General features: G+C 46.2%; 51 protein-coding genes (1 of these 51 running past the window's edge). 33 read left to right on the top strand and 18 right to left on the bottom strand.

All coding sequences use genetic code 11. From position 1 onward, the window contains the following. From secB to R7P67_RS17625, 4 genes are all read left to right on the top strand, one after another. Positions 1-161, top strand: the end of a protein-coding gene (secB, locus tag R7P67_RS17640; RefSeq protein ID WP_005386410.1) for a protein-export chaperone SecB. It extends 304 nt beyond the left edge of the window; only the last 161 of its 465 coding nucleotides appear in the window; its start codon lies beyond the left edge, outside the window; it ends in the stop codon at positions 159-161. Between the two features lie 195 nt (positions 162-356). Then, entirely contained in the window at positions 357-1,394 is a 1,038-nt protein-coding gene (gene gpsA / locus R7P67_RS17635) for an NAD(P)H-dependent glycerol-3-phosphate dehydrogenase (RefSeq protein ID WP_005381474.1), read from the top strand. A 78-nt stretch (positions 1,395-1,472) separates the two neighbouring features. Further along, positions 1,473-2,294, top strand: coding sequence for a serine O-acetyltransferase (gene cysE, locus R7P67_RS17630; RefSeq protein ID WP_005381475.1), 822 nt, complete (start codon positions 1,473-1,475; stop codon positions 2,292-2,294). Between the two features lie 27 nt (positions 2,295-2,321). Beyond that, positions 2,322-3,467, top strand: a complete 1,146-nt coding sequence (locus tag R7P67_RS17625) for a murein hydrolase activator EnvC family protein (protein ID WP_005381476.1) — start codon at positions 2,322-2,324, stop codon at positions 3,465-3,467. 73 nt (positions 3,468-3,540) lie between these two features. On the opposite strand, the gene R7P67_RS17620 is transcribed toward R7P67_RS17625, so the two are convergent. From R7P67_RS17620 to epmA, 4 genes are all read right to left on the bottom strand, one after another. After that, the gene (locus tag R7P67_RS17620) at positions 3,541-4,497 is read right to left on the bottom strand and encodes an acetyltransferase (protein WP_054575298.1); all 957 of its coding nucleotides are present in this window, start codon (positions 4,495-4,497) and stop codon (positions 3,541-3,543) included. A gap of 144 nt (positions 4,498-4,641) precedes the next feature. Beyond that, a complete protein-coding gene (locus R7P67_RS17615) occupies positions 4,642-5,277 on the bottom strand; it encodes a TetR/AcrR family transcriptional regulator (RefSeq protein WP_005381480.1) in 636 nt (211 codons plus the stop codon). A gap of 21 nt (positions 5,278-5,298) precedes the next feature. Next, entirely contained in the window at positions 5,299-5,673 is a 375-nt protein-coding gene (locus R7P67_RS17610) for a VanZ family protein (protein WP_005381482.1), read from the bottom strand. 9 nt (positions 5,674-5,682) lie between these two features. After that, positions 5,683-6,654: an elongation factor P--(R)-beta-lysine ligase gene (gene epmA, locus R7P67_RS17605; RefSeq protein WP_005381485.1), complete on the bottom strand. Its 972-nt coding sequence runs from the start codon at positions 6,652-6,654 to the stop codon at positions 5,683-5,685. A 435-nt stretch (positions 6,655-7,089) separates the two neighbouring features. On the opposite strand from epmA, the gene frdA reads away from it, so the two are divergent. From frdA to frdD, 4 genes are read left to right on the top strand one after another with little or no spacing between them, the layout of a single operon-like run. Beyond that, positions 7,090-8,889: a fumarate reductase (quinol) flavoprotein subunit gene (gene frdA, locus R7P67_RS17600; RefSeq protein WP_005381487.1), complete on the top strand. Its 1,800-nt coding sequence runs from the start codon at positions 7,090-7,092 to the stop codon at positions 8,887-8,889. Then, a complete protein-coding gene (locus R7P67_RS17595) occupies positions 8,889-9,647 on the top strand; it encodes a succinate dehydrogenase/fumarate reductase iron-sulfur subunit (protein WP_005381489.1) in 759 nt (252 codons plus the stop codon). The genes frdA and R7P67_RS17595 overlap by 1 nt, the downstream gene beginning before the upstream one ends. A gap of 2 nt (positions 9,648-9,649) precedes the next feature. Further along, complete coding sequence (frdC, locus tag R7P67_RS17590; protein ID WP_005381491.1) at positions 9,650-10,033, top strand: fumarate reductase subunit FrdC; 384 nt, start codon at positions 9,650-9,652, stop codon at positions 10,031-10,033. Between the two features lie 11 nt (positions 10,034-10,044). Continuing rightward, positions 10,045-10,422, top strand: coding sequence for a fumarate reductase subunit FrdD (frdD, locus tag R7P67_RS17585; RefSeq protein WP_005381493.1), 378 nt, complete (start codon positions 10,045-10,047; stop codon positions 10,420-10,422). A 102-nt stretch (positions 10,423-10,524) separates the two neighbouring features. On the opposite strand, the gene R7P67_RS17580 is transcribed toward frdD, so the two are convergent. Next, on the bottom strand, positions 10,525-11,928 hold the full coding sequence (locus R7P67_RS17580; RefSeq protein ID WP_005386397.1) for an SPFH domain-containing protein: 1,404 nt from the start codon (positions 11,926-11,928) through the stop codon (positions 10,525-10,527). A gap of 266 nt (positions 11,929-12,194) precedes the next feature. Beyond that, complete coding sequence (gene efp, locus R7P67_RS17575) at positions 12,195-12,761, bottom strand: elongation factor P (protein ID WP_005381500.1); 567 nt, start codon at positions 12,759-12,761, stop codon at positions 12,195-12,197. 32 nt (positions 12,762-12,793) lie between these two features. Here efp and epmB point away from each other — a divergent pair, with 32 nt between their 5' ends. Together epmB and R7P67_RS17565 are read left to right on the top strand one after the other, a co-directional pair. Further along, the gene (epmB, locus tag R7P67_RS17570; protein ID WP_033907283.1) at positions 12,794-13,816 is read left to right on the top strand and encodes an EF-P beta-lysylation protein EpmB; all 1,023 of its coding nucleotides are present in this window, start codon (positions 12,794-12,796) and stop codon (positions 13,814-13,816) included. A gap of 95 nt (positions 13,817-13,911) precedes the next feature. Then, a complete protein-coding gene (locus R7P67_RS17565; RefSeq protein WP_005381504.1) occupies positions 13,912-14,409 on the top strand; it encodes an MgtC/SapB family protein in 498 nt (165 codons plus the stop codon). Between the two features lie 100 nt (positions 14,410-14,509). Here the strand turns inward: R7P67_RS17565 and R7P67_RS17560 are convergent, their stop codons facing one another. The 3 genes from R7P67_RS17560 to R7P67_RS17550 form a co-directional block, all read right to left on the bottom strand. Then, a complete protein-coding gene (locus tag R7P67_RS17560; RefSeq protein WP_005381507.1) occupies positions 14,510-15,073 on the bottom strand; it encodes a VC2662 family protein in 564 nt (187 codons plus the stop codon). 315 nt (positions 15,074-15,388) lie between these two features. Beyond that, complete coding sequence (groL, locus tag R7P67_RS17555) at positions 15,389-17,035, bottom strand: chaperonin GroEL (protein ID WP_005381509.1); 1,647 nt, start codon at positions 17,033-17,035, stop codon at positions 15,389-15,391. A 77-nt stretch (positions 17,036-17,112) separates the two neighbouring features. Then, positions 17,113-17,403 carry a co-chaperone GroES gene (locus tag R7P67_RS17550; RefSeq protein ID WP_005381516.1) on the bottom strand — a complete coding sequence of 97 codons (291 nt, stop codon included), beginning with the start codon at positions 17,401-17,403 and terminating at the stop codon, positions 17,113-17,115. Between the two features lie 240 nt (positions 17,404-17,643). Between R7P67_RS17550 and R7P67_RS17545 the strand changes: the two genes are divergently transcribed. Next, the gene (locus R7P67_RS17545) at positions 17,644-19,026 is read left to right on the top strand and encodes an MATE family efflux transporter (protein WP_318086027.1); all 1,383 of its coding nucleotides are present in this window, start codon (positions 17,644-17,646) and stop codon (positions 19,024-19,026) included. Between the two features lie 92 nt (positions 19,027-19,118). Here R7P67_RS17545 and pfkA read toward each other — a convergent pair whose 3' ends face one another. The 3 genes from pfkA to R7P67_RS17530 form a co-directional block, all read right to left on the bottom strand. Further along, a complete protein-coding gene (pfkA, locus tag R7P67_RS17540; protein ID WP_005381521.1) occupies positions 19,119-20,081 on the bottom strand; it encodes a 6-phosphofructokinase in 963 nt (320 codons plus the stop codon). Between the two features lie 283 nt (positions 20,082-20,364). Further along, entirely contained in the window at positions 20,365-21,273 is a 909-nt protein-coding gene (fieF, locus tag R7P67_RS17535) for a CDF family cation-efflux transporter FieF (protein ID WP_025768809.1), read from the bottom strand. A 111-nt stretch (positions 21,274-21,384) separates the two neighbouring features. Further along, entirely contained in the window at positions 21,385-21,897 is a 513-nt protein-coding gene (locus R7P67_RS17530; RefSeq protein WP_005386388.1) for a CpxP family protein, read from the bottom strand. Between the two features lie 190 nt (positions 21,898-22,087). On the opposite strand from R7P67_RS17530, the gene R7P67_RS17525 reads away from it, so the two are divergent. The 4 genes from R7P67_RS17525 (at position 22,088) to trmL (ending at position 25,570) form a co-directional block, all read left to right on the top strand. Next, positions 22,088-22,777 carry a response regulator gene (locus R7P67_RS17525; protein ID WP_213886885.1) on the top strand — a complete coding sequence of 230 codons (690 nt, stop codon included), beginning with the start codon at positions 22,088-22,090 and terminating at the stop codon, positions 22,775-22,777. Continuing rightward, a complete protein-coding gene (cpxA, locus tag R7P67_RS17520; RefSeq protein ID WP_005382383.1) occupies positions 22,777-24,171 on the top strand; it encodes an envelope stress sensor histidine kinase CpxA in 1,395 nt (464 codons plus the stop codon). The genes R7P67_RS17525 and cpxA overlap by 1 nt, the downstream gene beginning before the upstream one ends. Positions 24,172-24,345: 174 nt before the next feature. Continuing rightward, positions 24,346-24,954 carry a superoxide dismutase gene (locus R7P67_RS17515; protein ID WP_033907285.1) on the top strand — a complete coding sequence of 203 codons (609 nt, stop codon included), beginning with the start codon at positions 24,346-24,348 and terminating at the stop codon, positions 24,952-24,954. A gap of 136 nt (positions 24,955-25,090) precedes the next feature. After that, positions 25,091-25,570, top strand: coding sequence for a tRNA (uridine(34)/cytosine(34)/5-carboxymethylaminomethyluridine(34)-2'-O)-methyltransferase TrmL (gene trmL / locus R7P67_RS17510; protein ID WP_025768811.1), 480 nt, complete (start codon positions 25,091-25,093; stop codon positions 25,568-25,570). A gap of 70 nt (positions 25,571-25,640) precedes the next feature. Here trmL and R7P67_RS17505 read toward each other — a convergent pair whose 3' ends face one another. Continuing rightward, positions 25,641-26,159, bottom strand: coding sequence for an FxsA family protein (locus R7P67_RS17505; RefSeq protein ID WP_033907286.1), 519 nt, complete (start codon positions 26,157-26,159; stop codon positions 25,641-25,643). Between the two features lie 431 nt (positions 26,160-26,590). On the opposite strand from R7P67_RS17505, the gene aspA reads away from it, so the two are divergent. The 4 genes from aspA (at position 26,591) to R7P67_RS17485 (ending at position 32,344) form a co-directional block, all read left to right on the top strand. Then, a complete protein-coding gene (aspA, locus tag R7P67_RS17500) occupies positions 26,591-28,042 on the top strand; it encodes an aspartate ammonia-lyase (protein ID WP_005382379.1) in 1,452 nt (483 codons plus the stop codon). 176 nt (positions 28,043-28,218) lie between these two features. Next, positions 28,219-29,526 (top strand): anaerobic C4-dicarboxylate transporter, encoded by a 1,308-nt coding sequence (locus R7P67_RS17495; RefSeq protein ID WP_005382378.1) that lies wholly within the window; start codon positions 28,219-28,221, stop codon positions 29,524-29,526. A 161-nt stretch (positions 29,527-29,687) separates the two neighbouring features. Further along, complete coding sequence (locus R7P67_RS17490; RefSeq protein WP_176311192.1) at positions 29,688-31,520, top strand: protein-disulfide reductase DsbD; 1,833 nt, start codon at positions 29,688-29,690, stop codon at positions 31,518-31,520. A 194-nt stretch (positions 31,521-31,714) separates the two neighbouring features. Then, the gene (locus R7P67_RS17485; protein ID WP_005382375.1) at positions 31,715-32,344 is read left to right on the top strand and encodes a response regulator; all 630 of its coding nucleotides are present in this window, start codon (positions 31,715-31,717) and stop codon (positions 32,342-32,344) included. On the opposite strand, the gene R7P67_RS17480 is transcribed toward R7P67_RS17485, so the two are convergent. Beyond that, positions 32,341-34,092 (bottom strand): potassium/proton antiporter, encoded by a 1,752-nt coding sequence (locus R7P67_RS17480; protein ID WP_005382374.1) that lies wholly within the window; start codon positions 34,090-34,092, stop codon positions 32,341-32,343. The two genes, R7P67_RS17485 and R7P67_RS17480, sit on opposite strands and share 4 nt — an antisense overlap. Positions 34,093-34,612: 520 nt before the next feature. On the opposite strand from R7P67_RS17480, the gene R7P67_RS17475 reads away from it, so the two are divergent. From R7P67_RS17475 to R7P67_RS17455, 5 genes are all read left to right on the top strand, one after another. Continuing rightward, on the top strand, positions 34,613-34,876 hold the full coding sequence (locus tag R7P67_RS17475) for a DUF4212 domain-containing protein (RefSeq protein ID WP_005382373.1): 264 nt from the start codon (positions 34,613-34,615) through the stop codon (positions 34,874-34,876). A gap of 12 nt (positions 34,877-34,888) precedes the next feature. Continuing rightward, entirely contained in the window at positions 34,889-36,616 is a 1,728-nt protein-coding gene (locus R7P67_RS17470) for a sodium:solute symporter family protein (protein WP_005382372.1), read from the top strand. Between the two features lie 108 nt (positions 36,617-36,724). Further along, positions 36,725-37,207: a hypothetical protein gene (locus tag R7P67_RS17465; protein WP_005382371.1), complete on the top strand. Its 483-nt coding sequence runs from the start codon at positions 36,725-36,727 to the stop codon at positions 37,205-37,207. A 199-nt stretch (positions 37,208-37,406) separates the two neighbouring features. Then, positions 37,407-37,784 (top strand): hypothetical protein, encoded by a 378-nt coding sequence (locus tag R7P67_RS17460; protein ID WP_005382370.1) that lies wholly within the window; start codon positions 37,407-37,409, stop codon positions 37,782-37,784. A gap of 17 nt (positions 37,785-37,801) precedes the next feature. Next, a complete protein-coding gene (locus R7P67_RS17455; protein ID WP_262640701.1) occupies positions 37,802-39,187 on the top strand; it encodes a class II fumarate hydratase in 1,386 nt (461 codons plus the stop codon). A 91-nt stretch (positions 39,188-39,278) separates the two neighbouring features. On the opposite strand, the gene R7P67_RS17450 is transcribed toward R7P67_RS17455, so the two are convergent. Next, positions 39,279-42,710, bottom strand: a complete 3,432-nt coding sequence (locus R7P67_RS17450) for a PAS-domain containing protein (RefSeq protein ID WP_033907290.1) — start codon at positions 42,708-42,710, stop codon at positions 39,279-39,281. Positions 42,711-42,845: 135 nt separating this feature from the next. Continuing rightward, positions 42,846-44,033 carry a 3-phenylpropionate MFS transporter gene (locus tag R7P67_RS17445; RefSeq protein WP_053307400.1) on the bottom strand — a complete coding sequence of 396 codons (1,188 nt, stop codon included), beginning with the start codon at positions 44,031-44,033 and terminating at the stop codon, positions 42,846-42,848. A gap of 233 nt (positions 44,034-44,266) precedes the next feature. Here R7P67_RS17445 and R7P67_RS17440 point away from each other — a divergent pair, with 233 nt between their 5' ends. The 9 genes from R7P67_RS17440 (at position 44,267) to fis (ending at position 54,061) form a co-directional block, all read left to right on the top strand. Next, entirely contained in the window at positions 44,267-46,093 is a 1,827-nt protein-coding gene (locus tag R7P67_RS17440; RefSeq protein ID WP_262654013.1) for a DUF294 nucleotidyltransferase-like domain-containing protein, read from the top strand. Between the two features lie 33 nt (positions 46,094-46,126). Next, entirely contained in the window at positions 46,127-46,756 is a 630-nt protein-coding gene (locus R7P67_RS17435) for a 3'-5' exonuclease (protein WP_025768818.1), read from the top strand. A gap of 237 nt (positions 46,757-46,993) precedes the next feature. Next, positions 46,994-48,946 carry an acetate--CoA ligase gene (gene acs / locus R7P67_RS17430; RefSeq protein WP_262654015.1) on the top strand — a complete coding sequence of 651 codons (1,953 nt, stop codon included), beginning with the start codon at positions 46,994-46,996 and terminating at the stop codon, positions 48,944-48,946. Between the two features lie 303 nt (positions 48,947-49,249). Beyond that, positions 49,250-49,699, top strand: a complete 450-nt coding sequence (gene aroQ, locus R7P67_RS17425) for a type II 3-dehydroquinate dehydratase (protein ID WP_005382360.1) — start codon at positions 49,250-49,252, stop codon at positions 49,697-49,699. A 61-nt stretch (positions 49,700-49,760) separates the two neighbouring features. Next, positions 49,761-50,222: an acetyl-CoA carboxylase biotin carboxyl carrier protein gene (accB, locus tag R7P67_RS17420; RefSeq protein WP_005386355.1), complete on the top strand. Its 462-nt coding sequence runs from the start codon at positions 49,761-49,763 to the stop codon at positions 50,220-50,222. 14 nt (positions 50,223-50,236) lie between these two features. Further along, positions 50,237-51,580, top strand: a complete 1,344-nt coding sequence (gene accC, locus R7P67_RS17415) for an acetyl-CoA carboxylase biotin carboxylase subunit (protein WP_005382509.1) — start codon at positions 50,237-50,239, stop codon at positions 51,578-51,580. A gap of 165 nt (positions 51,581-51,745) precedes the next feature. After that, positions 51,746-52,633 carry a 50S ribosomal protein L11 methyltransferase gene (gene prmA, locus R7P67_RS17410; RefSeq protein ID WP_005382507.1) on the top strand — a complete coding sequence of 296 codons (888 nt, stop codon included), beginning with the start codon at positions 51,746-51,748 and terminating at the stop codon, positions 52,631-52,633. 139 nt (positions 52,634-52,772) lie between these two features. After that, positions 52,773-53,741 carry a tRNA dihydrouridine synthase DusB gene (gene dusB / locus R7P67_RS17405; RefSeq protein WP_005382505.1) on the top strand — a complete coding sequence of 323 codons (969 nt, stop codon included), beginning with the start codon at positions 52,773-52,775 and terminating at the stop codon, positions 53,739-53,741. A gap of 23 nt (positions 53,742-53,764) precedes the next feature. Next, positions 53,765-54,061 carry a DNA-binding transcriptional regulator Fis gene (gene fis, locus R7P67_RS17400; RefSeq protein WP_000462885.1) on the top strand — a complete coding sequence of 99 codons (297 nt, stop codon included), beginning with the start codon at positions 53,765-53,767 and terminating at the stop codon, positions 54,059-54,061. 74 nt (positions 54,062-54,135) lie between these two features. Here the strand turns inward: fis and R7P67_RS17395 are convergent, their stop codons facing one another. Both R7P67_RS17395 and R7P67_RS17390 read right to left on the bottom strand, forming a co-directional pair. Then, a complete protein-coding gene (locus R7P67_RS17395) occupies positions 54,136-55,293 on the bottom strand; it encodes an MFS transporter (protein ID WP_262654017.1) in 1,158 nt (385 codons plus the stop codon). Continuing rightward, positions 55,290-56,861: an ABC-F family ATP-binding cassette domain-containing protein gene (locus R7P67_RS17390; protein WP_213867232.1), complete on the bottom strand. Its 1,572-nt coding sequence runs from the start codon at positions 56,859-56,861 to the stop codon at positions 55,290-55,292. The genes R7P67_RS17395 and R7P67_RS17390 overlap by 4 nt, the downstream gene beginning before the upstream one ends. Positions 56,862-57,671: the final 810 nt, after the last annotated feature.

The raw sequence follows: 57,671 nt of genomic DNA, 5'->3' as shown, positions 1-57,671 counted from the left end.
CATTCTGCCCGAACATCCTATTCCCATACGCTCGTGAAACTATCTCAAGCCTAGTCGTTAAAGGTACGTTCCCTCAACTGAACCTAGCGCCAGTAAACTTTGACGCGCTATTCATGAACTACCTACAACAGCAAGCTCAACAAGGCGAAGCTGAAGCGTAATTCACGTTTTATAAGTGACGAATAGCCACAGTGCTGACGTCACCGACTCAAATAAAATGCACAGAGCGTCTACCATCCGATGCAATGTGCATTTTTTATTTCTGACAAAAGTTCCTAGTTCCTAATCGCCAGAAGGCGTAAAATTTGACGATTAGGAACTAGATTCTACTAGTAGCAAGACAATTAGGCGGTAGCATGACACAAGCAAATACAAACAATGCTTACGGTAAAGACATCGCAATGACTGTGATTGGCGCAGGCTCATACGGCACCTCTTTGGCAATTTCACTCGCTCGTAACGGCGCGAACGTTGTCCTTTGGGGACACGAGCCAGAGCACATGGCTCGCCTAGAAGCAGACCGAGCTAACCATGCCTTCTTACCAGGTGTTGATTTCCCTGAAAGCTTGATCATTGAATCGGATTTAGAAAAAGCCGTTCAAGCAAGCCGAGATTTGTTGGTTGTGGTTCCAAGCCATGTCTTTGGCATCGTGCTAAACAGCTGTAAACCATTCTTGCGCGAAGACTCTCGCATCTGTTGGGCAACCAAAGGGCTTGAACCTGAAACGGGGCGCCTGCTGAAAGACGTCGCTTATGACATTATCGGTGAAAACTACTCACTAGCAGTATTGTCTGGCCCAACGTTTGCGAAAGAGCTCGCAATGGGTATGCCGACTGCAATTTCAGTTGCGTCTCCAGATTCTGAATTTGTTGCGGATCTACAAGAAAAAATCCACTGTAGCAAAACCTTCCGCGTATATGCCAATAGTGACTTTATTGGTATGCAATTGGGCGGCGCTGTGAAAAACGTTATTGCGATTGGTGCGGGTATGTCTGATGGTATTGGTTTTGGCGCCAACGCCCGTACTGCATTAATTACTCGTGGCTTGGCTGAAATGAGTCGCCTTGGTGCTGCGCTGGGTGCACAGCCAGAAACCTTTATGGGCATGGCAGGTTTAGGCGATCTTGTCCTGACATGTACCGATAACCAATCACGTAACCGACGCTTTGGCTTGGCATTAGGCCAAGGTAAAGACGTTGATACGGCTCAAGAAGAAATTGGCCAAGTGGTTGAGGGTTACCGCAATACAAAAGAAGTATGGCTACTCTCTCAACGTATGGGTGTTGAGATGCCGATAGTTGATCAAATTTATCAAGTATTGTATCAAGGAAAAGATGCGCGCTTAGCAGCGCAAGATTTACTTGCTCGTGACAAAAAAGCCGAAGGAAAGTAGCAATCTACCGCCCTTTGCAGCTCATCTGAGAAAAATTGAAGTTGTCGGGTCACGGAAGAACCACTCTGGATATTGAGAATGAAACACTGCGAAAAACAAAAAGTCTGGAACAAAATTGTCTCAGAAGCCCGTGAAATGTCAGAACAAGAGCCTATGCTGGCGAGCTTCTATCATGCCACCATTATCAAGCATGAAAGTTTGTGTGCCGCTCTGAGTTATATTCTGGCTAACAAATTGAACACCGCTTCCATGCCAGCGATGGCTGTGCGTGAAGTGGTTGAAGAAGCCTTTGCGGCAGATCCAACCATCACTGACGGCGCGGCTTGTGATATTTGTGCCACGGTCAATCGCGACCCTGCTGTTTCAATGTACTCAATGCCATTGCTGTACCTAAAAGGCTATCACGCACTGCAAGGCTACCGAGTAGCAAACTGGCTGTGGAAGCAAGGTCGTCACGCTCTTGCGACTTACCTACAAAATCAGATTTCGGTAGCATGTCAGGTCGATATCCACCCTGCAGCGCGCATTGGTAGTGGCATCATGCTCGACCATGCAACAGGCATCGTGATTGGTGAAACTGCCGTGGTCGAAAACGACGTGTCTATACTGCAAGATGTCACCCTTGGTGGTACTGGTAAAGAATGCGGTGATCGTCACCCGAAAATTCGCGAGGGTGTGATGATCGGAGCTGGTGCAAAGATTCTTGGCAATATCGAAGTCGGTGAAGGCGCGAAAATCGGATCTTGCTCTGTGGTATTGCAAGCCGTGCCTCCTCACACAACGGTGGCTGGCGTGCCTGCAAAAATCGTCGGACGTCCAAAAACGGACAAACCCTCTCTCGATATGGATCAAGGCTTTAACGGCAAGTCGCAAAGCTTTATCCATGGAGATGGTATTTAATCGTCAACAAACCTTTTTGACAACAACGTGGTAGGTAACTCTCAAGTGCGAAAACAAAATCACCCTGTTCTACGCTCGGCTATTTTATTAACTTGTGCTTTATCTGCCACTTATCCCATTACCTCCTCTGCTGTGAGTCAGCAAGAGCTCAAAGGCGTATCCAGTGAGATAAGCCGTCAGCGCAAATCGCTCTCTTCCCAAGAAAAGCAGCTCAATGAGTTACAGAAATCACTAAAAGATCAAGAGCTTGGTATTTCTAAGCTTGAGCGTGAAATACGACAAACCAAGTCTAACCTCGCACAAGCAGACAAAAACATAGAAAACCTAGAAGAGAAAATTGCCTTGCAAGAAGCACAGCGTCAAGAGCAAGAAGAAGAACTCAAACAGCTGCTGCAAACGTATTACGTAACCGAGCGAGCGAAGGCCAATGGTCACTTGTTAAATCAAGGTGTGGAAGAAGACCGCATGAGCCAATACTTCCAGCATTTAGCTAAAGCACGTGCTGAAGTGATTGATGCGATCACCAAAATAACCCAAGAATTAGCGCACAACAAAAACCAACTCGAGCTAGAAAAAGAGCAAATCGAGACTCTGCTCAAGCAGCAATCCGAAAAACGTACAGCGCTAGCGAGTACACAATCCAAGCGTAAGCAAACCCTGAATAAAATTCAGAGCAGTATCAAGAATGACAAACGCTACTTAGCAGAGCTGCAACGCAACGAAACCCGTTTAAAAGCAGAGATCGCCAAAGCAGCGAAGCGTAATGCGGTGCCAATGGACGGACTCGGCAAACAGCGCGGTAAGTTGCCTTGGCCACTAAAAGGCAGTGTGTTACACAACTTTGGTACGCGACAAACCGGGCAGGTAAACTGGAAGGGCATGGTGCTGTCTGCCAACTATGGTCAACAAGTGAAAGCCGTTTATCCTGGTACTGTCGTATTTGCGGAGTATCTGCGCGGATACGGTTTAGTGGTACTGCTCGACCACGGCAAAGGTGACATGACCCTCTATGGTTACAACCAAGCCTTAACTAAAAAAGAAGGCGACCGAGTCACCGCCGGCGAAGTGATTGCTCTCGCGGGTGATACGGGCGGTCAAGACAGGCCATCGCTGTACTTCGAAATTCGTCGTAATAGTGAAGCGCAGAATCCGAAATCTTGGTTAAAGCGCTAATTATCTGACTTATTGACTTGTCATAAAAAAGGAGCCACTCGGCTCCTTTTTTGTATTCATATTTTGGAAAATACTATGCGTAGTAGGTTTCTACCGCATCAATAAAAGCATTCACATCATCTTTGCTTAACGCGTTGATTCCTGCCGCCGCCTCTCGCCCCCCACCTGTCGGGAACTGACCACACACGGCCACGGCACCTTGTTTATTGTTTAACGGGGCACGGAGTGAAACCGTATAAGTCCCATCTGCATTTTCAGTAAGTACCGCATGCGCAGAGTCAGGGTTTTGGTTTGCCAGCCAGTTGCCATAAACACCACTGATTCGGCGTGATGCCGCCGTGTTTGGTAACTCAAACAACTTCAGCTTACCGCTCTCATGCATGGCAGGCACTGCGAGAGCCGCCTCCATGTCTTGTTGGTAAGCCGATTGCAATTGGTAGTATGGCGAGGCCGTATCTTCAATAGCTTCAAATGGTGACGTGTACTTCAGCAAAGCTCGGTACAGCTCTGCAGGATGAAAGTGTAAATCTTCAACTTTCGAGCCGTAGCCGTTGTAGTTAATTAAAGTACCCAGCTCTTTTAGCTGCTCTTTCTGTTGCTGCGACAAGCCCGCGTTATTCGCTAACTCATCGGCTTTAGCAATCATGTTATCGCCATAAGCCGCCGTAATCGCCCAGTCATGAAAACGTCCATCGAGCAACTTATCGACAATCAACGCCGTGCACATGTTGGCATCGAGATCGATGTGCGCATCCAAATTACCATGCTGAGGAATGTCGCCCGCTTTGTGATGATCGGCGTAAAAGACGTGCGCGCCTTGAGCCAAAGCTTGCTCTAGACCTGCCATGTTCTTTTCCATCGAAATGTCTAACACAGTCAGCTCATCACCCGCTTGCACGTCTACTTTTTCCACCAGCTTGATGTCGCGCTTTACACCGGTTATTAACTGGGCATCGACAGGATCAGCCAAACGCAATTGTAGAAGAGCAATGATGCCATCAGCATCACCATTAAAAATGTCGTAATTCATGGGGCGATAGTTCCTTTATCGAGAATCTTATCCCTGCAAGGGTTTTTAGCGTATGGGACTATTGTGCGTGGCATATTTGACAAGTCAACTCGAGCCACGACTCGAAAATGAGAGTGACTCTCGAAATATTAAGCAGTTTGACGTTTAACTGTGTAGATTGCTAACCGCATCTTCTAATAACAGTAGCTGCTCTAAGCCCTGCTCAGTTGCTAATGGCTTAACGACATTAAGCATCTGCAACATCCCTTGCTTCACCATTTGCTCGGTAATGTTGGTTTTTGAAGCCATCGCGGATTGATACGCCAACCAACTACACGCAATCAAGTGCAATGTACATACCAATGACTTCAACTGTTGTTGATCGACATTCAACAGCTTCATCGTTACAAACTCTTGCATAATAGCAATGAGATTCGCTTGCAGCTTCTCTTGCACATCGATGTACTGCTCGTGTAGCTGTTCATCTCGTGACAAGATTTCTGGTAGGTTTGCGTAGAAAAAGCGGTATTTCCACATCAAGGTAAAAATAGAGTCTAGGTAGCTCTTCAGCATAGTCAGGCTCTCTTGCGAACCTTGAATAGGGGTAAATCTTTCTAAAAGTTCTGCTGAATAAAGCGCAAAGATCTCACGAACGATTTCTTGCTTATTGCGGAAGTGGTAATACAGATTACCAGGGCTAATTTCGATGTGATCGGCAATGTGATTGGTGGTGATGTTTCGCTCACCATGTTGGTTGAACAACTCCAGTGCCGCGTAGACGATTTTGTCGCGCGTTTTCATTGTTATCGTGTTCCCTCTTCATTAACGAATCGAGTATAGCGACTTCACCAACCTAGGTCGATAGAGGCTCCAAATACGGTAACATAACAGACCAGTTAAGATGCCAGTTGAGTTGGCGACAAGGTCTAACCAAGAAGTTTGTCGCCCTACATACCCTTGCAACCACTCAATAACGGCGCTGAATAGCAAAATACCAATCGCCACCGCCCAACGTTGACGCCAACGCCACACGCAAAAGCAACCTAAAAACGCAAAGCCGCTATACGCCATAGCGTGCTGCATTTTGTCGAGATACGCGATATTGCCCCAGTCTTGCAGTTCACCTGAACTCAGAGATAAAAAAGCGATCAATATGGCGTAGCTAAAGATGACGAAACGTGCAGCCGTCAGGTTCATTGGACGTCCTTATGCAATTGGAAATGGAAAGGCCGTCACTTGATCAATGTGGTCACAGCCTAGCGCCAGCATGATCAAACGATCGATACCCAACGCGACCCCTGCACAATCTGGCAACCCTGCTTCCAGTGCAGAGATCAGATGATAATCGATCGGCTGTGGTTTTAAACCCATTTCGATACGCTTTGCGTTATCTTGTTCAAAGCGCGCTAATTGCTCTTTCGGGTTATCCAGTTCATGAAATCCGTTCGCCAGCTCTATCCCCTTAAAGTACACTTCAAAACGATCCGCGACGCGATGATCTTGAGGATTGATTTTCGCAAGCGCCGCCTGTGATGCAGGGAAGTCGTACACAAAAGCCGGCACGTCCTGACCAATTTTGTTTTCTACTCCCACGCTAAATAGTAGTTGCAGCAGCGTATCGCGATCTTCTTCTGGCTCAGCAATGTCACTCAAACCCAGCTTGCTTGCCGCCGCTTTCAGCTCAGTCATCGAGCCTTCCAGTGGACACACACCCAACACATCAATGAAGGCTTGCTGATACGTCATGCGCTGCGCTGCGCCACACTTCAATACCAGCTGCAACAGGTCATCCATTTCATCCATCAATTTATGATGGTCAAAGCCAACGCGATACCACTCCAACATCGTGAATTCAGGGTTGTGGTAGCGACCATTCTCTTCATTACGAAATGCTTTGTTGATTTGATAAATACAACCGCTGCCCGCAGCCAAAAGGCGCTTCATATGGAATTCTGGGCTGGTCATAAAAAACAGCTTACTGCCATCGGCATAGCCTGGGCCAACAAACTCGGTTTGGAAAGTATGCAAATGGATGTCAGTCACGGTTGCGTGACTCATGGCTGGCGTATCGACTTCCATCACCTGTCGGTCAGCGAAGAATTGTCGAATCGACGCGATTAACGTCGCACGTTGACGAAGTTGGTCAATGGAAGCAGTAGGTTGCCAGTTGGTTTGCATAACAAGTCTCTCAAACTTTAATTCAGCGAGGAAAGTCTCATTCTACATGCTTTTTACTCTTCAAGAAGAGAGGAATATCCCTTCTTCTTTTTACTAATGTGCTCGCAAATTTGAGGCAAGCATTACTCGTGCCGCAGAACAAAAAACACTCAGTTAAAATCCTATTATCCATGCGGTTAATGTCACGCAACACGGGTTTAACATCCCTAATGTTAATGCTTGAGGGCCAAAACCTCGATGCCGTGATAGCAGTCACATAACCTATAAATTCTATGCCCTTAAGTGCATTACCGAAGCAAAAACCCAATTACATCAATTTTTCTGCCATGTGGCTCATCTACACTAACCCTACTACTTTTGGGGAGTTCTTTTTAAGGAGCGCCTCGTAATGACAATAACAAGCGGATTTCCGCAATCACACACTGGAGGATAACTGTGCAAATTATCACCACAGATATCGCAGTCATCGGCGCAGGCGGCGCTGGTCTTCGTACTGCTATTGCAGCGGCTGAAGCAAACCCAGACTTAGAAGTCGCTCTGATTTCTAAAGTTTATCCAATGCGCTCCCACACGGTCGCTGCAGAGGGTGGCTCAGCAGCAGTTATCAAGGATGAAGATAGCTTAGACAACCACTTCAACGACACTGTTGGCGGTGGTGACTGGCTATGTGAACAGGATGTTGTTGAATACTTTGTAGAGAACGCGACTCGCGAAATGATCCAAATGGAGCAATGGGGTTGCCCATGGAGTCGTAAAGAGAACGGTGAAGTCAACGTACGCCGCTTTGGTGGTATGAAGGTTGAACGTACTTGGTTCGCTGCAGACAAAACTGGCTTCCACATGCTTCATACGCTATTCCAGACATCAATGAAGTACAGCAACATCAAACGTTTTGATGAGTACTTTGTGGTGGATCTGCTTGTTGATGAAGGCGAAGTTCAAGGTCTGATTGCTATTCACATGTCTGAAGGCGAGCTTGTTACTATCAAAGCAAAATCTGTTGTTCTAGCAACAGGTGGCGCGGGCCGTGTTTACCACTGTAACACCAACGGCGGTATCGTAACGGGCGATGGTATGGCAATGGCTTACCGTCACGGCGTTCCTCTACGTGATATGGAATTCGTTCAATACCACCCAACCGGTCTTCCAGGCACAGGTATCCTGATGACGGAAGGTTGTCGTGGTGAAGGCGGTATCATCGTTAACAAGAATGGCTACCGTTACCTACAAGATTACGGCATGGGCCCTGAAACTCCAGTTGGCCAACCGAAGAACAAATACATGGAACTGGGTCCTCGTGACAAAGTTTCTCAAGCTTTCTGGCACGAACAACAGAAAGGCAACACCATCAAACACCCACTGGGTGACGTGGTGCACCTAGACCTTCGCCACCTTGGTGAAGAGTACCTACAAGAACGTCTACCGTTCATCTGTGAGCTAGCAAAAGCTTATGTAAACGTGGACCCTGCAAAAGAGCCAATTCCAATTCGTCCAACCGTTCACTACACGATGGGTGGTATTGAAACGGACGGCGGTTGTGAAACTCGCATTAAAGGCCTATTCGCGGTGGGTGAATGTGCGTCTGTTGGTCTTCACGGTGCAAACCGTCTAGGTTCTAACTCACTGGCTGAATTCGTAGTATTTGGCCGCGTAGCTGGTGAAAACGCAGTGAAACGTGCGGCAGAATTCAAAGGCTGGAACGACGCGGCAATTGACGCGCAAGTCAAAGCCGTTGAAGAACGCATCGCAAAACTGATGAACCAAGAAGGCGACGAAAACTGGGCAGAGATCCGCACAGAAATGGGTCACACCATGGAAGCGGGCTGTGGTATCTACCGCCAAGAAGATTTGATGCAAGCGACTATCGACAAAATCACTGAGTTGAAAGAACGCTACAAACGCATCAGCATCAAAGACAAAGGTAAAGTGTTCAACACAGACCTTCTATATGCAATCGAAGTGGGTTACGGCCTAGAAGTCGCAGAAGCGATGGTTCACTCTGCGATTCTACGTAAAGAATCTCGCGGCGCGCACCAACGTCTAGACGATGGTTGTACAGAGCGTGATGACGTGAACTTCCTAAAACACTCACTTGCTTTCTACAAGCCAGAGTCAGCACCAAGTATCGATTACAGCAATGTGACCATCACTAAGTCACAACCAAAAGCTCGTCTATACGGTGAAGCAGCAGAAAAAGCCGCGGCTGAAGAGAAGAACGCAGAGGAGCAAGCATAATGTCAGCAAATCGCATTCAAAAAGTAGACATCCTGCGTTACGACCCAGAAAAAGATGCAGAACCATACAAGCAAACATTCGAAGTACCATTCGATGAAACCATGTCTGTGCTTGACGCACTTGGCTACATCAAAGATCACCTAGACAAAGATCTGTCTTACCGTTGGTCTTGCCGTATGGCGATCTGTGGTTCTTGCGGCATCATGGTGAACAACGTACCGAAACTTGCTTGTAAGAGCTTCCTACGTGACTACCCAGACGGCGTGACTATCGAGCCTCTAGCGAACTTCCCAATCGAGAAAGACTTGATTGTTGATATGACGCCATTCATCGAGCGCCTAGAAGCAATCAAACCATACATCATTGGTAACGATCGTAAACCAGAAGACGGTACGAACTTGCAAACGCCAGAACAGATGGCGAAATACAAGCAGTTCGCTGGCTGTATCAACTGTGGTCTGTGCTATGCCGCATGTCCTCAGTTTGGTCTTAACCCAGAGTTCATCGGTCCTGCTGCACTAACGCTAGCCCACCGCTACAACCTAGACAGTCGTGACAACGGTAAAGATGAGCGCATGAAGCTTATCAACGGTGAAAACGGCGCTTGGGGTTGTACGTTTGTTGGTTACTGTTCTGAAGTTTGTCCGAAGAACGTTGACCCAGCAGCGGCAGTAAACCAAGGCAAAGTGGAGTCTTCTATGGACTTCGTGATTGCTATGTTGAAACCTGATGGTTCACCAAAGAAAGTGGAGGCATAAGGATGAGCAATCGTAAACCTTACGTTCGTGAAGTAAAACGCACTTGGTGGAAGAACCATCCTTTCTACCGCTTCTACATGCTACGTGAAGCGACGGTGCTTCCGTTAATCCTATTCACTCTGTTCCTAACTTTCGGTTTAGGTTGCTTGGTGAAAGGTCCTGAAGCATGGCAAGGTTGGTTAGCGTTCATGGCGAACCCAATCGTAGTCGCAATCAACATCGTTGCACTACTCGGTAGCCTATTCCACGCTCAAACTTTCTTCAGCATGATGCCACAAGTAATGCCAATTCGTTTGAAGGGCAAACCAGTGGACAAGAAGATCATCGTATTGACTCAGTGGGCCGCGGTTGCGTTCATCTCACTGATCGTTCTCATCGTGGTGTAAGGAGCTGAGCAATGAAACCGAATTATAGTGTAAACACATCACCAAAACGTTCTGATGAGCCAATCTGGTGGGGTCTGTTTGGCGCAGGTGGTACTTGGTTCGCGATGATCACGCCAATCACCGTTCTTGTGCTAGGTATCTTGGTACCACTAGGCGTGATTGACGCAGAAGCGATGAGCTACGAGCGTGTCTCTGCCTTCGCAACCAGCATCATCGGTGCGCTATTCATCATTGGCACGCTAGCATTGCCAATGTGGCATGCAATGCACCGTGTACACCACGGCATGCACGACCTTAAATTCCACACTGGTGTGATTGGTAAAATTGCATGTTATGCATTTGCAGGCCTCATCACTGCACTAGCAGTTATCTTTATCTTCATGATTTAAGAGACTGACCAAAAAAGAAAAAGCTGGCTAAATGCCAGCTTTTTTATTGCTTTGGGTTACCTATGATCTTTTTGCTTTTTAAGCTTTTGACCACCCATGATCTTATTGCTGTGCGACCTTCTTTGTCTGGTCCATAAGACCCAGAGCACCAAAGCCAGTAATCACATCTAGGTTTGTTTTCAAGCCCGTTTCGTCACTTCCACCAATGTAATTTTGTGGCATCTGAACTTGGAAGTTTTGCAAATTGTTGTACAGCGAGTTCGCTACGTCTCGATTCAATTCTGCCAAGTAAACTTCACGGTTTGCTCCTAACGCCGCATACTTACCTTTAAGGACTTCAGATTCTGCGCGACCTTTCGCTAATATCGCTTTCGCTTCAAACTCAGCAGAAAGTGCGTTCGCTTTTTGAATCGCTAAGTTAGCCTCTGCGATAGCTAGCTCTTTCTCCTTCTCGACTTCAGCAAGTCGTTTGGTTTTTTCCACTTCAACGATTTCACGCTCTGCAATCTGACGTGCAACTTCCACTTCTTTTTGCTGAGCAATAATTGCGAGTTCTTTACCACGCTGAGCGTCTTGCACCTCACGTGTTCGTTGAATCTCTTTGCGTAACTGCTCGGTCTCTGCCTGTGCTTTCGACGTTTCTTGTTCCTGAATCGCGCGAATACGATCCGCCACTAGACGCTTTTTATCTGCCAATAACTGATCTAATTGCTTTTCGGGCTGTGGGTCACCAATGGTCACCTGCGTCACTTGAATACCGTATTGTTGTAACGGATTGTCTTGACGAATCGGTTGCCCGGTTTTGTCTACGACTGGCACAGTTTTCCATACCAGTTGATTGGTGCGCTGTAATTGGTTCGGATTAGCTTGATTCGCCCCAACAGGCGCAAGATCCAACTCTTCCACTTCAACCTGACGTCGCTCTGTTAGATAAATCCCCTCTCGTAACTGATCGCCAAGTTTCGATTTGAACTGGTTCAAACCACCTTGGAAAAACTCTTCACCCGTGTATTGGGTTGCGGTAATCACCGTTACGTTACGTGCGTTCTTTACAAGCAGCGCATCGATCAAGTTACTGTTGTTGCGGAACTCTTTATGCATCTTCTTCACCGCTTCAGGGTCATTACTGAGCTTAAAGCGGAATGTTACGGGGATCTGACCAATATAGGTGTCGGCAAATCGAACCTGAATCGCATCAAGACGTTGATAAAAATCTTCGCCCTTGCTGTTACCGAATGACACGGTGATGACTTGGTCATACTTGGTGATTTTGGACAGAAATGGCATGCGAAAATGAATGCCAGGTTCAGTAAACACATCCAACTCACCAGTAATATTATTCTGATGCACGTAGCTGTAACCCGCATCGGTCATCAGCACCGAGCTATTAATCGTTAAGCCTATTGCCAACAGCGGTACGCCAAATACGGCTGCTTTTAATCCTTTATGTAGTAACTGACGTCTTTCTTCCACCTTTAAACCCCTTCCTAAACCTCTGCTTTCCATTTTGTTCTCCTTTTTGGATTGTTACTGAGTTAAATCGATAAAAATCAGATTGCTATGCAACTCAGCGACAAGTACTAATGTATCAAAATGTTACATTAAGGAATAATCGACAGATTCATGGAATAAATAAGATTTTTACGAATAATACAAAATCATCAAAAATTTGCGGAGGATATCGATGTTTTACGCAGAGGGATTAAAAGAGAAGAATCACAGGCAATAAAAAAGGCCGCCGAAGCGACCTTTCTAATAATCATATAAAGTGCTTACTTCACACGACCTACGTATTCAGCAGTACGAGTATCTACACGAATCACTTCACCAATTGAGATGAACAGAGGAACACGAACAACAGCGCCAGTTGATAGCGTCGCTGGTTTACCGCCAGTACCTTGAGTATCACCTTTCAGGCCTGGATCTGTGTCTACAACTTCTAGCTCAACGAAGTTTGGTGGAGTAACAGTAATTGGGTTACCGTTCCAAAGAGTGATCATACAAGTGTTGTTTTCTACCAACCACTTAGCGTTTTCACCTACCGCTTTTGCATCTGCTGCGATCTGTTCAAACGTTTCACTGTTCATAAAGTGGTAGAATTCGCCGTCTGAATATAGATAATCTAGGTCGATATCCATTACGTCTGCCACTTCACAAGTGTCACCAGACTTGAATGTTTTCTCTAGCACTTTACCAGAAAGAAGTTTACGAATTTTAACACGGTTGAACGCTTGGCCTTTACCTGGTTTAACGTATTCGTTTTCCAGAATTACACAAGGCTCGTTATCAAGCATTAACTTAAGACCGCCTTTAAATTCATTGGTGCTAACTGTAGCCATTTTTTCCTCTTACATTCTTAGAGCTAAATTCAATGCCGCACATAATAACCCGAAAAGTCGAATCTGTTGAGCAAAACTGGCTCAAACAGTTGGCGAATGGGATCTCTGATCCTGCAAAATTGCTCGAAATACTGGAAATTGATCCTTCACCGTGGCAAGACGGGTTTGCCGCGCGCAAGCTGTTTGCACAGCGTGTACCGCAAAGTTTTGTCGATAGGATGGAGAAAGGCAACCCTAAAGACCCTCTTCTACGTCAGGTTTTACCACTGAGCGACGAATTTGAGGTGCATCCGGGTTACTCCAATGATCCATTGGAAGAGCAGGACAATGAAGTCCCTGGCCTGCTACACAAGTATCGCAACCGCGCCCTGATGATTGTCAAAGGTGGCTGCGCGGTAAATTGCCGTTACTGTTTTCGTCGTCACTTCCCTTATCAAGAGAACAAAAGCGGGAAACAAGCCTGGACCAAGTGCTTAGAGTACATGGCACAACAACCAGAGTTGAACGAAGTCATCTTCTCAGGTGGTGATCCATTAATGGCAAAAGACGATGAGATTCATTGGCTTTTAGAGCACATTGCTCATATTCCTCACATCAAACGTCTGCGTATTCATAGCCGTTTACCTGTGGTGATTCCAGCTCGAGTCACTGATGAACTATGCCAACTTCTGCAAGCATCAAGGTTACAAATCATCCTCGTCACTCACATCAACCATGCCAACGAAATCAATGACGAATTTGCTGAACAGATGTTCAAGCTCAAAAGAGCGGGCGTTACGCTTCTAAACCAAGGCGTTCTGCTGAAAGGCGTGAATGATTCGGTAGAAGCTCAAGTGACGTTAAGTGAGGCCTTATTTGACGCGGGTATCTTGCCTTATTACCTCCACGTTCTTGATAAGGTGCAAGGCGCAGCGCACTACTTTATTTCGGACGAAGAAGCGAAAGCTATTATGCGCGGACTCATCACGCGTGTATCGGGTTATCTGGTACCAAAACTCACACGAGAAATTGGTGGCAGGCCAAGTAAAACGCCTTTGGATTTGCATTTAGAATAAGCTCTGACACTCAATTAAATTTGTCGTCTAGATTGATTATTTTTGTTCGCTTTGCACGGTAAGTCTATGCATACTCCGCACTTTTGGAGGTCAAGATGCATACAGCATTCGAACAAATTTTCGATCTTGGCCCATTCAGTTGGCCTGCCCTACTATGCTGCGCCATTAATGGGCTCATGATCGGTATAGAGCGCCAAACTCGTGGTAAACCGGTTGGCATTCGCACAGCAATATTAATTATTTCAGGCACCTACCTGTTTATGTCGATGGCAGTGTCGTTATCGCCAAATACACTTGATCAAGCACGAGTGCTTGGTCAGATCATTACTGGCGTCGGCTTCTTAGGCGCTGGCGTTATGATGACACTTGATGGAAAAATCCATGGCGTAACATCCGCGGCTGTAATATGGGTGCTAGCAGGTTTAGGTTTGATGATAGGTTTGGGTTATTTAACGCAGTCGGTGGTTATTACTCTCCTGACATTAACCGTGTTGTTAGGTGTGGATAAAGCAGAAAACCACATCAAAGCATTACGCCGCGGTGTTCATCAAAGAATTCAACAACGCAAAACTTCATCACGATTAATTAAATAGTTAACGATCCGAGAAACTCGCTTCATCCCATCTGTAATTAAAAAGCCCTCGACGAACATCGAGGGCTTTCTGTATATAAAGATTCTGACTTTCTCAGGGATTACTTAGCAAAGTTGATGAGTGGGAAACACTTGAAGAAACCGTTATCCGCACAGTTCAAAAGACCAATTTGCACGCCATCGATTTGATCGGTCATGTTGAAGAAACCAAACTGGAAATTAGACTTCTTAGAGATACTCGCTAAGCCCACATCCGCCATGGTGTAGCCTTCAGAATAGTTCACCGCGCTCCAGTTCAAGCCTTTTACGTTGTTCGTAATGTTAACAGCACCCAAGTTAACACCCGTCGTCTGACCTTGGTTCCAGTTAACTAAGCCTAAAGACGCGCCTTTCATTTCTTGATTTACTTTTGCTGCGCCAAAAAACAGACCGAAGTTCACACCTGTCGTACGATCCGTTTCTGACATACCAAGCAGTGAAAAGTCGACACCTTTAACCTCATTTACCTGCCCATGCAGCACAGCTAAACGAACGCCACCTACTGAAGAATTAGAGGGTGCGTTTGTGTTATCGATAGTAGAGAACATCACAGGTGTACTGTCGGCAAAAGCAACAGGTGATGCGATAGCGGCTGCAACCGCCAATGACGTCATAAGCTTTTTCATTTTCATCTCCATGATGGGAAGCAACAATTTACAACATAGTGTAATGTTCAGATTTTGCTCTGTCCCCGTTCAAAAAGTGTTAGCAATAGGTCAGATTTAACCATCTGACTCAAAAGAAAAAATATTTCTCTTCGATTTTTTGCTTCTGAAATGGCGCTTTTTACGCTCAAAAATCTCATGATAAGCCACTCCAGAACGTCATGTTTCTCAGGTGACACGCATAAAAAAAGTCGAGGCATCTGCCTCGACTTTTAAAGGTTTGGTCGGTTATCTTTCCGCTATAAGGGCTCCCTTAGAGCGATGAGATAAGCTGGCTTACATCATGCCGCCCATACCGCCCATGCCACCCATGCCGCCCATGTCAGGCATCGCTGGCGCGTCTTTTTGCGGTAGGTCAGTAACCATCGCTTCAGTAGTGATCATCAGACCTGCAACCGATGCTGCGAATTGTAGTGCAGAACGAGTAACTTTAGTTGGATCTAGGATACCCATTTCTAGCATGTCGCCGTATTCGCCTGTTGCCGCGTTGTAGCCGTAGCTACCTTCACCCGCTTTCACGTTGTTCGCAACAACTGAGTCTTCCTCACCTGCGTTCTTCGTGATTTGACGGATTGGCGCTTCCATTGCACGTAGTGCAACGCGGATACCAACGTTTTGTTCTTCGTTGTCACCCGTTAGGTGAGCAATCTTAGATGCCGCGCGGATAAGTGCAACACCACCACCAGCAACAACACCTTCTTCAACCGCTGCGCGAGTTGCGGCTAGCGCATCTTCTACACGGTCTTTCTTCTCTTTCATTTCAACTTCAGTCGCAGCACCAACTTTGATTACTGCAACACCGCCAGCCAGTTTAGCTACGCGCTCTTGTAGTTTCTCTTTGTCGTAGTCTGAAGTTGCGTCTTCGATTTGTTGACGAATCTGAGCAACACGGCCAGAGATCATCTCTTCTTCACCGATACCATCGATGATAGTCGTGTTTTCTTTCGTGATAGAAACACGCTTCGCTTGACCTAGATCTTCTAGTGCAACTTTTTCTAGCTCTAGACCGATCTCTTCAGAAATCACAGTACCGCCAGTTAGGATAGCGATGTCTTGTAGCATTGCTTTACGACGGTCACCGAAGCCAGGTGCTTTCACAGCTGCAACTTTTACGATGCCACGCATGTTGTTCACAACCAATGTTGCTAGCGCTTCGCCTTCTACATCTTCTGCAATGATAAGCAGTGGACGAGATGCTTTCGCGACAGCTTCTAGCGTTGGAAGAAGCTCACGAATGTTTGAGATCTTCTTGTCTACTAGAAGAATGAATGGGTTTTCTAGATCAACACTGCCTGATTCTTGGTTGTTGATGAAGTAAGGAGACAGGTAACCGCGGTCGAACTGCATACCTTCTACTACGTCTAACTCGTCTTGTAGCGCCTGACCTTCTTCAACCGTGATAACGCCATCACGACCCACACGCTCCATTGCTTCTGCAATGATATTACCTACGCTTGCGTCTGAGTTTGCAGAGATAGTACCAACCTGCGCGATCGCTTTTGTGTCGTTACATTCAACAGAAAGCTCTTTTAGTTGCTCAACTGCCGCGGCAACAGCTTTGTCGATACCACGCTTAAGATCCATTGGGTTCATGCCCGCTGCGACTGCTTTTAGACCTTCGTTAACGATAGATTGTGCTAGTACCGTTGCTGTTGTTGTACCGTCACCCGCTGCGTCGTTTGCTTTAGACGCAACTTCTTTAACCATTTGTGCGCCCATGTTCTGGAATTTATCTTCCAGCTCGATTTCACGCGCTACTGATACACCATCTTTAGTGATAGTCGGTGCACCAAAAGATTTGTCTAGAACGACATTACGTCCTTTAGGACCCAGTGTTACTTTTACTGCGTCAGCCAGAACGTTTACACCTTCCAGCATTTTAACTCGTGCGTCATTACCAAATTTAACGTCTTTAGCAGCCATCTTTGATTTCCTTTCTAAAATTCTTTGTGTGTAATTTCGTAATTGAATCTGAGCAAAAAATTACTCAATGATTGCTATTATTCAACGATCGCCATGATGTCGTTTTCAGACATGACAAGCACTTCTTTACCGTCGATTTTTTCAGTTTTTGTACCGTAACCTTCAGCGAAGATAACGGTATCACCGACTTTAACGTCTAGTGGCAGTACGGTGCCGTTTTCTAGGATGCGGCCTTTACCCACAGCTAGAACAACACCGCGAGTCGATTTTTCTGCAGCAGAACCAGTCAGAACGATGCCACCAGCAGACTTAGATTCAACTTCTTTACGTTCAACGATAACTCGGTCATGTAATGGACGAATGTTCATCGGTCGTCTCTCCTGAAAATTTCCATGTTTATTTGATAATTGTCCTTAGGGACTGTAGCCCCAGACACGTGATCCCTATATAAGGGGTCGAAGCAGCGATCCCAAGGGGGTGGCACAAAATTTTTGTGACTTAGTTAAAATAACGAACAACTAGGCAACGGTTTGCGTTAGAAATGCTCACTCGCTCGGCATCTCGCTTTCTTGTATCCTTGCAGTTTGCTCACCAGATAGTTGTCACACATGCAGGAAAATAACAAGCTGGAACCCCAAGCAACCGATAAGCATGGTTTGTTGACCGCACCCATTCCTGAAACGCTGCGGAAAATGACCGTACCCATGACCATGGGCATGATCGCAATTTTGATGTTTAACTTGGTGGACACGTTTTTTATCTCGTTGCTTGGCACTCAAGCGCTAGCAGCTATCAGCTATACCTTCCCTGTAACCTTTGCGGTTAACTGCATTACGATGGGGATTGGGATGGGACTAGCGACCAATATTGGTCGCTTGCTTGGGCAAGGTCATGCACCACAAGCTGCTCGGTTCACCACTCACGGTTTGTTGTTAGCCGTGTTACTTGTGGCTATCGCGTCTTCTATTGGCTTTACCACCATTGCGCCATTGTTTCGTTTTCTTGGTGCGTCTGATGATCTCATCCCTCTTATTGAGCAATATATGCAGGTCTGGTATCTCACCATTCCTCTGCTAGTGATCCCAATGGCGGGCAACAGTGCTATCCGAGCTACTGGCGACACAAAAACACCAGCAAAAGTCATGATGTTGGCTGGTTTGATTAATGGCATGCTCGATCCATTGTTGATTTTCGGTTATGGCCCTTTTCCGGAACTTGGCATTCAAGGCGCAGCCATAGCAAGTGCCTTTAGCTGGTTAGGTGCTTTGTGTGGCTCATTCTATGTGCTAATTAAACGGGAAAAATTGCTTGCTCAACCCCAATGGGCTTTGCTGAAACAAGACTGGCAACAGACACTAAAAATTGGTACCCCTGCAGCGCTATCAAACGCGATGAATCCGTTGTCCGGTGCCATTCTGATGATGCTGTTATCCAACCATGGTACAGCGGCGGTTGCTGCTTACGGCGCAGCGCAGCGTATTGAGTCTATATTGATTTTAGTATTGATGTCGCTGACCTCTGCCCTCACACCGTTTATGGCACAAAATTTAGGAGCCAAACAACCGCAACGAGCCTTTTCCGGTTTATTTATTAGCATGCGTTTTGCAGTGGTATTCCAAGGGTTTATCTTCTTGATGATGGTACCGCTGAGCATTCCTCTGGCTGCGCTATTTTCTCAGGAAGATGCAGTGAAAAACCTGCTTTGGCATTATTTACTGGTGGTGCCATTTAGTTATGGCTTCCAAGGCATCGTAATGATGTTAGTCAGTGGTTTGAATGCGATGCACAAGCCATTGCGTGCATTCCAGTGGAGCTTTATGCGGCTGTTCATTTTTACCTTGCCATCGGCGTGGATCGGGAGCCAAATCTACAGCATTGAAGGCTTGTTTATCGGTGTCGCGGTTGGAAATACGTTGGGTGGGCTACTGGGCTACTTGTTTGCGCTGCGCGAGCGAAAATTAACGCTCATAGAGCAGAGCAGCGTGTCTTAGCACTCGTCTATCGCTAGTTTCTTTTTTGTTGATTCTCAAATACAAAAAAAACCGCGGAAAGCCGCGGTTTTGTTTATCTATTTCAAGCTTACTTAGAACAGTTCTTCAGCAACTTTGTATAGATCGTTGCGTACTGGACGCTTCATGTTTTCGATTGCGTCGATGATATCGTGGTGAACAAGTTGCTCTTTCACGATACCTACACAACGACCACCATGACCTTCGATCAATAGGTGAACAGCGTAGTTACCCATACGAGATGCTAGTACGCGGTCAAATGCAGTTGGACGACCACCACGTTGGATGTGACCAAGTACTGTTGCACGAGTTTCACGACCTGTCGCGGCTTCGATGTCACGTGCTAGTTCATTAGCATCCATCATTAGCTCAGTAAGCGCGATGATCGCGTGTTTCTTACCTTTAGCGATACCATCTTGGATGTTGCTGATCAGCTTGTCTTTGTCTAAACCAGTTTCCGGAGTGATGATGTATTCACAACCGCCCGCAATTGCAGACATCAGAGTCAAATCACCACAGTGACGGCCCATGATTTCTACAATTGAAATACGTTGGTGAGATGAAGAAGTATCACGTAGACGATCGATTGCATCGATAACGGTGTTTAGTGCACTTAGGTAGCCCACAGTGTAATCCGTACCTGCGATATCGTTGTCGATTGTGCCCGGAAGACCGATACATGGGTAACCCATTTCAGTCAGTTTCTTCGCACCCATGTACGAACCATCACCACCGATTACCACTAGTGCATCGATACCATGTTTTTTAAGGTTCTCAATCGCTTTTTCACGAACTTCCACTTGTTTAAATTCAGGGAAACGTGCAGAACCTAGGAACGTACCACCTTTGTTGATCACATCTGAAACGCTAGAACGATCTAGCTTCTCGATGCGGCCTTCGTATAGGCCTAGGTAGCCGTCGTACACACCGAATACTTCCAATCCTTCGGATAGTGCTGTACGTACTACGCCGCGTATCGCAGCGTTCATACCAGGTGCGTCACCGCCACTTGTTAAAACACCGATCTTCTTAATCATGCTCACCCTCGATCTTTGGCAATCAATTATTTAATTTTCTTTTAGGCCCCTTGTTACCAAGCAACCTGCATAATCCAGAACTGTGCGTTATGTTACATTTCCTCTACAGGATTACCAATGAAAACGCACTTTTTTATGTAACTTTTCTACTTATGTAAGAGTATTACAGTTTCTCTATGAAACTTTGTTGATTCATATCAGGATCACGAATCTTAATAAGTATTGATGGAAAGATAGTCAATAAGTACCTGTTTGTCGTCGGGCACTGATGGATTTTTCAAGCCTACCAATCTTGCGCTTTCTGCTCTTTCTCAGGTCCGAAAACGACAGACAATGGATCTTGATGGATCAGTACGTCCGCATCAGGAAACAGAGCCAATAAATTATCTTCCACTTTATCAGCAATGTAATGCGCCTCAATTAATCGTAAGTTATCGTCTAGCTCTAAATGCAACTGTATAAAGCGCGTCGGTCCGGACATTCGCGTGCGTAACTGATGCACGCCCAATACCCCTTTTACGCTCAAACAAGCTTGGTTAATTTGCTCAAGCTCTTCATCGGGCAACTTTCTATCAAGTAAGGTTTGAATCGCTTCGCTGACCATTTTGAAAGCGCTATAAAGAATGAAGACACCAATACCAATCGCAAACACAGCATCCGCTTGAGTCACTCCAAAATAACTGAGCCCCAGAGCAACCATGATCGCAGCATTCATATACAAGTCAGTCTGATAATGCAGAGAATCCGCCGCTATTGCTTGGCTCCCCGTCACGCGAACCACATGTTTTTGGAACATCACCAAGCCAAGTGTGACCACAATCGCAAACAGCGATACATACACACCTAACTCCGGTGCGTGTAAAGCATGTGGGCGGAAAAATCGGTCAATCCCGTTAAGAATCAAAAATACTGCCGAGCCCGAAATAAACATTGCTTGGGCTAGGGCCGCTAAGGACTCAGCTTTACCATGTCCAAACGTATGTTCGCGGTCTGCCGGTTGTAAGGCGTAACGAACCACCACAAGATTCACAACCGAAGCCGCGATATCTAACATGGAGTCAATCAATGACGCCAATAAGCTCACTGAGCCGGTTACCCACCACGTGATGACTTTTACTATCAGAAGAAGCGTCGCCACAATGGTTGCAGTCCAAGCGGCGGTCGTAACTAAACGTGCGTATTGCTGTTTCATAATCAAAGAGTTAACTAAAACCATACGTTGAGTATATTGAATGACCATGAAATAACCAGATCAAAAAGAGGCAACCAATGGCTGCCTCTTTATATAACATCAATTCATGACTTAATTATTGCGCGACTTTTCCATGCGCTTGTGCATTCTGTCGCCACACTCTTGCATACGTTCATTTTGTAGCTCAACAAATTTCGCTTTCTGCTCAGGTGTTAATACGCTAAGCATTTGGTGCTTTCTTTCTAGCATTTGCACGCGACGTTCCGTTTGGCGCTCAACCATCTCTTTTGCTAATTCGCTAGCTTGAGCTTCATCAAAGTTATCCGCCAGCAAAAGCGATTGTACTTTTGCGTGATGCGCTTGACGCTCAGCCATACGTGCTTCTTTGCCATCAGCGAATTTTGCTTTCATTTCTGCTTTGTTTGCTTCACGCATTTCTTTTAGCTGATCTTTTTGTGCATCAGTCAGGTCTAGTTGACGCATGACACCTCGGTCCATACCCATGCCGCATTCGTCACGAGGACCTTTATGATGGTTTTTACCACCGTAAGCGAATGCGCTTGCGGCGCCAAGAGTAAGAGGTAGAACAACAGCAGCTAACACAAGTTTTTTTGCAGACTTCATAATACGATTCCTTACACAGGTGAGTGGTTCTTCTGAGCTGTTCTCACAGCGCTTGAGTATAGAATACGACCCGCTAGGTAAAGCGACGTATAGGGAGCGTAAAGAATCGTAAAGAGTGATTTTTCTCCTCTTCGTTGCGCATCATTCCAATGTAATATTAGGCTATCGGTAACTTACTATAGGTGCCCCCATGGCAAACATTCTTTTAATCGATGACGATATCGAGCTAACCAGCTTATTAAAAGAAGTACTCAGTTTCGAAGGGTTTGACGTCAGCGAAGCAAATGACGGTGAAGCCGGCTTAGCCGCGCTCAATGATAAGATTGATTTGATTTTGTTGGATGTCATGATGCCAAAACTCAATGGCATGGAAACGCTGAAACGCTTACGTGAAAATTGGGAAACTCCCGTCTTGATGCTGACCGCTAAAGGGGAAGAAATTGATCGCGTGATCGGCTTGGAACTGGGCGCGGATGATTATTTACCAAAACCTTTTAGTGACCGAGAGCTGTTAGCGCGAATCCGCGCGATTTTACGCCGCACTAGCAGCACACAAAAAAATACCAAAAACAGCGATTGCATTGAGTATCAAGAAATCCGCCTCTATCCCGGTAAGCAAGAAGCGTATTGTGAGCAACAGTTACTCGATCTCACAGCAACCGAGTTTGCGCTACTCACCCACTTCGTACAAAACCCAGGACAAGTGCTGACCAAAGAGACACTGAGCTTAGATGTGCTTGGTAAACGACTCGCTGCTTTTGATCGCGCTATCGATATGCATGTCTCGAACTTACGTAAAAAATTACCAGATCAAAGCAATGGCAAGCCGCGAATCAAAACCCTGCGTGGTCGTGGCTACATGCTGCTTGAGGAGGATTAATGCGCCTATCACGCATCAAACTGCCAAACATCAATAGCCTGTATGGACGCATCTTTGCCATTTTTTGGTTCACCATGTTATTAGTATTGATAGCCGTGCTATCACTGCCACATTTGGACCCACGCAAAGCTCGCGATATTCCAGAAGAACACTACAAACGTATGGTAGAAACGCGTGACTCAATCCAACAAAAATACAGCCAGCAAACAGATTTAGGCCGCATACTTTTTCGTATCGAGGGCAACCGTCACGGCAAGCACGACCCTCGCCCACGAGTCTTTTTTTCTGACTACAGCGGTAATGTTCTTACGACAGAAAAACGCAGCAATTTTCAATTGCGTGCCATGCAAAACTTTGTCACCAGTATCGAAGATTACAATAATCCAAAGCAGAAGCTGTATGGTCGATACATGATTGCGGGCCCAATTCCTATTACTTTGGCAGGTTCCGATATCTTGATGTACGTGGGCTTCAAATGGAATGAGCCACCACCTCTACTCCTGCGTCTGTTTGATCACCCATTCCAGCTCTTGCTTGCGGTCATGTTGGTTAGTACACCATTGCTGTTATGGCTTGCTTGGGCTTTGAGTCAGCCTGCACGTCGTCTTGAAGCCGCTGCTCAACGTGTAGCGAAAGGTGAATTTGTCACAGACCCAAATTTAGAAAAAGGTACGGCGGAATTTCGTCAAGCAGGCAGCAGCTTCAACCAGATGGTCGAAGCGGTTAATCAAATGATTTCAGGACAACAACGTTTGCTATCCGATATCTCTCACGAGCTGCGCTCACCTTTAACTCGTCTGCGCATGGCAAGCGCATTAGCGACGCGTAAACAAGGCGAAAGCCCAGAACTGACTCGTATCGATACCGAAGCGCAGCGCTTGGAACAGATGATCAGCGAACTATTAGAGCTTTCTCGCATGCAGGCGAACAGTCATATGACTCGCGAAACACAGCCACTAGAAAGTTTATGGGAAGAAATCATTAAAGATGCGCAGTTTGAAGCAGAGCAAATGGGCAAACAGCTACACTATTCAGAATTACCTAAGCGCAATATTTCCGGTAACCCTAAACTGCTGATGAGTGCGGTGGAAAATATCGTTCGTAACGCCATTTACTACGGAAAAGATGAGGTACAAATCGACATCAAGGCCGATGACGATACGCTTCGTATCACGGTTGACGATAATGGAGAAGGTGTACCAGAAGAGGAACTGGCCGCAATTTTTCGCCCGTTCTATCGCGTTTCCACGGCACGCGATCGCCACTCTGGCGGCACAGGTCTCGGCCTAACCATTACCGAAAGTGCCATTCGCCAGCACAGTGGCACGATCGCAGCCAGCCGAAGTCCTTTAGGCGGATTGCGCATGAGTATCACCTTACCGATCAATTGTTAGTCTCAATTTGATGAACTAACAATAATTCGCACCATATTTCTAGAGTGAGTGATTCACAGCCCCACCCTCACTTTAGAAATTGGTGAGGCTTCTTAGAATACCCTTACAAAGATCAAAGTTGATAATAATTATCGTTAGCATTAAAGTAAATTTTCCAATTAAGGAGGATTTACTATGTCACATACATTTCCCGCTCTGCCTTACCCGTACGATTCACTAGAGCCGTACATCGACGCGAAAACCATGGAAGTGCATTACAGCAAACACCACAAGACGTACTTTGATAAGTTTGTAAATGCCGTTGAAGGGAGCGAGCTCGAAACTCAGTCATTAGACGAGATCTTTGACAATATCTCTAAGCTCAGTCCAGCAGTACGTAATAATGGTGGCGGCTATTACAACCACATCATTTATTGGAATTGCATGTCACCAAACGGTGGCGGAGAGCCTCAAGGCGCGCTTGCTCAAGCAATTAACGATAAATTTGGTAGCTTTGCGCAATTTAAAGAGGCGTTTGCCCAAGCTGCCATCAATACCTTTGGGTCTGGCTTTGCATGGCTGATCGTAAAAGATGGTGAGATTCACATTACGTCCACCAGCAATCAAGATAACCCTCTGATGGACGTAGTGGATGTACGCGGTGAACCAATCCTCGCATTAGACGTGTGGGAGCACGCGTATTACATCTGTTACCAAAACCGTCGCCCAGAATATATTGATGCGTGGTGGAACGTCGTCAACTGGCGGGCAGTTGAAGAAAACTATGCTCACGCTCTCTTATAAAGAACATCGCTACTTACGGTATTAACATCCGCGCTAATGCCTGCTTTCATACCCAGGTCAATCTTGCTGAATCTCGCATATCTCGGTGACTTGGGTATATACTGCCCCTCTCTTTGACCAACTCTATTTCAATACCATGTTTGATATCGCTTTATACGAACCAGAAATCGCGCCGAACACCGGCAACATCATTCGACTATGCGCCAACTGCGGTGCAAACCTTCACTTAATTGAACCTCTGGGTTTCGATCTTGAAGAGAAAAAAGTCCGCCGCGCTGGTTTGGATTACCATGATTTAGCTCGCGTAACGCGTCATAAAAACTATCAAGCGTTCTTAGAATATTTAGAGAAAGAGAAGCAAGGTAACTACCGATTGTTTGCCTGCACCACCAAAACCACAGGCCACCACGTTGATGCACAATACCAAACGGGTGATGTTTTGATGTTTGGTCCAGAAACTCGTGGTTTGCCTGCTGAAATCATCGATAGCTTGCCAATGGAGCAGCGTATTCGCATTCCAATGATGCCAGATGCGCGCAGCCTAAACCTTTCGAATGCCGTTGCGATCATTGCTTTTGAAGCATGGCGTCAAATGGGCTTTGAAGGCGCATTGTAAGCAGCACGAATTCCAAATACAGAAAAGGGCGCTTGGTGCGCCCTTTTGTTTTCTTTACTGACTAACTCAATCAGTTGAGCTTGTTGCGATCATCATCGTCTTTACGCTCGTATTCCCCTTCGAAGGTATTGCCATTATCTGACTGGGAATCAAATGGGTCACGACGGAACGGGTCTTGCTCAAATGGCCCCTGGTTAGAGAAACCACCTTGGAAGCCACCGCCATGCATGGTTTTCACCACCATTTTGCTCATCAAGTATTTAGCTATCGCGGCGCGTGGCGCAGGAAGCAACACCAACATACCAAGGGCATCGGTCATAAAGCCAGGGGTTAACAGTAGCACGCCAGCCACAGCGAGCATTACGCCTTCAAAAATTTGCTGGGCTGGAATTTCACCTTGTTCAAGACGCCCCTGTACTGACATCAGTGTTTGGATACCTTGGCTACGAACCAACGATGCACCGACAAATGCCGTGATTAAGACTAGTGCAATGGTCGGCCATAAACCTAAAAAGCCGCCCACCTGAATAAATAAGCCGATTTCAATGATCGGAACAAAAATAAACGCTAATAATAAGATAGGAAACACACGCCCTCCTTTGTTTAATTCAGTGTAATGGTAAAAGCAGACTAAGCTCAAACGAATCGTTGTAAAAAAGCGTGTTCATACTGGTCTCCTTCTCTTTTAGACAAAGTAGCAGGAGCACGTTTCATTCAATTGCATACCGATTTTTTCGTGCTTTTAAAGTGCTAATTTCGAACTCTAAAAACTCATGTTTGTCGAGGAAAATCGAGTACCCATAAAGGGTTATTAATAACCCGTTCATACTTTGCAAATTATTGACTCATGAAAAACGAAAAAGGTGATCTAGTTACTATTTTTATGCGCTAGGTGCAGTATCATGTGCCACATAAGTCAGGACGGATTTTCCAGCCAAAAATTCTGATGAATGGATTCTAGATTGCAGAAATGGCTAATAAATAACTTTATTATCAGAATTATCATCTAAGGATCCTGCTATGGCTACCCTATCTGATGCTCCAAAAACAGCAAACCCAGCCACTCGTATTGAAGAAGATCTATTAGGTCAACGTCATGTCCCTGCAGATGCGTACTACGGTATTCATACGCTACGTGCGATCGAGAACTTCAACATCTCCAATATGACCATCTCTGACGTACCAGAATTTGTACGCGGCATGGTAATGACCAAAAAAGCAGCAGCGTTAGCAAACAAAGAACTTGGCGCTATTCCAAAAGACGTTGCAAACTACATCATCGAAGCGTGTGATTTGATCCTAGAAACTGGCAAGTGTATGGATCAGTTCCCATCAGACGTATTCCAAGGCGGTGCAGGCACTTCAGTTAACATGAACACGAACGAAGTGATCGCAAACGTTGCGCTTGAGTTGATGGGTAAAGAGAAAGGCCAATACGAATTTGTTAACCCAAATGACCATGTAAACAAGAGCCAATCAACCAACTGTGCGTACCCAACAGGTTTCCGTATTGCGGTATACAACAGCGTACATAAGCTAATGGAAGCAATTGAGTACCTAAAAGGCGCATTCGAACTTAAAGCCGTTGAGTTTAAAGATGTACTGAAAATGGGCCGTACTCAGCTTCAAGACGCAGTACCAATGACAGTAGGTCAAGAGTTCCATGCGTGGGCGGTAACACTAAACGAAGAGATTCGTGCTCTAGATTACACATCTAAACTCCTCCTAGAAATCAACCTAGGCGCAACCGCAATCGGTACTGGTCTAAATACACCAACTGGCTACCAAGCACTTGCAGTAAAACACCTAGCGGAAGTAACAGGCCTTGACGTTGTTGCAGCAGAAGACCTTATCGAAGCAACGTCTGACTGTGGTGCATACGTAATGACTCACGGCGCGCTAAAACGCCTAGCAGTGAAACTATCGAAGATCTGTAACGACCTTCGTCTACTTTCTTCTGGTCCTCGTGCGGGTCTAAATGAATTGAACCTACCTGAAATGCAAGCAGGCTCTTCAATCATGCCAGCTAAAGTAAACCCAGTTATCCCAGAAGTAGTAAACCAAGTTTGCTTCAAAGTTCTCGGTAACGACAACACGGTTTCTTTCGCAGCAGAAGGCGGTCAGCTACAGCTAAACGTAATGGAACCTGTGATCGCACAAAGTGTGTTTGAGTCTATCTCTCTACTACACAACGCGTGTGTGAACCTACGCGATAAATGTATCGACGGCATCACTGTGAACAAAGAAGTTTGCGAAAACTACGTTTACAACTCTATCGGTATCGTCACTTACCTAAACCCATACATCGGCCACCACGAAGGTGACATCGTAGGTAAGATTTGTGCAGAAACTGGTAAGAGTGTTCGTGAAGTCGTGCTAGAGCGCGGTCTGCTTACAGCAGAGGAGCTTGATGAAATCTTGTCAGTAGAAAACTTCATGCATCCTACTTACAAAGCAAAACGTTACGAGTAATAACGAATCCGAAGGGGGCCACTCAGGCCCCTTTTTTAGGCTCTCATACGGTTAACCACATTTTTTATATGCTTTTATTGCCGCTAAGCCACTAGGTTCTCATTCTCTGAGCATTTACTCCTGTTCCTGAGTGTTCAAAAAATCAGAATCAAATAAAAAACTAAAGAGGTATCAATATGGTCATGGTCGAACTCTTCGTGGTTCTGCTCTTCATCTATTTGGGGGCAAGAATCGGTGGTATCGGCATTGGTTTTGCCGGTGGTGCTGGGGTCATTGCGTTGTCTTTGATCTTGGGCGTACCAACAAGCCAAGCTTACATTCCCGTTGACGTAATTTTGATCATCATGTCTGTAATCACCGCTATCGCAGCAATGCAAGTAGCTGGTGGTTTAGACTGGATGGTGCAAGTTGCTGAAAACTTTTTGCGCAAGCATCCTGAGCGCATCACCTTTTATGCGCCTATCGTAACTTACCTAATGACATTAATGGCGGGTACTGGCCACACGGCATTCTCTACTTTGCCAGTGATTGCAGAAGTAGCGAAAGGCCAAGGCGTGCGCCCTTCTCGTCCACTGTCTATCGCGGTCGTAGCATCGCAAATCGCTATCACCGCATCACCAATCTCAGCGGCTGTTGTAGCGTTCGCGGCAATGCTGCACCCATTTGGCGTTGACTACCTAACACTACTAGCAATCTGTATCCCAACGACGTTCATCGCGTGCATGATCGGTGCGTTCGTGGCGAACTTCATGGGCTGTGAGCTAAAAGACGATGCTGAATACCAAGAGCGTCTAGAAAAAGGCTTAATCAAGCTAAATACAGAAGCAAAACGCGAAATCCTACCAACAGCGAAGAAAGCAACATTCATCTTCCTAGGCGCAATCGCATTTGTCGTGTGTTACGCAGCAGCAATTTCTGGCTCTGTTGGCCTTATCGAGAACCCTGCTCTAGGTCGTAACGAAGCTATCATGACGGTAATGCTAGCAGCTGCGGCAGCTATCGTAATGAGCTGTAAAATCGATGCTGGCAAAATCCCAGCCGCAGCAACATTCCGCTCTGGTATGACAGCGTGTGTGTGTGTTCTTGGTGTGGCATGGCTAGGTTCTACGTTCGTTAACGCGCACGTTGACGGCATCAAAGAAGTGGCTGGTGCGCTACTAGCAGACTACCCATGGATGCTAGCACTTGTTCTATTCTTCGCTTCAATGCTGCTTTACTCGCAAGGTGCAACTACTGTTGCGCTGATGCCAGCAGCACTAGCAATCGGTGTGGCACCACTTACCGCAGTTGCATCTTTCGCAGCAGTAAGTGCGCTATTCGTACTGCCAACTTACCCAACGCTACTTGCCGCGGTTGAGATGGATGACACGGGTTCAACTCGTATCGGTAAGTACGTATTCAACCACCCATTCTTTGTACCTGGTGTGGTAACCATCGCTTCTGCGGTAGCACTTGGCTTCGCATTCGGTGGTCTACTGATCTAGTAGAAACAGAGTCTTACTCGGGGAGCTTCGGCTCCCTTTTTTATTGCCTGTTGTCTTGATTTATGCTCAATAAATCTTCATTTTCATGAAACTTATTGACTCGCCTCCGGGTCTGATTGAGTTACACTAACGGCAATTATCTAAGATGAATTGACTCTTTTATGCGCGCATTACTTTCCGTTTTACTCTTAGGGCTCATTACCTTTTCCACTCCGTCTTTAGCTTTATTTGGCAAAGACCAGTTTAACAGTAGTCAGAACAACAGTTTTGGTACCAGCAGCGACAGTTTTGTTCCTGTTGATCAGGCGTTTCCATTTAACTTCTACCAGCAAGATGACAAATTGATGCTCGATTGGCAGGTACGTGACGGGTACTACCTATATCAAGAGCGCTTGTCTGTAGCTGGTGAGAAAGTATCGCTAGGCGAACTGCAAATGGAAGACGGCACACCGCATAAAGATGAATTCTTTGGTGACGTGCATATCTATACTCAACCTCTCTTCGTTAATGTACCAATGCATGATTGGCAAGACGGTGCTCGCGTAGTCGTGCAATACCAAGGTTGTGCGAAAGCAGGTTTCTGTTACCCGCCAGAAACTCGCGTGATTCCTATCAACGCGTTTACTTCGTCGAACTCAGATTCAACAACGGCGACAACTGCATCAAAAGCAGAACAGGCACCAACAGCAACGCCACCAGCGGCGCAATCATCTACGTCTGATGACACATCATCAGCGCCAGTAACACAGCAAGATAGCCTTGCAGCCAACCTTGCTGATAACTGGTGGACACCACTTCTGTTCTTGGCGCTTGGTGTGGGCTTGGCGTTTACACCTTGTGTGCTGCCGATGTACCCAATTCTGACCAGCATCGTGCTTGGCAGTGGCAAACTGAGTCAGCGCCGTGCGCTAGGCTTGTCGTTTGTCTATGTACAAGGCATGGCGCTGACTTACACCCTACTCGGCCTTGTGGTGGCATCTGCAGGTATGCAGTTCCAAGCGGCAATGCAACACCCTTATGTGCTGATTGGCTTGAGCGTACTGTTCATCGCACTCGCTTTGTCTATGTTTGGTCTGTACTCATTACAGCTACCAAGCAGCGTTCAAACGTGGTTAAACAACCTCAGCAACAAACAGCAAGGCGGCAGCAGTGCTGGCGTGTTTGCAATGGGGGCAATATCTGGCTTGGTGTGCTCACCATGTACCACGGCACCTCTATCTGGTGCGCTACTTTACGTAGCACAAAGTGGCGACTTACTCACCGGTGGGGTCGCCCTTTACGCGCTAGCGATGGGCATGGGTATTCCGCTGATCCTTGTAGCGGTATTTGGCAACAAGTTGCTACCAAAAGCCGGCGGTTGGATGGACCGCGTGAAAACGCTGTTCGGCTTTATTCTGCTTGCCGCACCTATCTTCTTACTAGAACGCATCATGCCAGAAATGTGGTCAACGATTCTGTGGTCAGCATTGGGTATTGCTGCTTTTGGTTGGCTATACCACATCAAAAACAGTCTAGAGTTTGGTGGCTGGAAACAAAGTGCCGTGGGCATAATCGCCGTCTTAGGTTTGCTAGCCGCAGCACAACCTATCTTAAATTACTGGTTTGGCAACAGCACAACACAAACTCAGCAAGCCACTGTTAGCTTTACTCGCATTGCTAACGTGGCGGAGCTTGAAGAACAACTGGCACTTGCGAAAGCGGCAGGTAAACCCGTCATGCTCGATTTCTACGCCGATTGGTGTGTAGCATGTAAAGAGTTTGAAAAGTACACCTTCCATGACCCAAGCGTCGAAGCAAAACTGCAAGACTTCGTTCTTCTGCAAGCGGACGTGACCAAAAACCAAGTGCAAGACATCGAACTACTGAAGCACATGAATGTACTTGGTTTACCAACAATTGAGTTTTGGGATGCCAGTGGCGAACACGTTTCAAACGCTCGTTTGACGGGCTTTATGCAAGCTGAGCCTTTCTTAGAGCATATCAAGCAGTTCTGATAACCAGATATTCAAACGCCAGTGATGTCCACTGGCGTTTTTTATTGCTCAGATTTGAATAAGAACATTGCGTTTATATGCAATTTTCCTAATAAAAGTCGATTTGGTTCAGACTTTTAGCGAATAAATATTGTCCACTCTCTCAAAGCTGGACAATAATAAATTTAACGAAATAGTCAAAAGTGTTTAACGTCATGGATTCGACCTACACCATCATTATTGCAGATGATCACCCACTCTTCCGGAATGCCTTGTTTCAATCTATCCACATGGCTATTAGTGGTGCAAATTTGCTGGAAGCGGACTCACTCGACGCACTTCTGGCTTTGTTGGAGCGAGAGGAAGAGCCAGATTTAGTGCTATTGGACCTCAAAATGCCAGGAGCAAATGGTATGTCTGGCTTGATTCATTTGCGAGCAGAGCATCCAGATTTACCTATCGTCGTCGTTTCAGCGAGTGAAGAGCCGGCGATCGTGACGCAGGTGAAAAGCCATGGTGCATTTGGTTTTATTCCCAAGTCCAGCGACATGCGCGAATTAGTGAACGCACTCAATCAAGTGCTGAATGGCGACCCATATTTCCCTGAAGGGCTGATCACCAATAACGCGGCATGTAATGACTTAGCGGAAAAGATTGCTGCGCTAACACCACAGCAATATAAAGTGTTGGGAATGTTGTCCGATGGCTTGCTGAACAAGCAAATCGCTTACGAATTGAATGTTTCAGAAGCCACCATAAAAGCGCACATGACAGCGATTTTCCGTAAGCTCGGTGTAAAGAACCGCACGCAAGCCGTGATTATGCTGACGGAAATGAGCGACTAGATTGACGTCTTATCGTCAGACTTACTTTTTTCGTTTGGCAATCGGATACCGACTTTAGTGACCTGCTGATCAACAACATCAGCGACGATCCAATGCAAACCTTGCCACTCGAAATGGTCTCCCAATACTGGCGTGCTACCTAATTGCTCTTCGACAAGGTTTCTCAAACTTTTATCCAGCGGTTCATCCCCCAGATTCAAACCATACATCACGGCAATATCGGCAAGCTTCACTTCAATATCGAGGAAGAAGTCACCGAAGAATCGCGCTAGCGACGCTTTCTCTGGGGCTTCACTAAACAGTAAGCTCAGTGCATCTAAATCTTTTTCTTGTGCTAATACACACAAGGTATCATCTTCCTCAAGACGCGTACTGCCGGATGGGTGCAATAGCTCTTTACTGCGAAATACAGCGGCGATACGCGTTCCTTCCGGCATCGAAAGACTACGTAATGGCTCACCAATGCACCATTTATCTGCTTTAAGTCTATAGATAAACAGCTCCCACTCACTGGTCGGGTAAATCTCTACACCCGTACGCGAAATTGGCTCAGGCTTAGAAGGTAGCTCGACCTTTGCAAGAGACATCGCCTTAGTCAACGTGCCCCCTTGTACTATCAAAGACACCATTACTACAAAGAATGCCAAATTGAAGTACAGTTGAGCATCTGGCAATCCTGCCATCATTGGAAATACCGCGAGGATGATAGGTACAGCGCCACGCAATCCTACCCAAGAGACAAACCACTTTTCACGTGGCGTGAAACTCTTGAATGGCAGTAAACCAATCCAAACTGAGATTGGTCGGGCAAACAAAATCATCCCGAAGGCAAGCGCAAGACCTGGCAACGCAATAGAGAGTAAATTAGATGGTGTAACCAACAAGCCAAGCACCAAAAACATACCAATTTGAGCTAGCCACGTCATACCATCTAAAACATGAAGAATAGAGTGTCGGCTGCGTGTTGGACGGTTACCTAATAAAAGACCAACGAGGTAAATCGACAAAATACCACTGCCACCCAAAGTGTTAGATAAAGCAAAAATAAGCAAGCCACCACTGACCGTTAAAATAGAATACAGCCCATCTGGTAATTGATTGCGATTGATAACTTTCCATAAGATCCAGCCACCAGCGAAGCCAAGTAACGCGCCGATACCAAACTGCTTAAGAAAACTGAACGCCAAAAAGCCCGCACTTAAATCTGCGCCAGGGTTCGCTAAAATAGCAATCAGAGTTACGGTCAGAAACACCGCCATTGGGTCATTGGTGCCGGATTCAATTTCCAGCGTTGAACCAACACGTTCGTTCAGGCTACGACCTTTGAGTAGAGAGAAGACCGCGGCAGCATCGGTGGAACCAACAATCGCACCAACCAATATGCCTTGCAATAAATCTAAGTCGAATAACCACGTTGCCATCAGCCCGGTTAAAATGGTGGTGATCGCAACGCCAAATGTCGCCAAAGAGACCGAGGGCCATAACGCAACCCTAAAGCTGGCGACCCGCGTTCTCATCCCACCATCAAGCAAAATGATGGCTAATGCGAGGTTACTAACCAAATAAGCGATCGAAAAGTTATCGAATAAAATGCCGCCTAAGCCGTCTTCCCCCGCTAGCATTCCAACGGCTAAAAATACCAAAAGAATTGGGATTCCCAACTTAGAAGACACTGGGCTTAAAAGAACGCTAAGTGCGATTAACAACGCACCTATTAGAAAAAAACTGTTAATGGTGTCTGCGTCCATTCTCACCCTCCCTTAATGAAAAACGATAATAATTGTGATGAGCAAGGCTACTTCGTTAATGAGGTAATGCCCTAATCTGCCTCCCCTTTACACCGTCTCAAAATGCGAGGTTGTACGAGAATGACTCAGTTATATTACTTTATTGTGCGTTAAAACGGTGATTTGATGCGAAAACTTTATGTAAATAAATTACTTGTGAGCTTTCTTATCTACGCCTTCTCTCTTTAAGAGCCACAAGATCACCACCAATACTTACACAGCATCTCCAAGTTCAATGAAGAAAAGATTAATGGCCCGTCTTAATCATGCCTGTTTATCCAATCAACCTTTAGACCTTTGGCTAACTTAACAGTTTATTAACATAACGTTTTACCCCTTTGTTCGCTGCAAAAGCCCATAATATGGGGGTTCTTCATTTTTAACACCCCGACTAAAGTTGAAAAGAGTTATTGCCAACACCTTGCTAATGTACATACTGAAACATTTCATTAACAACAATACCAATCGTAAGGAGACGGCAATGGCATTTGAAAGCGAAGAAAGAGCCAAAGCCTATTGGGACAAAAACGTGAAGCTCATGATCGGCCTAATGGTCATCTGGTTCGTCGTGTCTTTCGGCTGCGGCATTTTATTTGTCGACGTACTAAATCAATTTCAACTAGGCGGTTACAAACTCGGTTTCTGGTTTGCTCAACAAGGCTCCATCTATGCCTTCCTAGGAATTATTTTCTATTACGCATGGAAGATGCGCCAAATTGACCGTGAATTCGGCGTGGACGAATAAGGAGTCACTCAGATGGATTTGAAAACTATTACCTACCTGGTCGTTGGCGCCACGTTCATCCTGTACATCGGGATTGCTATTTGGGCTCGCGCCGGCTCAACCAAAGAGTTTTATGTTGCTGGTGGCGGTGTAAACCCGATTGCAAACGGTATGGCAACCGCAGCCGATTGGATGTCCGCAGCGTCGTTTATCTCAATGGCAGGCTTAATTGCCTTCATGGGCTATGGCGGCTCAGTATTTCTAATGGGTTGGACTGGTGGTTACGTTCTGCTTGCGCTGTTGCTAGCACCTTACCTACGCAAATTTGGGAAGTTTACGGTGCCAGAGTTTGTTGGTGAACGCTTTTACTCCAATACCGCACGTATCGTAGCGGTTGTTTGTCTTATCATCGCATCAGTGACTTATGTTATCGGTCAGATGAAAGGCGTAGGTGTTGCGTTTGGTCGCTTCTTAGAAGTGGACTACTCCACTGGCCTATTAATTGGTATGTGTATCGTTTTCATGTACGCGGTTCTTGGCGGCATGAAAGGCATCACTTACACGCAGATTGCTCAATATTGCGTACTCATTCTTGCTTACACTATCCCTGCAATCTTTATCTCTCTGCAACTCACTGGTAACCCAATCCCACAAATTGGTCTGGGGAGTACCATGGCTGGTACCGATGTCTATCTACTCGATCGGCTTGACCAAGTTGTGACCGAACTCGGATTCAGTGAATACACGACCCAAGTACGTGGCGACACACTTAATATGTTTGTCTACACCATGTCACTGATGATTGGTACAGCCGGTCTACCACACGTAATTATCCGTTTCTTTACCGTGCCGAAGGTTCGCGACGCACGTACATCAGCAGGCTGGGCTCTGATCTTCATCGCAATCCTTTACACTACAGCACCAGCGGTATCAGCGATGGCTCGTCTCAACCTAATGAATACGGTAAATCCAGCTCCGGGTCAGCACCTAGCGTATGACGAGCGTCCTGCGTGGTTCAAAAACTGGGAAACAACTGGACTACTCGGTTTTGACGATAAAAATGGCGATGGCAATATCCAATACACTTCAGATGCGTCCACCAACGAACTGCGCGTTGATAACGACATCATGGTATTGGCTAACCCAGAGATCGCTAAACTACCAAACTGGGTGATTGCACTTGTGGCAGCAGGTGGTCTTGCAGCTGCACTATCTACCGCAGCAGGTTTACTACTCGCCATTTCTTCAGCTATTTCCCATGACTTAATCAAAGGGGTTATCAATCCGAACATATCCGAGAAAAAAGAGCTACTTGCTAGTCGAATATCAATGGCAGTAGCGATAGCAGCCGCAGGCTATCTCGGTCTAAATCCGCCTGGATTTGCCGCAGGTACGGTAGCACTCGCCTTTGGTCTTGCCGCTTCATCCATCTTCCCTGCATTGATGATGGGCATCTTCAGCAAGAGCATCAACAAAGAAGGCGCAATCGCCGGTATGATTGCAGGTATCAGTATTACGCTGTTCTACGTATTCCAACACAAAGGCATCCTTTTCGTTGCTGATTGGAAATATCTAGAAAGCTGGGGAACAAACTGGTTCCTGGGTATTGAGCCAAACGCGTTTGGTGCTATCGGCGCACTATTTAACTTCATTGTTGCATTCGCTGTATCCAAAGTAACTGCAGAAACGCCACAAGAAGTAAAAGACCTAGTCGAACACGTTCGCGTACCAGTAGGTGCTGGTAGCGCAGTGGATCACTAAAAACTAATCAAAACCACAAAAGCCCCGTTTGGAACCAGCCGTCCGGGGCTTTTTTATTCTCACTTTTCAGTTACCATATTCGCAGTATGTCGTTGCAAGGAAGCCAAGATGTTCAAAAACAAGCACTTTATTCTCGCTCTACTGATTGCGCCAGTTCTCTCTTTGATCGCTTACTTCGGTACCGATATGGCCCTCAGCGAGAAGCCCCACGCGGCGCAAGAAGGAGAAACTTACAAACTCGCGAGTAAGTCTAATTGTCGTTACACCAGTGGTCTTTGTGATATGGAAAATGGCGATTTTAAAGTGAAATTTCGCTCGGAAAAACTCACTAAAAATAACTTAGAATTGTCACTCAACGCCGCTTACCCACTCGAAGGGGTTAAAGTTTCTATTGTGAGTGACAAAGAGAAAAACGCTCAACCGATTGATATGAAGCCCGCCGATCAAGCAGGCCAAAGCTGGTACATCACCTTACCAAAGCCTGCATCTGCAGAAAGCTGGTTAAGAGTCGTCATTCAATCAGGCGGCACACTGTATTATGGTGAAACACAAACCGCATTTGTGAAGTACGAAACCTTATTTACTGAATAACGGCGACAAGCTAATTCACCGGTATTCAAACGACAGTGACTTAGTTTCACTCAGCATAAATGAATTCCTACTCAGCCGACGCCTTTGCGTCGGCTTTTGTTTCCGTAAGTCTTTCTTCAACAACCTCTTACTCTAAAAAGGGTTGCCAACTCACAAGTTAATTGATAATAATTATCATTACATTTAATGAGAGGTGGTTATGGACAACAAACGGGACATCTTTAACGCATTTTTTAAAGCCCAAGATAGATTCCTTCTCGCCGCACCACATGGCTTTGAGCCAGACGTGATTCATGACTATATTCATTGGGGAATGGTGTTGTCTTCTTGTTATGAACACGATGCCGATGAAGAAAATCTATTGTTGTGTGAGCTGTTTTTACGTCAGGTTTATTTCCATTTACTAGACGCAATTCAAGACTCAACTCGCAGTCGTATCTTCCGTCGTGTCTGTCTCGATTCTATCCATACGCCATTATTCTGCCTCAAACGCTATTACTACCAGTTTGAACAAGGCGACGTGAAATTTCTCGCACTACAACAACAATTACGCCTGATTCAAATCTCACTCGATTAACCAAAAGGATCCCTACCATGAGCACCGAATTCCGCATAGAAACTGACAGTATGGGCGAAGTAACGGTCCCTGCAGATGCTCTCTACCAAGCTCAGACTCAACGCGCCGTCGATAACTTCTCATTCAGTCAACATAAAATGCCATCTGGTTTTATCAAAGCGTTAGCACACATCAAGCAGACTGCGGCACTCACCAACGCACAGCTAGGGCTGCTTGAAGGAGATATTGCCAACGCGATTGCTGACGCAGCTCAAGCAATTATCGAAGGCAATCATATTGAGCAATTCCCAATTGACGTGTTTCAAACGGGATCAGGCACTAGCTCAAATATGAATGCGAATGAAGTGATTGCAACACTGGCCTCCCAGCATCTAGGCGGCACTGTCAGCCCTAATGATCACGTCAACATGGGGCAAAGCAGTAACGATGTGGTACCAACGGCCATTCAAGTTAGCGCAGCATTAGCCATCGAAAACCAGCTCTTCCCGGCACTGTCACACCTCAGCCAAACACTAGAGTCTAAGCAGCGAGCATTGAAAAATGTTGTAAAAACCGGTCGCACCCACTTAATGGACGCGATGCCAATTACCTTTGCTCAAGAACTTGGCGGTTGGCAGTTCCAAATCGAGCATGCAAAACAAGCGATTGAACAAGCTCTTCCTGCTGTAAAAGCCTTAGCCCAAGGTGGTACGGCAGTTGGAACGGGGATCAATGCCGATCCACGCTTTGCAGACTTATTCGCTAGCAACCTAACCCAGTCAACTCGTATTCAGTTCACGGCCAGTGATAACTTCTTTTTCAATTTAAGCAGTCAAGATGCGATCGTCGCTCTGTCGGGACAGCTCAAAACAGCAGCAGTTGCGATCATGAAGATCGCAAACGATCTTCGTTGGATGAATTCAGGCCCATTGGCTGGTTTAGGTGAGATTGAATTACAAGGCTTGCAACCGGGTTCTTCCATCATGCCTGGCAAAGTAAATCCTGTGATCCCAGAAGCCGCAGCTATGGCATCAGCGCAAGTCATTGGTAATGACACCACCATAACCGTCGCAGGCCAAGCGGGCAACTTCCAGCTTAACGTCATGCTGCCAGTTATTGCTCATAACGTATTGGAGAGCATCGATTTACTCTCTAACAGCGCAACCGCTTTAGCTGACAAAGCCATTGCGACGTTTGAAGTTCGCCAAGATAACTTGGATGTTGCACTCGCCAAAAACCCAATTTTGGTCACGGCTCTCAACCCGGTCATTGGTTACCTAAAAGCGGCAGAAGTCGCGAAAAAAGCCTACAAACAGGGACGCGCGATTATTGATGTCGCGGAAGAAGAAACTGATTTGGATAGAGCCACACTAGAGCGATTGCTTAATCCAGCCAAACTGACCCAAGGCGGCGTCGCAGAATAAACGGCAAACTCAGCCTATCAACTAAGATTACAAACATCGAGACCTCCATTCGGAGGTCTCTTTTTATAGCTATTTTTCAAACACTCCAATCCTAAGCGACTCGATTGAGCACCGAACGCAGCTTAAGCGGCTTAACTGGCTTAGCAATAAAGCTGAACCCATTTGCTTTGATGCCATCAAGCATATCATCGGTACGATCTGCACTGATGATGACGCCTTCAAAGCTGTGGCCTAATCTCAGGCGGCATTGCTGTAGCACTTCTAAACCAGTACGACCATCATCAAGTCGGTAATCGGAGAAAATTACATCCGGAATCCAACCATCCTCAAGCGCTTGTAGACTTTCAACTAAATCAATCGCAACTCGTGTATCGCAGCCCCATCGGGAAAGTAAGTTTTCCATGCCGACTAGAATGTCAGGCTCATTATCGACACATAGGATTCTCAGATGACCAAGTTCAGATTGCTTACTCATTGCCACGTGAACTGGATGAGGCTGAACATGATCAGCTTTATCTAGGGTGATGGAAAAAACACTGCCTTTTCCAACCCAAGAGCGCATCGAAATTTCATGCCCAAGTACCTGAGCAATTCCTTTCGAAATCGCCAAACCAAGTCCGAGACCTTGGTCGGAACGAACTTGAGTTCCGCGATTAAACTCTTCAAAAATCTCTTGCTGCTTCTCTTCTTCAATCCCCACTCCATTATCCCATACATCAATACGCACTCGCCCTTTCACGCGGCGAACACCGAGTGCGACTTTGCCATTCGGGTTATAACGAAACGCATTGGTCAGGAAGTTTTGCACCACACGGCGCAGCAGTTTGGGATCCGACTTAACCATGAGTGAGGACGGAATCATGGTGAACTCTATACCTTGCTGTTTGGCTAACGCACTAAACTCAGCATTCAAATTCGATAACACATCATTTAACGCAAAGCCATGCACGTTGACTTCCAACTTGCCCGATTCCAAACGCGAGATATCCAGCAAATCTCCAATTAAGTCTTCGGCAGCCTCTAAAGCACTTTCAATGTGTGCTGACAGCTTTTTGGCTTCGCTGTCTTTGGCGACTTCCGATAGTGAAGATGCGAATAGACGCGCCGCGTTGAGCGGTTGCATCAAGTCATGGCTTACTGCCGCCAAGAACCGTGATTTGGACTTCGATTCCAAATCCGAGCGCTGCGTCGCTTCCACCAGCTGCTTGTTAAGTTGTTCTAATTCTCGAGTCCGCAGACGTACCCTTTCTTCCAATGTCTCGTTGGCGTCTTTCAGTGCTTGCTCTGCATCACGGAATACGGTGATGTCGGTAAAGCTCATCACAAAGCCACCACCTGGCATTGGGTTACCTTGCACCTCTATCACGCGACCATCGGGACGAACCCGAGAAGAGGTGTGCCGAGTTCCTTGCTCAAGGTGATAAACACGGCGACGAACGTGGTCATCAGGGTCACCAGGGCCACACAACCCCTGCTCTGCATTGTGCCGAATCACATCCGCAATCGGTCGACCTACTTGAATCAGGCCTGGCGGAAATTCAAAGAGTTCTAAATAGCGTTGGTTCCACGCTACCAAGCGTAGTTGCTTATCGACGACCGCAATACCTTGTCCAATATGCTCAATCGCGCCTTGGAGTAAACCCCGACTAAAATCGTACAGTTCAGAGGCTTCATCGACGATAGTCGCCACCTCTTCAAGCTGCATGTTTCTTCCTTGCAGAGCGGAAGTAAGTACTAACTTAGCAGAAGATGCTCCAAATACCCCTGCTAGCACACGCTCCGTATGCCGAATCAGAGAAGATGGCGCTTGTTGATTCGGCATTAACTCTTCTCGTTGCTGGCTCCAGTAGGCTTGAAACGCCGCTTTAACTCGCGTTCGTCCTACAAATCTGGACGCTAGCATTTCCAGTTCTGCAACCGTAACGCGGCTCTGGTACAGACTCATATTTTCGCTTTCAGGCAACGGTGTACCAACGAATGATGCCGATTGTAAGCGCTCACTTAGGCTTGGTCGGGTAGCCATAGAAACCACAACAAAACACACTGCATTAGCGACCACGCTGAGGATCATCCCCCAATCTGAAATCGCGATATCAAAACTAGCCAATACCTCTGGTGGTGTAATCAACCAGATCAGGAAGTTATTACTGGCGTCTCCGGCAAGCATGTCTGTTTGGCTCATTAACGTAATCAGCCAGGTAGCAAAACCCACCGCGAGGCCAACATACACACCTTTCTTATTCCCTTGACGCCAATACATACCGCCAACCAGCGCAGGAGCGAATTGCGTGATAGCCGCGAACGAGAGAAAGCCGATAGCAGAAAGTGAATGAATGGTGTCCAACGCTTGATAGAAACACCACGCGCCAATCAACAAAACTAAAATCAAACCACGGCGGATCCGCAGTAATAATTCAGAAAAATGGTGGTGGTTACGCTGCGTCAGTCGCATGCGACGCAATAGCAATGGCATAACCAAGTCATTCGAGACCATGATCGCTAAGGCAATCGTCGATACGATAACCATGCCGCTTGCCGCTGAAGTACCGCCTAAAAACGCAAGCAAGGCGATTTCACTCGCCCCTACCGACATCGGCACACTGATGACATAAGTATCAGGCGAAGCGCCACTCAAGAGACCTTGCCCTACCCACGCAATAGGTAAAACAAAAATCCCCATTAAGATCAGATAAATGGGGAACAACCAACGAGCCACATGCAAATCTTGAGCACGTTCATTTTCTACCACCATCGTATGGAATTGTCGCGGAAGGCAAACGATCGCCAGCATGGTCAGTACAGTATGAATCAATATAGTCGGGATATTTGGTGACTGATACGTCTGCGCGGCAACATCAAGTAAGCTCAAACTCTCGGTGTTCATCGCCAACCAAACAATGAAGACACCAACAACTAAAAAAGCCAGCAGTTTGATAATGGATTCGAAGGCAATTGCCATCATCATCCCACGATGGTGTTCCGTGTTATCAATGTGGCGGGTACCGAATAGCATCGTAAAAATCGCCAATGCGACCACAACAAACCACGACACGCTATCGTTTTGATAACCAAAATCAGTAGCCAGCTCTGGAGCAATGATTTCAAGCCCCATAGTGATACCACGCAGCTGTAAAGCGATGTACGGCAAAATTCCCGCAACCGCTATGAGCGTAACAACCACGGCCAAACCTTGGGATTTACCGTAGCGTGCTCCGATAAAGTCAGCAATCGACGTGATGTGTTCCCGTTTAGCAATCAAAATAAGCCGAGCTAAAACGCGCCATCCGATGGTAAACACTAAAATGGGGGCAATATAGATGGGCAAGAAAGACCAAGGATTACTGCTGGCCTGCCCGACCGTGCCGTAGAAGGTCCATGATGTACAGTACACCGCAATGGAAAGACTATAAATCCAAGGCCGCCAGCGCGCTAGCCACCTTTTCTGAATGTCGCCGTACCACGCGATGATAAATAAAGCTCCCAAATACGCTAAAGAAACGGGAACCACCAGCCATCCTTGCATCCGATATCCTTTCTTGCCTTTCTTGCTACTTTTAAAGCAAGAGAATAAAAAAACCTCTCCATGAGGGAGAGGTTTCATTTAACACTGCTTTGATAACGGAGACAAAGCTTAGTTTTTAACCTTTGTTACATAAGTCTAATTCTGTGTTTCAAGTGGCTTGTCTGATACATCAACCACCTGATGTGGGTCTTGCGAATCAAGCTTGATGAACAGAGCCAATAACCCCATCGCGGCCATGCCCCAGAACACAAGCGGTCCCCAGTGCTCATAACCCCAGCCACTCAATACGGTCATTAACGCGATAAATGCGCCCAACGGAATCGCGTTATACAACGCTTGCAACGCTACGATCTTATTTTCTTCGGAGTTTTGGATATATTGGATCGCGGCAATGTGCGCGGTAGCGAAAGTCACACCATGCAATAGTTGAACAACCACCAAAGCAATAATTGATGTTGTCGACGCCGTAATACCCCAACGCATCATTACACCAACGGCAGCAGCAATAAACAGCGCGCGTATTGACCAACCTACGAATAAGCGCTTACTCAATGCAAACACTGCCACTTCTGCGGCTACTCCTAAGCTCCACAAGTAGCCAATGACATCTTCCGAGTGACCAGCGGCCTTCCAGTGAATCGCACTAAAGCCGTAGTAAGCCGCATGACTGCCCTGAATTAGTGACACCAACACTAAGAATTTTAGTATCGGCTTGTCGGTCAAAAGAGCGGTCAGCTTTGGACGTTCTGCGCTTTGCCCACCGTGCGTTACAGGCATTGGGTTAGTCGGTCGCATAGCAAACAGCAACGAGATAAACACGCCGAACATCGCAGTGTACAAGATCATATCGGAGCCAAATTCAGCCACCAGGTAGCCCACTGCCGTCGAGCCTGCGATAAAGGCAATCGAACCCCATAGCCGCGTGCGGCCATAATCGAGCATTTTCAGGCGAGCGTAGTAATTTGCCATCGCGTCCGACAACGGAATAATCGGTCCACAACAAAGATTGAACAACACTGTCGCTAGTGCCATTAACCAAAAGCTACCACCCGTAAAAAAGTGAAATCCAACAAAAAGGAGGGCAGCGAAACTCAACCAACGTAAAGCAGGCATAAGATGTTCGACTTTGTGTACTCGTGGGGTGATCACGATATTGGCAACACAACGTGTCGCAAGGCCTAACCCGACCAGCAAACCGATATCTGTCGAAGATACGCCCTGATCCTTAAACCAAAGTGACCAAAATGGCAGATACACGCCATACGCAAAGAAGAATCCGAGAAAGTACTGGGAAATCCAGCCATACGGAGAAGGTTTCAACATTACTAATATCCTAAAACGGGAACACCAACGTTCGAGCCGGGAATTATGGATCGCCATGCGTATTATAAAAAGGGAAGAATAAGAAACTTATCGTTTCCTCGATGGAATACTAACTTTGCGACATTTGGCATCTTCATGCGAAAACATCGTAATTTAGACCAAAGTCGTCTGGCTTCCGGTAAGAAATTTGTCAGACTTAGAGAGTGTTCCTTCCATCATTATTGGGTGTTCTCATGCCTGACAAATTTAACATGCAATCTCCACCGTTCGATCGCTTAACTGAAGCACAACAAACGCGACTGCGATCGTCTCTGGACGTCGCCTACTATCGAGCTCGAGATGTTATTTTATCCTGCGGACAGAAGAACCCCCACTTACATATTCTGATCAAAGGCGCGGTAGAAGAGCGCTCCAACGATCAACAGGAAGTGTTCGCACATTATGCCAACGACGATATGTTCGATGTACGCTCGTTACTTGAAGACAAGGTACGTCATCACTACATCGCGCTTGAGGACACGCTCTCTTACCTACTGCCGAAAGAAGTTTTCCTTGCCCTTTACAACGAAAATGGCCAGTTTGCAGCCTATTTCGATAACAATTTATCGAAACGGCAAGAGCTCATCGAAGCGGCCCATCAACAGCAAAACTTAGCGGAGTTTATTCTCACTAAAGTTGACCGCAGCATTTATCACCCACCGATGATCCTTGAACCAAATACACCAATTCACGAGGTAACGCGTGCCTTAAAAGAAAATGGGATTGACGCTGCATTGGTTCAACTCCATGGCGATGATCCACGATTGGAAAAATGGCCATCAGCCCACCCGTACGCAATAGTGACTCGTACTAATATGCTGCATTCTGTGATGATAGATGGTTGCGCGCTCGACACACCAGTGGGTGAGATCGCGAGCTTTCCTGTTTATCACGTTGATGATGGTGACTTTCTATTCAACGCCATGATCACAATGACCAGAAACAGAATGAAACGCCTCATGGTATGTGAAGGTAACAGAGCCGTTGGCATGCTGGATATGACCCAAATTCTTAGCGCGTTCTCAACCCACTCTCACGTGTTAACGCTCAGTATTGCTCGAGCAAGCAGCGTGGAAGAGCTCGCTTTGGCCTCAAACCGCCAACGTCAATTGGTCGAGAGCTTATTGAAAAACGGCATCCGCACTCGCTTCATCATGGAGCTGATCTCAGCCGTAAACGAGCAAATTATCGAGAAAGCGTTCGAGTTAGTAATACCACCAGCCTTGCACGACCATTGTTGCTTGATCGTACTCGGCTCTGAAGGCCGAGGAGAGCAAATTCTCAAAACCGATCAAGACAATGCCCTGATTATTCAAGATGGTCTGGAATGGCCTCATTGCGAACAAGTGATGCAATCCTTCACACACACCCTACAACAGCTCGGTTATCCACTTTGCCCTGGCAAAGTGATGGTTAACAACCCAAAGTGGGTCAAAACACAGCAAGAATGGATAAGCACCCTAAACCACTGGATAGCTAAAGCCGAACCAGAACAAATCATGGACTTAGCCATTTTCAGTGACGCCCATGCTGTTGCTGGGAATTGCGATCTGCTGGCTCCAATTGCGGCGCATCTTCGTGACACAATGAAAGATCGCATGTTGATATTGTCTGACTTTACTCGCCCTGCCTTGCAGTTTTCGGTGCCCCTAACTCTATTTGGCAACGTAAAAAGTGCTAAAGACGGATTGGACATTAAACGCGGCGGTATTTTCCCAATTGTACACGGCATTCGCGCCTTGTCTTTGGAGTATGCCATTGAAGAGAAGAACACGTTTGAACGCATTGAAGCTCTGAGAAATAAGCGCATCTTAGAACCCGAAACAGCAGATAATCTCAACGAAGCACTAAAATTGTTCTTTAAACTTCGCCTTAATCAGCAACTCAAAAAGCAAGAAGCGTTGAATAACATTGATATTAAACAACTGGATAGAACTGAGCGTGATTTGCTTCGCCACGGCTTACATGTGGTGAAGAAATTTAAGCAATTTTTAGGCTTCCATTATCAAATTCGTGATTAACCCTGATTTTCATAAATCACAGAGGCGTAAGCAATGAACTGGTTACAACGCAAATACTGGTACTACAAATTGAAAGGTTCGCCTTATCAGTCGCTGTTTTGCACGCCAGATAAAACAGAATACGTCTCTCTTGACTGCGAAACCACCAGCCTTGACCCAAATCGCGCCGAGCTGGTGACTATTGCAGCCACCAAGATCATCGACAACCGCATCATCACCAGTCAACCATTTGAAGTCCGCTTACGCGCGCCGCAATCGCTCGACTCAGGCTCGGTCAAGATCCATCGAATTCGCCACCAAGACTTAGTCGATGGCATCAGTGAAAAAGAGGCGCTGCTCGAGCTGCTCGACTTTATCGGCAACCGACCACTTGTGGGCTATCACATTCGTTACGATAAAAAGATCTTAGACCTTGCTTGTTTGCGGCAACTTGGCTTCCCACTTCCTAACCCACTCATCGAGGTCAGTCAGATTTATCACGATAAGTTGGAACGACATTTGCCGAATGCCTACTTCGACTTAAGTCTGGATGCCATTTGTAAACACCTCGAACTTCCTATCCAAGACAAACACGACGCCTTGCAAGACGCGATTTCTGCCGCTTTGGTCTTTGTCCGCTTAACGAAAGGCGATTTACCCAACCTAACCGCACCGTATACATAAAAATCAGTTGACCTAGCTCCCAGAAATACTTTTGTTTCAGCGATTTCCCGGCGCTTCTATCACTCTCATCCTAAAGTCTAATTGTGGAAATACGCGCGGTGACTGACAGTTATAAGCACAACGTCGTCATTACCACGACCACGTTATTTAGAACCAAAAAACAGCCCTACAAAAATATATTCAAAATCTTATCTAGATTGGTGTAAGGCCGAGAAATAAGGCACAAGGAGAGAAGCCATGAGCGAAGCCCACGTTTATCCGGTAAAAGAAAATATTAAAACTCATACACACGCGGATAATGATACTTACTTAGCCATGTATCAGCAGTCGGTAACCGATCCAGAGGGCTTCTGGAACGAACACGGCAAAATCGTTGATTGGATCAAACCTTTCACCAAAGTAAAAAGCACTTCTTTCGACACTGGCCATGTTGATATTCGCTGGTTTGAAGATGGCACACTGAACGTCTCGGCTAACTGTATTGACCGTCATCTCGCAGAACACGGGGACGACGTCGCCATCATTTGGGAAGGCGATGATCCAGCCGACGACAAAACACTCACTTTCAACGAACTACACAAAGAAGTGTGTAAATTCTCCAACGCATTGAAAGAGCAAGGCGTACGCAAGGGCGACGTGGTGTGTCTATACATGCCAATGGTGCCAGAAGCCGCAGTGGCTATGCTCGCTTGTACCCGTATTGGTGCGGTTCACACCGTAGTATTTGGCGGTTTCTCACCAGAAGCACTATCCGGCCGTATCATCGACTCTGACGCTAAAGTCGTGATCACCGCTGACGAAGGCGTACGTGGCGGACGCGCTGTTCCACTGAAAAAGAACGTGGATGAAGCACTAACCAACCCAGACGTGAAAACCATCAGTAAAGTCGTCGTGCTTAAACGTACAGGTGGTGATGTTGAATGGCATGAACACCGTGATGTTTGGTGGCACGAAGCAACAGCCAACGTTTCTGACGTTTGCCCACCAGAAGAGATGAAAGCCGAAGACCCGCTGTTCATCCTCTACACATCTGGCTCGACAGGTAAACCTAAAGGCGTACTACATACTACAGGCGGTTACCTCGTCTACGCGGCAATGACCTTTAAATATGTCTTCGATTATCAACCAGGTGAAACCTTCTGGTGTACCGCGGATGTGGGCTGGATTACAGGCCATACTTACCTAATTTATGGTCCACTAGCGAACGGGGCCAAAACCATTCTGTTTGAAGGTGTTCCAAACTACCCAAGCACGGCTCGTATGAGTGAAGTGGTTGATAAGCACCAAGTGAACATTCTCTACACTGCGCCAACCGCTATTCGTGCACTAATGGCAAAAGGTAACGAAGCGGTAGCAGGGACATCACGTTCAAGCTTACGTGTGATGGGTTCAGTAGGTGAGCCTATCAACCCTGAAGCGTGGGAGTGGTACTACAAAACGATTGGTAATGAGAGCTCGCCTATCGTTGATACTTGGTGGCAAACAGAGACCGGCGGTATCTTAATTGCACCACTACCAGGCGCAACAGATTTAAAACCAGGCTCAGCAACTCGACCATTCTTCGGAGTCCAACCTGCACTGGTTGATAACATCGGCAACATCATTGAAGAAACCGCAGCAGAAGGTAACTTGGTGATCCTTGATTCATGGCCAGGTCAGATGCGTACTGTTTATGGCGACCACGAGCGCTTTGAACAGACCTACTTCTCAACCTTCAAGGGAATGTACTTTACTAGTGATGGGGCTCGTCGTGACGAAGACGGTTACTACTGGATCACGGGCCGTGTTGATGACGTACTAAACGTGTCGGGTCACCGCATGGGTACCGCTGAAATAGAATCGGCTCTTGTCGCACATCATAAAATTGCTGAGGCCGCTATTGTGGGCATTCCGCATGATATCAAAGGCCAAGCTATCTACGCTTACATTACCTTGAACGATGGTGAATTCCCGTCAGCAGAGCTACACAAAGAAGTGAAAGATTGGGTGCGTAAAGAAATTGGTCCAATTGCAACACCAGATGTACTGCACTGGACGGATTCCTTACCGAAGACTCGTTCTGGTAAGATCATGCGTCGAATCCTGCGTAAAATTGCAACGGGTGATACCAGCAACCTCGGAGACACATCAACGCTTGCCGATCCGAGCGTTGTAGATAAACTTATCGCAGAGAAAGCAGAATTGGCATAAATTCAACCAACTGTTTTAAAAGCACTTTAAAAACCGCCATCACTCATGGCGGTTTTTTGCTTTAGTGCACAAATTGGCCACACAAAAAATATGGCAATTATGTTGTTTTTGTTAACTTGGTTACAGAAACGAGAGTGGCTATTAGGAGATTAGACCAGTAAATTGCTGCTAATTGCTATGAATTAGCTATAATCTTGGTCGATTTTTTAAAATTTGCTCGGTTTTAACAAAAAAATCGTGCTGAACTATCGTATATTTGGGAATATAAACGTTCCACTCACGATAAGGGAAGATAGCAACACAATGTCTGCAAAGTCACGGATTCTTGTTCTAAACGGACCAAATCTTAATCTATTGGGTCTGCGCGAACCGACACACTATGGTCACAGTACCTTAGCTCAAGTTGTGGATACTCTTACAGAGCAAGCCCATAACGCTGGGGTAGAACTGGAACACCTACAATCAAATCGTGAGTACGAACTGATTGAAGCCATTCACGCTGCCTATGGCAAGATTGACTTCATCATCATCAATCCAGCGGCTTTCACTCATACTAGTGTGGCGCTGCGAGATGCATTACTTGGCGTCGCCATCCCATTTATTGAGGTGCACTTATCAAATGTGCACGCACGTGAACCATTCCGTCATCACTCTTATCTGTCAGATAAAGCAGAGGGTGTGATTTGCGGTTTAGGCGCACAAGGTTATGAATTTGCTCTGTCTGCAGCGATCAATAAGCTACAGGCAAAGTAACCCTAACACTCTGCAACCCTACGAGGGTTGTCTTAATCACAAGATAAAAGAGAAAGAAAAGATGGATATTCGTAAAATCAAGAAGCTAATTGAGTTAGTTGAAGAGTCTGGCATTGCTGAGCTAGAGATCTCTGAAGGTGAAGAGTCAGTGCGCATCAGCCGTCATGGCACTGCAGCCCCTCAAGCACCAATTCACTACGCAGCAGCTCCAGCGGCGGCACCTGCTCCAGTAGCAGCGGCACCAGTAGCGGAAGCGCCAGCAGCAGAAGCTCCAGCAGCAACACCTGCAGGTCACCAAGTTCTTTCTCCAATGGTTGGTACTTTCTACCGCTCTCCAAGCCCAGACTCTAAAGCATTCGTAGAAGTGGGTCAGAAAGTAAATGCTGGCGATACTCTATGTATTGTTGAAGCAATGAAAATGATGAACCAAATCGAAGCGGACAAATCTGGCGTTGTTACAGCAATCCTAGCTGAAGACGGCCAACCAGTTGAATTCGACCAACCTCTTGTTGTAATCGAATAAGCGGGGCTTGCCTTATGCTAGACAAAGTAGTCATCGCGAACCGAGGTGAAATTGCACTTCGTATTCTTCGCGCTTGTAAAGAATTAGGTATTAAGACCGTCGCTGTTCACTCAACAGCGGACCGCGATCTTAAGCACGTACTACTCGCAGACGAAACCGTATGTATCGGCCCTGCTCGTGGTATCGACAGCTACCTAAACATTCCACGCATCATTTCTGCAGCTGAAGTGACTGGCGCTGTGGCTATCCACCCAGGTTACGGCTTCCTGTCTGAGAACGCAGACTTCGCAGAGCAAGTTGAGCGCAGTGGTTTCATCTTCGTTGGTCCAAAGGCAGACACTATCCGCCTAATGGGCGATAAAGTATCTGCTATCAATGCAATGAAGAAAGCAGGCGTTCCTTGTGTACCGGGTTCTGACGGCCCTCTAGACAATGACGAAGAGAAAAACAAAGCATTTGCTAAGCGCATTGGTTACCCAGTAATCATCAAAGCATCTGGCGGCGGCGGCGGTCGTGGTATGCGTGTTGTTCGCGCAGAGAAAGACCTTATCCAAGCCATTGCAATGACACGTGCTGAAGCAAAAGCGGCGTTCAACAATGACATGGTTTACATGGAGAAATTCCTAGAAAACCCTCGTCACGTTGAAGTTCAGGTTATTGCTGACGGTCAAGGCGGCGCAATCCACCTTGGTGAGCGTGACTGTTCAATGCAACGTCGTCACCAAAAAGTAGTGGAAGAAGCTCCAGCACCTGGTATCACCGAAGAAATGCGTAAGTACATCGGTGAACGCTGTACTCGTGCATGTATCGAGATCGGTTACCGCGGCGCAGGTACGTTTGAATTCCTATACGAGAACGGTGAGTTCTACTTCATCGAAATGAACACTCGTATTCAGGTAGAGCACCCAGTAACAGAGATGGTTACTGGCATCGACCTAATCAAAGAACAGCTTCGTGTTGCAGCGGGTCAGCCTCTGTCATTCACTCAAGATGATATTAAGATCCGTGGCCATGCGATTGAGTGTCGTATCAACGCAGAAGACCCTGAGCGCTTCCTACCATCTCCGGGTAAGATCGAGCGTTTCCACGCTCCTGGCGGTATGGGTGTACGTTGGGAATCTCATATCTACACAGGCTACACAGTACCACCTCATTACGATTCAATGATTGGTAAACTGATCACTTACGGTGAGAACCGTGATGTAGCGATTGCACGTATGAAGAACGCACTGGGTGAGATGATCATCGAAGGCATCAAAACTAACGTACCACTGCAATTCTCCATCATGAATGACGAAAACTTCCAACACGGTGGTGCAAACATCCACTACCTAGAGAAGAAGCTTGGCTTACAATAAACCTAAGCAAACGTCTTAAAAAATGCCCACTCCCGTGGGCATTTTTGTTTTATATGTACGCAAAGGGCTCAACATATAAATCGGCTTATTTGGGTATATACTCAAACAAATCGTAGAGTTCTGGTAAACTCTGCGCCACTTCATTCACTTTAAGAGCAAAAACCAATGCCTTGGATTCAAATCAAACTCAACGCGACCAATGAAAACGCTGAGCAAATCGGCGATATGCTAATGGAAGAGACTGGCGCGCTGTCTGTTACATTCTTAGACGCGCAGGATACACCTGTATTCGAACCTCTACCTGGCGAAACTCGCTTATGGGGCGATACTGATATTCTGGCACTGTATGATGCAGAAGCAGACACTAACTTCATCATCGACCAAATTAAAGCGAGCAATATGCTGGCTGACAATTTTGCTTACAAAGTAGAACAGCTTGAAGATAAAGACTGGGAACGCGAATGGATGGAAAACTTCCACCCAATGAAATTTGGTGAACGCTTATGGATTTGTCCAAGCTGGCGCGACATTCCAGATCCTGACGCTGTTAATGTTATGTTGGATCCAGGCCTTGCATTCGGTACGGGTACTCACCCTACAACAGCACTTTGTCTTGAGTGGCTAGAAAGCATGGACTTAAGCGGTAAGACCGTTATCGACTTCGGTTGTGGCTCAGGTATTCTTGCGATCGCAGCGATCAAACTGGGCGCTGAAAAAGTGATAGGGATCGACATTGATCCTCAAGCCCTGCTTGCTTCAAAAGACAATGCTGAGCGTAATGGCGTTGCAGACAAACTAGAAGTTTACTTACCGCAAAATCAACCAGAAGGTCTCGTCGCTGACGTCGTTGTGGCCAACATCCTTGCGGGACCTTTACGTGAACTAGCACCAATCATTAAAGGCCTAGTTAAACCAAATGGCGACCTTGCAATGTCTGGCGTATTAGACACCCAAGCTGAAGATGTTGCGAACTATTACCGTGACGAGCTTCACATTGACCCGATTGTTGAGCAAAGTGAATGGTGTCGCATCTCTGGTCGTAAGCAAGGCTAGACAAGGTTTTCAGAGCTAATTGTTTGAAATTCATACAATTTACAAAAACAATTTGTAAATGCTCAAATATTAGTCTTTTCACGCAGTGAAAAAATGCGTAAAATGCGCGCCCTTGCTGGTACAGAACTGTGATGACGTTTTGAAAATCGGAAACTATCAACTTAAGAACAATCTAATCGTAGCCCCTATGGCTGGTGTAACGGATAGACCGTTTCGCGAGTTGTGTCTTCGCTATGGTGCGGGAATGGCCGTCAGTGAAATGATGTCTGCTAACCCAAAACTATGGGGAACGTCAAAGTCGAAACAGCGCATGGTACACGAGGGCGAATCGGGCATTCGCTCTGTACAGATTGCGGGTTCCGATCCACAGCTTATGGCGGACGCAGCTCAATTCAGTGTTGAGAACGGTGCACAAATCATCGACATCAACATGGGCTGCCCGGCAAAAAAAGTGAATAAGAAGCTAGCGGGCTCTGCTCTGCTTCAATACCCAAACATTATCGAAGAGATTTTGAAAGCGGTCGTGAATGCAGTGGACGTTCCTGTAACGTTAAAGACTCGAACTGGCTGGGATACAGACAACAAGAACTGTGTCCAGATCGCTAAATTAGCCGAAAACTGCGGCATACAAGCTCTTGCTCTGCATGGCAGAACGAAAGCATGTATGTACAAAGGTGAGGCCGAATATGACAGCATTAAAGCGGTAAAAGAGGCGATTTCAATTCCGGTTATCGCGAACGGTGATATCGATAGCCCGGAGAAAGCCAAATTTGTACTGGAGTACACCGGTGCGGACGCTTTAATGATTGGACGCCCTGCCCAGGGTCGTCCTTGGATTTTCCAGGAAATCCATCACTATTTGGAAAACGGCACCACAATGGAGGAACTTCCAACTGAGGAAGTGAAAACCATTATGCTTGGTCATGTAAATGCTCTGCATGAGTTTTATGGGGAGTTCTTAGGTCCACGTATCGCGCGCAAGCACGTTGGGTGGTACCTGAAAGAGCATGAACAGGCAAGTGAGTTTCGCCGTACCTTCAACGCTATCGACGCAGCTCCGCTGCAAATTGAGGCGTTAGAAGGTTATTTTGATAACGTTGCATCATAATTAAGAGAAGAGCTAGACCGAATATGTTCGAACAAAATCTGACTTCAGAAGCATTAACAGTAACTACAGTAACGTCACAAGACCAGATTACTCAGAAGCCTTTACGTGACTCTGTTAAAGCGTCTCTTAAAAACTACCTTGCTCAACTAAACGGCCAGGAAGTAACAGAACTATACGAATTAGTTCTAGCTGAAGTTGAACAGCCACTACTAGATACTATCATGCAGTACACTCGCGGTAACCAAACTCGCGCAGCAACTATGATGGGTATCAACCGCGGTACTCTTCGCAAGAAACTTAAGAAATACGGCATGAACTAAGACCGTTTTTCAAAAAGTATTTGGAACAAGCCGTTACCTTTTTAGGTAACGGCTTTTCTTTATCTACTAAAACACTACGAATAACGCTCACTTTGTTCAGTATTACCAACTGGCTTTAAGATAACTACTGCTGAGCCAAACAATAGCAAAGCCACGAAAGCGACCCATTCATTGCCTACAGAATACGCGAAGCCCGCCAAGGCAGACCAAATCGCGACACCAAAGTGCATCATACTCATTCCAAAAGACATCAACACACCTCGATATTCATCAGATAAGCTTGCGATATGTGCTTGTAATGCCGGAGAACCAACCCCTCCAGCGAGAGACCAGAGCACTAGAGCTGGAAGATAAGCGGTCACCGTACTCATCTCATTTGAGAACACCCATGCACTACAAGGTATGCACACCATTAAGGCCACTCGCATAACGGCTCGAGAGCTACCAAGCCAGCGAGAAGCTCTTGCCACGCACATATTTCCAACCACACTCACGATCCCTAGAGCTGCATAAATAGCGCCCACCCAACCGAGCGCCAAATCGCTGGTATCTCGAATATGAAGGCCTATCAGGTTAAATACACCAATACCTCCCCCTAGAGCTAAACACATCGCTAAAATCGCCCTCAACGCGCCAGGAACATGAATTACACCTGTTATAGGTGGCAGAGCATCTGACATTTGGGACTCATCATGCTGGTCCTTCATGAACACTACGCTCATAGCACTGACAAGAAGAGCCGCAACGCCCAAAATAATAAAAGCGGCACGCCATGATAAAAGCTGGGTCAACAATGCTCCGATCGCAGGGCTAGTTATCATACCTAGCGTTAATCCCGCCTGAACCATCACAATTTGACGCATCGCTCTATTACCCTTCGCGTCTCCCGCTAACGCGAATGCAATTGGCAACATGCCTGCACTTGCAATACCAGTGATCACTCGAGTTGCAATAGCAAGTTCAAAATCATGAACTATGCCCGTCGTAATAGACGCAACCCCAAATACAAAGCAAGCAGGCACCATGATACGAATACGCCCAACTCGGTCTGATAAACGGCCCAAGTAAGGAGCACAAATTGCTATGGCTAAACTATATGCCGTAATAAATAAGGTAACCTGACTCGGTTGAACACTTAAATCATTTCCGATGGGTTCAAGAATAGATCCAAGCATCAACTCATCAGCACCAACAAGAAAAGCAACGAGAAATAGGATCATGGACTGCATCATAGCTCCACCTCCTGTTCTGTTTTCGATTCAGCACAAGTGAGCAACGAAATATCTAAAACTCTATCAGGCCAAGATTGCAAAAATGCCTTCTCATGAGATACCACAATCACGCTACCGGAAAAGCGCTGGAGAGCCTCTTTAAGCGCATTTTTGCTGCTGCTATCCAAATGTGTTGTTGGTTCGTCCAACAGCAAAACATGGCATTTCTGAACCGATAAACAACACAGTTTCACCCGAGTTTGCTCACCACCGCTCAATGTATCTAAGTGGCGCTGCGTCTTATCCCCCGTGATCCCAAAGCGAGCTAATAGCTTGCGTGACTCTTTGCTTGAGATTGTTGGCGCACAAGAGCACAGCTCCTGTTCAGGCGTGTTCTGAGGATGGCGCCAAGACAAATCTTGAGAAAAATAACCAATCATTGCACCTTTTGCCAATACCACCTCACCAGAGAGTGGCTCGATCTTCCCCATCAGGGTTTTAAGTAAGGTCGACTTACCCACGCCGTTAAAGCCAGCAACAACCAACTTTTCCCCGCGCGCTAACTTGATATCACATACTGGAAGCAGAGGCTGCTGATAACCTATCATCAACGCTTTTGCGTCAATCACATACTGTTGCCCAATGGGCTGGTGAGCAAAGTCAAACATCGATACTTTCTCTACATGATTCAGTTGAATACATTCGATTTTATCCAGTTTTTTCTTACGCCCTTTAGCAAGACTCGCGTTAACTCCAGCGCCATTTTTGGCAATAAATTGCTCTAACTTTCGAATTTCATTTTGCTGAGCCTTATATTGCTTTTCTATCAAAGCACCATCGTGATGCTTTTGCTGCATTGCTTGGACATAAGTGCCGCTGTATTTTCGAACCGTTTGATAATCAATATCACAAATACTGGTCGCGACTTGATTAAGGAAATCAACATCATGAGAAACCAGTAAAACGGTGCCAATGTAATCATTGAGAAACGTGACTAGCCATTCAATGTGCGGAGCATCAAGATAGTTTGTCGGCTCATCAAGAATTAACACATCGGGGTTGCGAAGTAACAACCTGCCTAAAAGGACTTTGTGCCTTTGACCGCCACTTAGCGAGACAAGCGGTGTATCTAAGCCAAATTGATAAATGCCAAGACCTACAGCAACTTGTTCAATTTTGGTATTAATTGCATAGAAGTTTTCATCTTCTAAATATGCCTGTAGCCGAGCGACTTGGCTTAAAAGAGATGTAGAGTGAGACTCGGTCATCGCATGATACAAAGTCCAAAGCTTCTGCTCGGCAGCGTATAAGTTCTCAAAAGCACTCTTTAAGCATTCATAAACCGTCAGCGCATTATCGATCTTAAAATGTTGCTCTAAATACCCCACCTCAAGGTTTGGTAACCATTCAATGCAGCCCTTATCTGCAGATAATTCACCGAAAAGAAGTTTCAATAAGGTGCTTTTTCCAACACCATTCGCTCCGGTGATACCTACTTTCTCTCCCACGTTAATACGAAAGGTCACGTTGTTGTACAATGTCTTATCGGCTAACTGATAAGACAAATTTTTAACTTGTAAAATACTCATGTTTTCAACCAAATAAAAAAGGGCCGGTGATCAATACCGGCCCTTATTTCAATACTGGGTAATGCTTTGTAGCTGCTTAACAGATACAAAAAGGCCGATGATGAAATATCACCGGCCATCTCTTCTCTTTTATCAGGTGTACAAGCTCCTACGTATAACTTCAGCGAAGTTACTCAAGCATAAAACACCTGATGAAGATTAATTTAAGACTCCGAGCAACACTTCATCGCGTTTTTTGCACGGAGTTCAGCCTTCTTACAAAGCTTTTAAACAAGAGATATAACATGATTTACTGTCGAAAAAATATTCGATGTGAAGCGTACACCTTTAGAATAAAAAGTACCAGATAATTGTTAAAACTATCGTGACTTACACGAAGGTCCACAGAAAGAAGACTTTTCCTCAGTCAATGTGCCAGGTGAACTGCTTACTCAGCAAACACAGCTATGAAAGCACCTATACCGCTCACGTTATACGTACGTAGTGGTGGCTTTGAAGGTTAGAGAGGGTTAGAGGGAAGAAGTAGCGAATATACTTTAAGACACTGGCTTAAATAGATCGACAAAACAAAATCCATGTTTGAAAAGTTTTAAATGCGCTGAGTTTATATTAATAAGCGCCTATGGCTAAATCAAAACATCTAAAGCAGAGAAATCTCCCCCGAAAATAACATAACCTAGTGAATAAATTTTCCAGGTAATAATAAAGGAAGCTTTGGTAAGTTAAGCACAGGGGCTCAAAACTAGCGCTCGAGACTGCAGAAACCACACAAAACTGCGTTCCACTTCACTCATAACAGGGCTTAGAAAG

Source organism: Vibrio sp. Vb0937 (genome assembly GCF_033338855.1).
The sequence above is the reverse complement of the archived record's forward strand: the minus strand, read 5'-3'. Positions and strand labels throughout refer to the sequence as shown.

What these genes read in the sequence shown, in the direction of transcription:
- gpsA (WP_005381474.1), top strand. Translation starts at nt 357, where the DNA reads ATGACACAAGCAAATACAAACAATGCTTACGGTAAAGACATCGCAATG.
- cysE (WP_005381475.1), top strand. Translation starts at nt 1,473, where the DNA reads ATGAAACACTGCGAAAAACAAAAAGTCTGGAACAAAATTGTCTCAGAA.
- R7P67_RS17620 (WP_054575298.1), bottom strand. Translation starts at nt 4,497, where the DNA reads ATGAATTACGACATTTTTAATGGTGATGCTGATGGCATCATTGCTCTT.
- R7P67_RS17615 (WP_005381480.1), bottom strand. Translation starts at nt 5,277, where the DNA reads ATGAAAACGCGCGACAAAATCGTCTACGCGGCACTGGAGTTGTTCAAC.
- R7P67_RS17610 (WP_005381482.1), bottom strand. Translation starts at nt 5,673, where the DNA reads ATGAACCTGACGGCTGCACGTTTCGTCATCTTTAGCTACGCCATATTG.
- epmA (WP_005381485.1), bottom strand. Translation starts at nt 6,654, where the DNA reads ATGCAAACCAACTGGCAACCTACTGCTTCCATTGACCAACTTCGTCAA.
- R7P67_RS17595 (WP_005381489.1), top strand. Translation starts at nt 8,889, where the DNA reads ATGTCAGCAAATCGCATTCAAAAAGTAGACATCCTGCGTTACGACCCA.
- frdC (WP_005381491.1), top strand. Translation starts at nt 9,650, where the DNA reads ATGAGCAATCGTAAACCTTACGTTCGTGAAGTAAAACGCACTTGGTGG.
- frdD (WP_005381493.1), top strand. Translation starts at nt 10,045, where the DNA reads ATGAAACCGAATTATAGTGTAAACACATCACCAAAACGTTCTGATGAG.
- R7P67_RS17580 (WP_005386397.1), bottom strand. Translation starts at nt 11,928, where the DNA reads ATGGAAAGCAGAGGTTTAGGAAGGGGTTTAAAGGTGGAAGAAAGACGT.
- efp (WP_005381500.1), bottom strand. Translation starts at nt 12,761, where the DNA reads ATGGCTACAGTTAGCACCAATGAATTTAAAGGCGGTCTTAAGTTAATG.
- epmB (WP_033907283.1), top strand. Translation starts at nt 12,794, where the DNA reads ATGCCGCACATAATAACCCGAAAAGTCGAATCTGTTGAGCAAAACTGG.
- R7P67_RS17565 (WP_005381504.1), top strand. Translation starts at nt 13,912, where the DNA reads ATGCATACAGCATTCGAACAAATTTTCGATCTTGGCCCATTCAGTTGG.
- R7P67_RS17560 (WP_005381507.1), bottom strand. Translation starts at nt 15,073, where the DNA reads ATGAAAAAGCTTATGACGTCATTGGCGGTTGCAGCCGCTATCGCATCA.
- groL (WP_005381509.1), bottom strand. Translation starts at nt 17,035, where the DNA reads ATGGCTGCTAAAGACGTTAAATTTGGTAATGACGCACGAGTTAAAATG.
- R7P67_RS17550 (WP_005381516.1), bottom strand. Translation starts at nt 17,403, where the DNA reads ATGAACATTCGTCCATTACATGACCGAGTTATCGTTGAACGTAAAGAA.
- R7P67_RS17545 (WP_318086027.1), top strand. Translation starts at nt 17,644, where the DNA reads ATGCAGGAAAATAACAAGCTGGAACCCCAAGCAACCGATAAGCATGGT.
- pfkA (WP_005381521.1), bottom strand. Translation starts at nt 20,081, where the DNA reads ATGATTAAGAAGATCGGTGTTTTAACAAGTGGCGGTGACGCACCTGGT.
- fieF (WP_025768809.1), bottom strand. Translation starts at nt 21,273, where the DNA reads ATGAAACAGCAATACGCACGTTTAGTTACGACCGCCGCTTGGACTGCA.
- R7P67_RS17530 (WP_005386388.1), bottom strand. Translation starts at nt 21,897, where the DNA reads ATGAAGTCTGCAAAAAAACTTGTGTTAGCTGCTGTTGTTCTACCTCTT.
- R7P67_RS17525 (WP_213886885.1), top strand. Translation starts at nt 22,088, where the DNA reads ATGGCAAACATTCTTTTAATCGATGACGATATCGAGCTAACCAGCTTA.
- cpxA (WP_005382383.1), top strand. Translation starts at nt 22,777, where the DNA reads ATGCGCCTATCACGCATCAAACTGCCAAACATCAATAGCCTGTATGGA.
- R7P67_RS17515 (WP_033907285.1), top strand. Translation starts at nt 24,346, where the DNA reads ATGTCACATACATTTCCCGCTCTGCCTTACCCGTACGATTCACTAGAG.
- trmL (WP_025768811.1), top strand. Translation starts at nt 25,091, where the DNA reads ATGTTTGATATCGCTTTATACGAACCAGAAATCGCGCCGAACACCGGC.
- aspA (WP_005382379.1), top strand. Translation starts at nt 26,591, where the DNA reads ATGGCTACCCTATCTGATGCTCCAAAAACAGCAAACCCAGCCACTCGT.
- R7P67_RS17495 (WP_005382378.1), top strand. Translation starts at nt 28,219, where the DNA reads ATGGTCATGGTCGAACTCTTCGTGGTTCTGCTCTTCATCTATTTGGGG.
- R7P67_RS17490 (WP_176311192.1), top strand. Translation starts at nt 29,688, where the DNA reads ATGCGCGCATTACTTTCCGTTTTACTCTTAGGGCTCATTACCTTTTCC.
- R7P67_RS17485 (WP_005382375.1), top strand. Translation starts at nt 31,715, where the DNA reads ATGGATTCGACCTACACCATCATTATTGCAGATGATCACCCACTCTTC.
- R7P67_RS17480 (WP_005382374.1), bottom strand. Translation starts at nt 34,092, where the DNA reads ATGGACGCAGACACCATTAACAGTTTTTTTCTAATAGGTGCGTTGTTA.
- R7P67_RS17475 (WP_005382373.1), top strand. Translation starts at nt 34,613, where the DNA reads ATGGCATTTGAAAGCGAAGAAAGAGCCAAAGCCTATTGGGACAAAAAC.
- R7P67_RS17470 (WP_005382372.1), top strand. Translation starts at nt 34,889, where the DNA reads ATGGATTTGAAAACTATTACCTACCTGGTCGTTGGCGCCACGTTCATC.
- R7P67_RS17465 (WP_005382371.1), top strand. Translation starts at nt 36,725, where the DNA reads ATGTTCAAAAACAAGCACTTTATTCTCGCTCTACTGATTGCGCCAGTT.
- R7P67_RS17460 (WP_005382370.1), top strand. Translation starts at nt 37,407, where the DNA reads ATGGACAACAAACGGGACATCTTTAACGCATTTTTTAAAGCCCAAGAT.
- R7P67_RS17455 (WP_262640701.1), top strand. Translation starts at nt 37,802, where the DNA reads ATGAGCACCGAATTCCGCATAGAAACTGACAGTATGGGCGAAGTAACG.
- R7P67_RS17450 (WP_033907290.1), bottom strand. Translation starts at nt 42,710, where the DNA reads ATGCAAGGATGGCTGGTGGTTCCCGTTTCTTTAGCGTATTTGGGAGCT.
- R7P67_RS17445 (WP_053307400.1), bottom strand. Translation starts at nt 44,033, where the DNA reads ATGTTGAAACCTTCTCCGTATGGCTGGATTTCCCAGTACTTTCTCGGA.
- R7P67_RS17440 (WP_262654013.1), top strand. Translation starts at nt 44,267, where the DNA reads ATGCCTGACAAATTTAACATGCAATCTCCACCGTTCGATCGCTTAACT.
- R7P67_RS17435 (WP_025768818.1), top strand. Translation starts at nt 46,127, where the DNA reads ATGAACTGGTTACAACGCAAATACTGGTACTACAAATTGAAAGGTTCG.
- acs (WP_262654015.1), top strand. Translation starts at nt 46,994, where the DNA reads ATGAGCGAAGCCCACGTTTATCCGGTAAAAGAAAATATTAAAACTCAT.
- aroQ (WP_005382360.1), top strand. Translation starts at nt 49,250, where the DNA reads ATGTCTGCAAAGTCACGGATTCTTGTTCTAAACGGACCAAATCTTAAT.
- accB (WP_005386355.1), top strand. Translation starts at nt 49,761, where the DNA reads ATGGATATTCGTAAAATCAAGAAGCTAATTGAGTTAGTTGAAGAGTCT.
- accC (WP_005382509.1), top strand. Translation starts at nt 50,237, where the DNA reads ATGCTAGACAAAGTAGTCATCGCGAACCGAGGTGAAATTGCACTTCGT.
- prmA (WP_005382507.1), top strand. Translation starts at nt 51,746, where the DNA reads ATGCCTTGGATTCAAATCAAACTCAACGCGACCAATGAAAACGCTGAG.
- fis (WP_000462885.1), top strand. Translation starts at nt 53,765, where the DNA reads ATGTTCGAACAAAATCTGACTTCAGAAGCATTAACAGTAACTACAGTA.
- R7P67_RS17395 (WP_262654017.1), bottom strand. Translation starts at nt 55,293, where the DNA reads ATGATGCAGTCCATGATCCTATTTCTCGTTGCTTTTCTTGTTGGTGCT.
- R7P67_RS17390 (WP_213867232.1), bottom strand. Translation starts at nt 56,861, where the DNA reads ATGAGTATTTTACAAGTTAAAAATTTGTCTTATCAGTTAGCCGATAAG.